We start from the raw sequence: 48,673 nt of genomic DNA, 5'->3' as shown, positions 1-48,673 counted from the left end.
TAAAGCGGCTATGGTTCTACCGCCGCCCGGCGTGGGCGCAAAAAGCTTGGGAGCAATGGTGCGAGCAGGCTCGGCAGAGCCGAATACCTGCCCTGGAGTTGTTTGCGAAGCGCCTGCAAGGCTACTGGCATGGCATCTTGGCCCGCTGCCGCCACCCATTGAACACCAGCGTGGTCGAAGGCATCAACAACACCATCAAGGTCATCAAGCGCCGCGCGTACGGCTATCGCGACGAGGAATACTTCTTCCTCAAAATCCGCGCAGCCTTCCCCGGAATTCCTCGATGAACCAAAAAAAGACGGCGGCCCCAAGAGGAAGCCGCCGTATTGAGAAGGCCGAGAAGGGTCAAATTTCTGGCGCTTGCGATTCTTGGCTATGATCGCTGAAAAGACAACCCGTCAATCGAAGGGTACGGAGAGGGGTGCTTCGGCGACTGTTGCTGATGCGCGGTCAGTTCCGACGCCTGCCCCGTGAAGCCGTCAAAGACCCGTTGCAGCAAGGGCACAGAAATGACTGCGAAAGCTCGATCTTCGCGGAGGAGTTCGAAGCCAGGTACGGCGTCCCGCACTTTCGGCAGGGCCAGACCGCGAGCTCTTCGTGCATCGACATGGAGCGGGCCAGATGCAGCGACCGCTCGGGTGGCACCTTGCAGTCGTCCGAGAAGAACGCGCGATGGATGTCAAGGGTCGCGACGAAGCTTTCGGGTGTCGACACGTCACAGGCGATCGCCGATCGAAACAGCCAGATCTGGAAAGTCGACTGAACGCGGCGCTGCGCGGAATCCAGGTACCACATTAGCGATGACGGCGGCTGGCCGGGTGGCGATGGTTTGCCATGCAACCTCTGATAGGTCTTCCGCGTGGTCTCGATGGTGATATTGAACAATGATGAGACGCTCATGGCGCGACAACTGAGAGCCAGGAATGCCTCGGAGAGGGCGTCGCGCACAAACGTTTCGAGCCGGAAGTTGCCCCAGACGCCAGAGTGCGCCAGGCGGTCAGTCCGAAGCGGCGACGTTTCCATCAGATAGTGGGAGATCATTTCCCGCGATAACCGGCCGGAGTGACTCTCCAACCAGAACATCTCGTCCGCGAAGCGCCAGTGGAATAGCGGCACCAGCCGCTCGGTGATAGCCACGTCGAGTTCGTGCTGAGGAACCGACCGCATGTACGCGGCCAACTCGTTGGAGATGCCGATCAGAGGCGCCGCCAATACCGACATGTTGAGAAGGTCGTACATGGCATTGATGTACGCGCGGTTCGTATGCTCGAGCGCCAACCGGTCCACCACTGACAGATTGCGGGGCAGGCCAGTCTTGAGCCGCTCCATTGTGGCGGTCGGCATCCGTCCTTCGATGAAGGATCGCCAGTCATCGATGGTTGTGAGCGTTGGTGCGTAAGCGAGGAACGGCGTTCCCAGAATCTTCGCCGACTGGTACAGGTCGTCACGCAGCGAGCGAAGGTTTTCGCTCGATACCCTGAAGATGCTTTCCAGCGTTGGATGCACCGTAACGGCATTCAGGACGTAGTTGTTGATTCGCAGATTGGCCGCAAGCACACGATCGCGCACCCAGGCTGGCAAGACGAACTGCTCGTAGATAGAACGGGTCGGGGTGGTTTGCATGTCAGGCTCCAGTGATGGCGATCAGTTCGTTGTGGAAGGCTTCCACAGTGCGGCGCAAGGACACCAGCGCGGGGGCATGCTCTTTGACCTTGATGGCTTTGACGGCGCCTCGGAATTTCGCGAGCGCATCATCGAGATCCGCTTTCAGGCCGTCAATGCGTAGTGACAGACTCCGCGAGTCGGCCGACTTGGCTTCATGGCGTTCGATCTTATTGTTGACAGCGGAGAGGCGCAGTTCGGCATCCTTGATCTGCGCATTGAGCGCTTCAAGTTTGCCGCTTCCGTCTATGACGGCATCGGCGATGGTCTTGTACTCGGGAGGAATGACCTCGACCTTGATCTCCTTCACAACCTCCCGGATCTTCGACTCGGCCAATGCCTTCTGCAAGGCCTGTCGTTCGTCCGTCAAGCGCTTAATGGAATGCTGCAGGCTTTCCATGGCCCCAGCCTGCGACGAGAGCGCCGCGGAGGTTCGGTCAAGCTGCTCCTTTTGCGCCGCAGATTGCGCGTCGGAGGATGTCATCTGTTCGCGCATGTGGCGCATCTGGGCTTCGAGATCGCGCTGGCGCTCCAGGCTCTCGTTCAACTGTTCTTCCGCCGCCTCCAGCGTCGCCATGACGTGATTGAGTTCCTGGTGGGTGCGTCGAGACCATTCGATGTATGGGACGATTTCCTTGCGCGAATAGGGTTCGTCGTCCTTGCGAGCATCGATGAACCGCTGCACTTCCTCTGGCGTGATGTCCGACCGCTTGAGAATCGTCAGCTCCCCCAGGTTCAGAAACGTCAAGGCATCGCTGTTCTCGGAGAAGTGATGAAATGCCTGCAGATACTTGATCGCAGAGGCGCGGGAAATGCGCAGGGCGCGCACCGCGAAGTTGTACAAGTTGTCATCGGCTTCCTGGCGAGCGCGGGGGGTGTCGCCCAGACGCTTCTGCACACACGTGAGGATCACGTGGTAGATCTGGAATAGGCGAGAGCCGATGGCGGTATGTTCACTGAGGATCCGCTTGCGTGAGAGTTCGATCTCTTGCGCGGCTTGCACGATCCGGCCGATCGCGCCGGCATCGACATAGTGACCCAGTTGCTGGATCGCCAGCTCGCGCAATACGGGCGGCTTCGGGTCGATGAGATTGAACTCGCGTTTCTCTTCTTCTTTCTTCTTCATTGTTGCCCTTACGGAAAGTTGTTGCGGCCCCGGCGATCGCGGCAGCCACTTCAACGTACACGCTAGGAGCAAGTGTCAAGCTGATGAAACGGGTGCAGCGATCTTCGGATGGAAGCTTATGCCGAGTTTGAGCATCGGAATGTCACGAAAGCTCAGGAAAATCAGGTGTCTTTCGAAAGTCAAGCTCAAATCAGCAGCGCTTTGCCTCACTTTTTATCGACAGACATTAACTGGATTTGAGGTAGCACCCCCTTAAGATGGGGGCACTTGTATATACAACCTGGCCTTGAGCGAGGGTCGTTGGAAGGAACATGTTCCTTCCAAATTTGGCGAAAGCTCAGGACGTCGGCTTGTGATTTGAAGGCAAATCGAAAGCGCCGGGGCGGCGCTTGTCATGCTTTCCCAAGCCGTGTAGAGTGCGGATACCTCTAGCGTCTATGACGCATCGACATGGCGGTCAGACCAAACTGACATTCCGCGTGGGCCTCACTGGCCTTCCTTTGCGCGGCCCGCCCCATCCCCTTTCTTCGCACGCGAGCAGCGTCCTTACGACATGCATGACATGTCGCAAGCGCGTTGCCGAGCAGTCGCGCCTCATTGGATTCCTTGCTCTTCCGAGCATCGAATAATCGCCTGGCATCCGCCAGGAAATCCCTTTAAATCGTTTCTCGTGAGAAACCATGGAATCCTTTGCCAAAAACATGATCGCGCGCCCGCTCAAGCTCTTTGCTTTTTGCATGGCGCTGTATCTGGCTTCGCAGTCATTCATTGTTGGTGTGTTTCTTGCCGCTGTCGGCTTCTTCTACCTGAAGGAGAAGGTGCTGCAGTGGGGCAAGGCTGTACCAGCTGCGCCGAAGGTTTCGATGCCGGAGCATGACTCCAAGCCGAAACCGACGAATGACCAGGTCGCCGAACCGCCCGAGCAGAATTACGCACGCTCGGCTGTGGTGACGCCAATCTGTCGCACTGGAACGCACGATCGTTCCTGACCTCCCTCGCCGCCCGGTTCTCGGGCGGCTTCCACCTGTCGCGGGAACCCGTTACCCGCCGACAGGTGGGTCTCCGGGTGCCTGTCCGGAGACCATCATGGAAACAATGACAGCAGGGTGGCAGCTGGACTTCTTCGATGAAGCGGCTGCCATCGTTGTGCCCCCACCCAAGATTGACCCGTTGCCGGACCCTTCGCTCTGGAGCGACTCGGTACGCGAGCAGATGGTCGACGCGCTCATCAGCCTGGCCTGTGACAGCCGCCGAGGCGACAACATGCCCGAATCCCTGATCGACTGTGCTGAGCTCTTGCGAGCCCGTATGCGGAACAAGGCGCTCGATTTGGAGGAATATTCCATGACGATCGGCTGGATCTTCGGATACTGGGACGGAGCGCTTCCCTACACCTATGTCTGCGCGGTTTGCGGGGTAAGCCCGGAAGTCTTGCAGGATGTGATTCTCAACAACGCCCGCCTGAAAGCAGACCTCGAAGGAGTAAAGCGGTTGTGCTGCGGGTCTCTTCTGTAACCAATTACCATGACTCTCTTCGGAGTACTCAAGCGGGCAGTCGCCACTATCCTGGGCCAACCGCCAGTAGTGGCGTCTCGGGCCGCCAATGAAGTTCCCGTCGGCACGGGCGCGGACAACGAGTTTCAAATCCTCATCAATGGCGTCCCAAATCTCTTTCGGGACGAAGGCGACCACGTCGTTCACTTCGTTGCCGTGTTTGATCGCAGCATTCAGCACACGGCGTTCGGCCACAAGGTTCTTCCCGAGGTCGTTCCGCGCTGGCACAAGCTCGGCAGGTACGATGGGGAATGCGTGACACCGCAGTCCGTTGCCGAAGCCGTCATGCGCCAGGCGAAAGAGGGGGCGAGCGCCGCTCCGCTTCCACAGTCGAAGGGTTCGGATGAGTCAAGGGAATCTCGGGGACCGCGGACTGCACAGCATCAGCGCCCAGACCACCGACCTGCCAAAACCGAACCTCGCTCTGACGGTAACGCGTCGCGCTCGAACTATACCGTTGGCAAGCTGGTCGAGTGGGGTGAAATGGAGTTCCCGAACCGCAAACCTGGCGGCAAGGCGACATACACCTCCTTCGCGGTGAAGTTGGACACCCACGCCGGCGAAAGGACATTGCAGGGCGAAGGTTTGAAAGATGCCCTGGCCGACGCCGCTTGCAAAATCGGCGACCGCGTAGGCATCAAGCGCTTGCACAAGGAGAAGGTGCCCGCCTTCAACCATGCGACCGGCCGCCCTGTTCTTGACCCCGAGACTGGGGAACAGAAACTCTGGGACCGTTGGGTCTGGCAAGTCAATCGCATTCATTAACAAGGAAGCAACATGGCATCCGTGAACAAAGTCATTCTCGTTGGCAATCTCGGGGCAGATCCTGAGGTTCGCTACATGCCCAGCGGGGACGCTGTGGCCAATATTCGTATCGCTACCACCGATCGCTATAAGGACAAGCAGAGCGGCGAGATGAAGGAAGCCACTGAATGGCACCGCATTTCGTTCTTCGGCAAGCTGGCTGAGATCGCAGGGCAATACCTGAAGAAGGGCTCCTCCGTTTATATTGAGGGACGCATTCGCACCCGCAAGTGGCAGGATCAGTCGGGCCAGGACAAGTACAGCACCGAGATCGTTGCCGATCAGATGCAAATGCTGGGTGGCCGCGGCGGATCGTCGAACGATGACGGCGACGATGGCTATGGCCGCCAGTCGCAAGAAGGCCGCCAAGCCGGCGGCAGTGAGGGCGGCAATGGTGGTGGCCGACGCGGCCAAAGTCGCCGCCCGCAGCAGGCGCCGTCGCATGGCTTCGAAGATATGGATGATGATCAGATTCCGTTCTGACAAGCCATAAGTGGCAGCTATATGCATGCTCCCGCGAATCCGCGGGAGCATGCACCTCATCTTCGGCTTCGCGCCACACCCGTTTCTCCCCCCCGATCCAATCGCTGTGCTGAAAAGACATTCTGGCGCCTCACGCAGCCGGGATGTCCTTTGAGCAAGCGTTCCTTCGCCTGTCTCAGGCATCGACCACTCTCCACACGGAGCCATCCCATGAAAAAGCTGAGTGATATCGTGAAGAACTGGACGCCCGCTCACTGGGACGCTCTGGTTGCGCAGTACCTGCCCGCCGACGTCCTCACAGACGCCTTCTGGCGAGGTCGCCCTGGTCCGTGCCCGATCTGCGGAGACGGCACAGACAGATTTACCTACGACAACAAGCGGGGCCGCGGTGACTGGGTGTGCCGCAAGTGCGATGCCGGTGGTCCCAAAGCGGGCGACGGCATCGAGCTGGTCTGTCGCTACACCGGCATGTCGTACCTTGAGTTGCAGCGGCGACTCAATGGGGAGGGCGGCGAGCCGTTGCCAGCGAAGATGTCTGCCATCAGGCCGGCATGCCGGCAGCGCAGCAAGGGAAGCGCTTCCGTTTTGATGCGCCGCGTCATAAAGCAGGTCACCAGCTCGACTCCGGTCGCGGCTGGTGACCATGCCATGCGCTATCTCGCCGCCAGAGTTCCAGGGCTGCGCGCTCCGCTGCCACATGGACTGCGGCTGGCCGTGCAGGATTACTGGCACAACGGGAGCATTGTCGGGCGGTACCCAACGATGATTGCTGAGTACCAGCTGCACGACGGCCGGATTGCTACGGTTCACAGAACATCGTTGCACCCGGCCAAGCCAGAGAAGGCGATAGTCGTGTCGGAGGACGGCGAGATCCTTCCAAGCAAGCGAAATTATCCGGGCGCCTTGCCGCTTGATGGCGGCGCTGTACGGCTGATGTCGCCTCGCGATGGAGCGATTGGCGTTGCGGAGGGCATCGAGAATGCCTATGCGGCGTACATGCTGTTCCGGATTCCGACCTGGTCGTGCTTGAACCGCGTGCTCTTGAGCAAGTTCGTAGTGCCAGACGGTATGGGCATCCATACCGTGCACATCTTCGCCGATTTTGACAAGGTGGACCCGAGGACTGGCAAGTCACCGGGTATGGCCGACGCGCTCGCCCTCCAGAAGCGCTTGCGCGCCAATGGCTTCACCGTTGTGCTGCATCGGCCGAAGGTCCGAGGCACGGATTACTGCGACGAATGGCGAACCGTACACCGGTTGCGTCTGATCTCCCAACAGGCAATCGCTGCCTGACATTTTCGCCACCCGAATGGTGGCGTTCCTTTCAACTCTGCCCGGTGGGTTCGCCCCACTGGGCGGAATCCCGTGTGGCAGGACTTCAGGAGAAGCACCATGCCACAGAAGGGTTTTACCGCGATCGTGAACAGGTTGCACATTCACGCAATGCGCAGCACCGCCACCAGCGAGGTCCAGGCTGGTCAGTCCGATGCCCAGTTCTTCCACGTCTACCGACGAGAAGCCTCGGGCCATCTGACGTTGCTCGAGCGGAATCTGTCGTTCGATTCCGCACTCGATTATTGCCTCGCGCCAGCCACGCTTCACTGAGCGCAAAGTCCTCTTCAACAAAAAGCCCAGCAGACATGCTGGGCTTTTTTGCTTTCTGGGGTGGGAAGGCGTCAGCCAGCGTCCTTGGGGGCGCGCCACCCGCGATAGACGACCATAATGGCTTCCAGAATGCACCAGGCGATCAGCGCGTAAAAGAGGAAACGGTTCTGAGCCTGGGTGGTGGAAAGATACTCGAAGAATTTCATGGTGAAGTCCTGTCGTCCGTTGTGATGATTGTAGATTGCCACGAAGTGAGCGCCAGTCAAGCCGGAGCGAGTCAATCGAAGAACCGCGACATCGCCGAGTTCATTGCACTAAGGTCCAGTGCGCTTGGGGCGGGCACGGCGGGCACCTCGATATCCGCTGGCGCATCCCGGGAGATTTCCTCCCTGACGAGTTGGGCTCTCGGGGTGGAAGCAGCGGACTGCCCGACCGCTGCGACATTCTGGGGCGGTACGAACGCTGCCTCGGAGCGGTACATCAAGGTAGTCAGGAGTGCACCTGCAGGCGCCGGCGTTGCCGCAACGCCTTCTTTCGCTCCCATGACCTGCGCGCCGACCTCTGCCAAACGGCGGAAGACCTCGGCTCGCAGGCGCGGGTCGTTGACCTGCGCAAGCTGCGCGTAGAGCTGAGGCGTCGTCATCGGGTTGAGGGTGACTTTGATGGCGAGCTTCCCCATAGTCGTTACCCGCGCGCTTGCCGTGCGCTACCGATGTCGAAGAATCCGCGGACATTGGCGTAGCAGGGCGATTCCATCGCGACGATATGCGAGCGCGGGAAGGCGGCACGGATGGCGCCGGAGTACAGCGCGCTGCCGCCACCGGTGAGAACGATGGCTGCGATGTCTTCCGTGCGGCCCACCCGCGTCTGCATTTCCTTGACCGCGGTTTGACATTGGGCCTTGGCGACTTCGAAATACGGGCGCAGGTCGACCATCTTGTTGTAGTAGCGCATGAGCTTGCCGTCACGCAGGGACTTGTCGATGCGCTCGATGCTGCCAGACGGCTCCCCGCCTTCGTCCGCCGAAAGGAGTTGGGCGACTTGTTGGTAAATTCGCGACGATCCGCCGGGAACGCCGCCGCTGCGGGTGTCATCCATCATGTAGCCACGAGCGACAACCCAGTCGGTCGTGAAGTAACCCACGTCCACGATCAGGCAGTTGTCATCCGGGTCCAGATCCTTGCCGGATTGACGCATAAACGTGACCAGCGATCCGAGTGGCTGGGGCAGGGCGACGACCCGGTTGATGCTGACGCTGCCGGCGCCGAAGTCATGCGTGCCAGCAAAGCGTTCCTGCAGGACGCCGGCGTACTTCTGTAGGGTATGGACGGGAAGGCCGAGGATGAGTTGGCCAACGTCCCTGGCCTGTGAATAGTGAAGCGCGCCGAACAGCAACGCAGCATATTCCGGCGTCGTGACGAAGTCCTCGGAGAGGGTCCGCCCGGTATTGCCGTATGCAGAGGTGATCGAGACGTCCGGGCCCACCTCGTATTCAGCGCCGTCCACAGTTACGTGAACGACATCGCGCGACTGGAAATAGCCATCCCCGTGGTTGGCGAGGCTCGAAGCCGATCGAGTTGGGGCCAGCGAAAGAAACATGCGGGTTGCAACGTCCGCACCCAGGGGGAAGGCAAACTTGGTGTTGCCGTAGCCGACATCGACCGCAATGGTTTTGGTGGTGTTCATCTGAAGACTCTCCTTGGCTTTGTTGAAGGTTGCCGGAGCGCAGTGGTGTCACATATCTGACTGTGATCTGACAGGAATGTGTTAGGTGGTGTCACCAGGTGTCAGCGGGCGTCACCACGTCGCGCTGATCTCACACCTGCTCACACAGACCTGACACTTGCTAACACGTATCTGACACTGCGATCCGATCCCTTTCGAATCTACCCGGTGCGATGCGAAGTCAAGTTGTCGAATGCTGGCGAATTTGACGGCGATTTCGTTGCGACGCGGCTGAGTTTCGGTTTATCCTTTGAGCACCTTCAGCGTCCCCGACGCATCGACCTCGCCGCCAGTTGGTGGCAAATCCCAGGCAACCACGACCTCAAGGAGGACGTGCGGACGCCCAGTGTGCAGGCCGGAAATTGATCCGGCATTTTTTTCAATCAAATCAAGCAGACAGTGGCCGACATTGAGGAAGGCTGCACACCGCGATAACACTCGATCTCAGCGCCGATGTGCGCGCTGTAACGCAATGAGAGAGATTTTGGGGCGCACAGTTGCACAGTCCCAAGGCTCCATCACGGAAGACACGTCCATTCAGCGAGAGAGCTGGGTACGGTTCAGGCGGCCCGAGACACTGCGGCCAAGGTGAACTGACTTTGGGACGGGGGATTGGATGCGATCGGGCCAGACGGCTATCGCGGATCCCTTCACTTGACGACCGGTAGGCGCAGCCGGCACAGAAATGCGCAAGAACGATTTACCCAAGAGTCTTGCGATGGTGGACCACAAGGGTCGCTATCGCAGTCGCGTCGATCGACGCAGCGGCTTGGGTATTCGCGGGGACGGGCTCGGCGTGAGCCGGGCCATGGACTACGCGGACGGTCGGACCACAGTTCTTCCCTGTGTCTGGTCGATCGAGTGCTATCGCTAAAGGCAAGGAAGGCAGTCCCCCAAATCCGGTGGGGAGAAGTGACCGGCAGGTGTCGAACGAACGGGGCGTTTGACAGTGTTGGAAAAGGGTCGCACCGTAAAGCGCGCCCCCGCCGTGGTGATATCACGGCTGGCCAGGACTAACGAGTATGGGTATCAGGATCGATTTCCGGGGAAAGATCAGGAGCTACGCGTTCCCCGCGCGGCTGGAAGGCGAACTCATCGCGCTGTTCGAGGACAACGTCGACCGCGTAATCAGTAGGTCGAGGCGCAGCAGAAATGCGCTGAGCATCAAGACGCAGGAGTATCGCCTTCTCAATGTCTGCGCCGCAGTGCGCGAGCTGCGGCAGGAGGGTGGCTATGCGGTTGAATCTCCGTGGTCGATTCGGAACAAGCACGTCCAATGGTTGGTGGATAACTGGGTTCGGAAAGGGCAAACAGCGGGAACGATCGAGAACAAGCTCACCTATCTGCGCGCGATGGCTGAGTTCATGAACAAGCCGTATCTGGTCAAGACGCTTGCTGAATACGGCGATCGCACGGAGCATGGGCTCGTTCGCCACTATGTTGCCCAAGAAGACAAGTCCTGGTCGGGGAATGGCATCGACATTGACGCGAAGATCAAGGAGATTGAGAGGACCGATGAGTGGGTAGGCGTTCAGCTTCGCTTGATGTGGCTGTTTGGCCTACGGGTTGAGGAATCCGCGAAGCTTCAGCCGGGCGTGGCGGTGCGCGGCGGCATGCTGCACGTCGAACGCGGAACGAAGGGTGGGCGAAAGCGAGAGGTCTTAATCGACATGCCGGAGACGCAGTACCCGTTGCTTGCCAGAGCGGCGTCGCTGGCCAATCCCAGGACGGGGTCAACCACCCCGACGGACTATACACTTGACCAATGGATGAGCCATTTCTATGAGGTACTGCGAAAGCATGGTCTGGTAAGGAAGGTGACGGGCTGCACTGCACACGGCCTGCGCCATGAATATCTCCAGGGGCTGTACCAGCGCAGTACCGGCGATGCTGCGCCGGTCAAGCGAGGCGCGCGGCTCGCCAGTCGTGAGGTGCATGAGGAGGGACAGCGCGTCGTTGCCCGAGCCGCTGGGCATAGTCGTCCTACTAAGTCGAATGCGTACTTAAGTACATACGCCGTTCAGGAGCGCCTCTCCAAACCTGTTGTCAAGCCTGGGCAGGCGGCCTTGGCACTTGCAGCAGCCAACGGCAACAAATCCCACGCTGCGCTTGCGCTTGGCATCAGCCGCCGCTCGCTGTACCGGCTCTTGGACAGCTACGCCGCGGGAGATCAGTCGTGAAGGTGGAGGATCAGGAAAGCTCGTTTAATTGGCATAGCTTTTACCGGAAAGTTGCGGCGTTTATCCCATCAAAATTGCTGCGGGACGCATTCTGCGCTGCAGCCGTTGGGAAACGCTGCCGAGGTCGCAATCGCCGTTCCGACAACAGTTCGCGGTCGTCCATACTGGGTGACCGCCGTACGCCTACTCTGAGAAGGAAGAATGCATGACGAAATCCGAACTAATTGACGCGATCGCGGCCGGTGTGGACGGTCTTACCAAAGCAAAGGCAGAACAGGCACTGAACGTGACCCTGTCGGCCATCATGGACACCGTGGCCAGGGGTGACGCACTGAACTTGGTTGGCTTCGGCTCCTTCAGCAAGGGCGAGCGTGGCGAACGCATTGCGCGCAATCCGCGAACCGGCGAGAAGATCACGGTGGATGCTGCCAAGACAGTGAAATTTAGACCGGGCCAGAAGTTCAAGGATGCCGCCAATGCGTAGCGATTCGAAGCCTGGGACCTCGGGTAGCAACGACGGGACCTACCTCCATTCCGTTTTCATCGTTCTTAGGCGGGTGATGCAGGTTTTCATTGTGTGATCCCCGCGAGCGTTGTGGGTGCGGTGCTATTTTTTTTTTTTGGCGCTCACGGGACAGGCACCCGTCAAGACTGCCGTGCTGGCGGTACACACTTGGGCCGAGGCGTCGGTGCGGCCTGCCCCGCAAGGGGCAGGCCTGGTAGCAGATTGTGGGGCGGAGCTTGAGGGGCTTTCGAAATTGCGTCGCCCGGCGATATTTGCCCTAACACTGCGATGAAGGTCGTACCGACTGCTGCTGCAGATGCGGCGAGTCGCGAGGTGAGCGCGCTGTATGGGATTCTCGTGTTGATGTCCTTCGGGCTGTTGTTGGCTATGAGGCCAGGCCGTCGTTTCTTCGGAATACCATCGCATTCTTGAGCGGGAGGGCCTGTGATGGCCCTCACAGAACGAAAGGCACGTCCAAAGACGTGCCTTTCATGTTTTTGGAAGGAACATGTTCCCTCCTTCTGGCGTCGCCGCTAACGGGCATAGGCGAGAGCCAACGTGGCCAGCGCGCCTGCGTGCCGTATGAGATGACCGAGCGATTCCGCGTCGCGATTTGCGCTCACAGCGTTGCCGGATACCAACCATGCGAACGCGACGCGGCGGGCCGGCTTCTCCCCCGGGTGTGGGGTGGGTGGCGGGAGGTCGATTGGCGTCGTCCGCGCGTCACCAGCCAATGCTGGGAAGGGTTCGAGACCAGTGAAGTGGGCAAGCTCGGCGATGCTGATGACGCTGTACGCCGGCGTCGCATCGTTGCGAACCACATAGGCCGCTGCGCCGACGCCAGGCACGTAGATCGCTTTCCACAGATACCCAGGTACCCGGACACGTCCGTTGAGCGTGGGGCTGTCCTTGGCGAACGCAGGGCCGGTGACGACCTGGATGGAGCCGTGCTCCCGAGCAAGTTTGCGCGTGGACGTCTCAATATGACTCCACGTCCGGCGGTTAGACATACTGTGCTGCGGGACGATGTTGGCAAGGCTGAAGCTCTCTGCCTGCGAGGCCTTGTCGGCAAAGTCCCCGCTCGGTGCCACCGCGGTCGTAGCCCGATCGAGCGAAGTCCTGCAGTCTGGCCCGGTCCGAAGGCGGCAGCCGGTCTTCCTCGTAGAAGTCGCTGTCGCGCGGCAGCTTGCGGGCCGCCTCCACCGCTGTGGCCGTCAGCCGCTCGGCCGACCACAGCGCCGTGCGGGTGCTGGGCGAGTAGAGCACCGCATAGGCGCGATAGCAGAGAAGCCGTGTATCCCGCGCCGCCTCGCGAACGGCCGGCTGGCCCGCTGATAGCACGTGCGGGCAGGGCGCGGCGTCTTTAGCGACGGCTGCGGTTGCTGCGCTCAGGGCGAGCAAAAGGGCGATGAAGGAGCGGACCATGGTCAGGGAGGAAGGTAAGTGAACACCGTTCCAGCTTGCCAGCCCAGTTACAAAGTCAAGGCGTCACGGCTGCCAATGGTCCGGCACGCCATCGATGGCCTTGCCGATGAACTCGTGCAAGTCGAAGAGCGGCCATTCCCGGTCGGCCAGTGCCTCCTCTGCGATCTCGGCGCACAGCGCCGGCACTGGCTCGAAGCGGACCATGGGCGCGCCGTCGACGTAGATGATCCTGGCGCGCTGGAGCAGCTTCTGATAGCGGGCAGCCTGCGACACCACGGTCTCGGGCGGGTCCACGTGCTTGAACTCGTAGCCCGGCTGGGCGAGAGCCGCGGCCATGGCGGCGAACTTGGGGCCAACCGTCTCCCAGTCCGAGGTGGTCGCCGCGAGCAGGTTCAGGAAGTAGGGGATGTCTGAGCTGGTGAGCGCGCGGCGCGACATCATCGATACGGCTTCCTGGTCGGCAGGGCGATGCTCGACGCGGCTATTCCAGATGGCGCTTAGCCGGGTGAAGGCGGTGTTCTTGTCCGCATCCATGGTGACGGGAGGCGTCGAGATGCCGCATTCTTCACAGACGATGACCGCCTGGAGACGGCCGGCGATATAGGTGGGGGCGCCATCGCAGTGGGCGCATTGTAGGAGGCCGCTGGGCATGGGAAAGGTCAGGGTCGGAAATGCCGGCATTATGCCTGCCCCGAGGGCGGCGCCCAGCGGTCCAGTGTGATGAAGCGTTCGAACAGCGGTCCTGCTATGCCGCGTCGATGGCCAGATAGCCGGCTGTGGTGTTCAGGACTTCCTGGCGCGCGGTGTTCTCGAAGCCTGCAGGATCTCGGCATGGTCGCGTAGCGCGGCTCCGATCTGCCAGAATTCGTTGAGCCAATGGCCGGGTGGGCCCATGGGGCCCCCCAACTGGCCGGTGGTGATCGCTCCCCGAATGGCGAGGACGGTTTCCGGTTCCGGGTATTCGCGGTCGTTGTCGTTGTACTGAGGCATGCCTATCTCGGTTGGGTGGCCCATTGTAGGGCCGGGTGCATCTGGAATCCGTCGGCTTGCCGGAACAGTTCGGCGGCGCCTCGAACGTACTGCAGAATCCATTCCGTGGCGATCCATCGCCTTCCCAGGCGCTCGGCGGCCAGGCCGGTGCGGATCGTCCCGCCGAAAGGATCGACCACCAGGTCGCCCGGCCGGGACAGGAATCGCGTAAAGAAATCCGGAATGTCGGTCGGCTGCATGGCGCCGTGGGTCGGCAGGCCGAGAGACTGCGCGGCGCGGCGGTAAGCCCGGGTGTCCGCGCAGTTGTGACCCCGCTCGATGACATTGCGGGGCAGGCGGCCCGCAGTCTGATTGCCGAAGGCGCTTGCCCGGATGCGATAGGCGCCGTCGCCATACACCGCGTTACGAGTCTCTCCGCCGGCGGCCATCAGTTGGCGGTGCCGGGCGGTGTGGGCCTCGAGGAGCTGGCGGTTGTCCGCGCGCACGCACGACGGATCGTTGGTGAACCACAGCACCGGTTCGTAGGCGGAGGCGAGCTGGACACGGTCGACGCAGGCCCATCGGGTCGGCCCGGGCGGCTTGCTGTAGTTGACCCAGGGGACGCGGCCCATCAGGGAAAGGCCAAGCCGGTCATGCAAGGCCAGCGTGAGGCGCTCTATATAGAGCGAGCGGGCTGGGCTGCGCGGCTCGAAGATGTCGTTCGACACATTGAGGACAATGCTGCCGCCTGGCACAAGCCCTGCGACGATCGGCTCGAGGGCCTTGCACAGGAAGTCGACATACTGCGCTTCCGTGGGATTGCCGTAGGCCCGGGCCTGGCGCAGCGGGTACGGCGGCGAGGTGACGCACAGCGCAATCGGTTCGCCAAGGCCGCGGAAGATTTCCTCGTGGCGCGCCCAGACGGCCACACCCAGGGTGGTGCTGAAGGCGACAAGCCGAACGCCGTTGGCGGCGCGGTCGAGCTCGTGCGTAACAGGCTGCGTCAGCCGCCAGAATCCGGCGCGGTCCGGAATGCGCTCCACGACGCCCATGGCCTTCAGCGTCTGCTGATGCCAGCGCACGGCGCGCTTGAACGGGCTGTGCAGGGTGCCAGCGGCGCCGATCGGGACTTTGGCCTGAGCCTGGGCGAGATCGATCCCGACCGCGGTCGCCACGGCATCGTAGAGCTGGGCGGTGGCGATGCCTTCGGCTGGCGCGTCGGCGAACGCTGCTGCCACGTGTCCGAACAGTTTCAACTGCTCCATCATGCAGCGCCCCGTGCAAGCGCACGCTCGCATGCTGCCGCGACGTCGAACGACGTCACAGGGAAGGCGTCGTGCACGGCGCCGTCGAGCAGCCGGCCCACCGCTTTCTTGCCCACCGCGTGCATCACCGTCACGGGGAACCGGCCCTCGTCGCGGGCGCGCATGAAATCTTGACCGCGCTCGAGCTGCGCGCCATGCCTGTCGAGGCAAATCCCGCCGGCGATCCACGTCTGCGCCTTGTTGACCCATTGCTGAAAGCTGGCGAACTCGCGGAAGACCGGCTCACTGGAGGAACGGTCCACGACTGCCGTATGCCAGTGCCCCCATTGTTTGAAGAGGAAGGGCACGCCGGCTGCCGCGCATTGGTCACGCAACGAGCGCGGCCATGCCGGATGCATCGGCCGGGCACCCGTGCCGCTCTCACCGCCCACGATGATCCAGTCCAGGGAGCCCGGCGCATAGTCGTTGCCGGAGGTATGCAGCAGTTCACCGGTCAGAGTCGAGAACACGTCGACATGCCCGAGCAGCGGTTCCATCGAGAGAAACCGCGTCTTTGCCGGCGCGCGCAGAAGCTTCGGGATGTCGCGGTCGGCTTCCACCTGGTTCACCACGGTTGCGCCCAGCCAGATATCGGCGGGGGCATTGCCGGCGATCCACGTAGCCAGCCACGGAACGAGGGGATTGTCCGCACAGTCGTCGCACAGCATCAGCGTGTTGAACGCATCGCCCAATCGCTTCGTGGCGTTGCCGATGCGCTTGGTCAGCACGAGCTTGTCCAGGTTCGGCGTCTGGCGCCAGACATCGAGCATATCGATGAACCACTCGATCGGCACCTCGTTGTCGAACACATCGGCCAGACTCGCGCAGAAGACGCGTTGCCGGCGCCCGTGTACCGCGGCGAAGGCGTCGTGCGCAGCGTTCCAGTGCAAGGGCTTGCGCCAGTTGGCGGCGGATGTGCGCCGGCGGGGCGCACCGGGGCCCCAGTTTTGGGATTGGCCACCGCCGAAGCGTGCGTTGCGGGCCTCAGCGTAGCAGTGGTCGCAGCCGGGGCCAACCCGCTGGCAGCCTTCCCAGGGATTCCAGCTGTGGTCGGTCCATTCGATCTTGGTGTTTTCGCTCATTTCGTTTTCTCGAACATGTCCATGGTTCGGGTGTCCCGGGTATGGGATGGAAAAGCAAAATCCCTGGCCTGCTGATTCGCGGCTGTGCCGGTGTCTGTGGCAGAAGGGGAATCAGCCACCGAGGACGATTCGTGCGGACACTCGCAGTGCTGCGTGAGCGCATGTACAAAATGCCGGGCGTAGGTTGAGACGGCACGCCAATACGCCGCCATGGGGCCTTTGCGACGGCGCCAGGACAATTCGGCTTCGGCGTTCGATGCCTCGCGCAGTTCGTGGAGCACCGCAGCGATGGCTCGGCGTTGCTCTGGTGGGAGGCGCAGGAGCTGCTGTGCAGCGGGTAGACGCAGGAGGGGATTGATGTAGCCCATCGGGTCGGTGGAAGGTGAGGGATGCTTCCAGCCTATCCAATCGCGGGCAAAGTCAAGCAGGTGTAGGGAGGCGCGTCACGTGGGGCCGAAAGGCCGAACTTCACCGCGGCGGCTCTGAGTGCGTCCACGTCGATTTCGCCGGAGGCGATGACAGCGAGGACCTCTTCGGCAAATCCGTACAGTGCAGTGAGCTCGTCAGCGACGATTTCGCCCACGTAGAGATAGAGTCCGTTGGGCATTCGCCGGACCACAGTGGTCTCTGTTGCCATGCGCGCCAGCAGCGACTCGGCGTGCTCGGCGCCGATGCCGAGATGCCGCTGGACAAGCGGGACAGATGCGGCGCGGTACTGGTGCACCAGCTGAACTGCCTTCAGATACGCACGGTTCATGCCCAGTGGTGCCCGGCTGCTCATGCAGCGCTCGGCCGGGGCAGCCGGACACACGTGATCTGCTGGTCCTGAGGGCGCCATTCGATCACCGGCACGCCGTTGGCGCGGTAGAACGCCTGCTTTTGCGCGAGCCTGGCGTCGTAGTCCGCATTGCCCGTCATGCCAAGGACTTCGATGACGGCCTCAGGAGCCACGTCGGTCAACACAAAGTCGGGATGCACGGCGGCTCGGCCAATGTGGCGCAGCGGTTTGCGGAATGCCCGCTGCAGGCCGACCAGATAGTCAGCCATGGCAACCTCGTATGACGAGTCACAAGGCAGGAACTGGCGGTTGGCCAGCATGGCCGCGGCATCGACCACCGTCAGGTAGCCTGATTTCGACCGCTCGACCAGCAGGACGGCGACGCAACGCTGTTCTGCCTTGCCGATGCCGGACAGGGCGCCCCCGAACGACACCTGCAGGCGCGCGTAGAGGTCGGCGGCCATGAAGAAGCGCTGGGTACTTTGGCGCAGCACGAACTTGCCACCGAACTGGGTCGTGCCGTGGGATTCGATTTCGCCGATCACGATGCCGCGCGGATTGCCGGCCGGAGTGGACGTGAGCCTGCCCTGCCATGCTTCGAACTCCGCCAGGATCTCCGTCCTGCGGCTCGGGTCCCACCGTTGCATGACGTGCAGCAGCCCATCGGCCGGCTTTCCGTTGATACGGCATTCTGCCAGCTCCGTTGTCAGCTGTGACCAGCAGGCGTTCCAGCCGCGCGAACCCGTTCCCGGCCATACGTTCAGCCCTGCTTGCTCCCAGGCGTATTCCAGAAACGCAAGCAGCCCCGCCGAACGCCGTTGCGGCTTCGTGCTCTGCCCTTTGGGGAGGCGCTGGACGGTCTTGGCTGGGGTGTGCGCGCTGACCGAGAGCGAGGCATCGAGGCGGATGTCATGGTGGCCGTCCTTCATCCGGAACGGGTCCAGGTTGTCGCTCGCGCCCGACTTGGCCAGCGCCTGGCGGTTGAATGGGCAGCCTGCAGCATGGTGGTGTGCCTGTTCCGGCCAGCGCGCGAGCAGGAAGATGTCCCGATGTCGGCGAATCACCAGCTTGGGCCGTGGGCGCCGAGTGCTGCATTCGCATTCCGCAAAACCCTGGACCGTCTTCGCGCGCTCGAGGTGACGCGCGTAACGGCCGGGATCTTCCAGTACATCGTCGAGCGGAAACTCGTTCCCGCCAATGCGCACGGTGATCATGGATTCCTCTCCTTAGACGCCGGCTTCCCGGAACATGGTGTACAGATCGCGCCGGATCTCGCTGACGTCGAGTAGACGCTTGGCGCGGGTCATGGCGACGTAGAGCAGCCGCATTTCTTCCGGCGCCATGGTCAACTTGCCGTCGTCGCCGTTCCTGAATTTGAAGTCGCCGGCGAGCTGCACGCGGTCCCACTCAAGGCCCTTGGCGCGGTGGACGGTGGACACGATGTAGTCGGCTTCGTCCTCTGGGGACACGCGGGTGAGGATCAGGCGCAGATAGTCCACCCCCTCGTTGTCGATCAGCTGCACCAGCGGCTTCAGGTCGCGGCCGGCGAACGACTCGGCGTACTCCTGAACCTCCTCCCAGGTCTCGAACAAGGCGAGGGTGGCTGGGTAGCCAATGCGCTGGCCGCGCATCAGCTGCTCGGCGCCGTCGGCGAACGCCCGGAGCTCGTCGACGTTGGCCCGTCCGGCGACGCGGTCGCCGCGGCCGATGCCCTCGGCCAGATGGGTCAGGACCGTGGCGTTCTTGCGGCAAAGGATCGCGTCGAAGCGGTCGTGGCCTGAGGTCGAATCGTGCAGAATTCGGGACTCGACGTGGTCCTGGCCGCGCACTGGCGTGTCCTCATCCATCAGCCGCAGCACGCGGCTGGCCAGCTGTGCAATGGCCGGGCCGAACCGGAACGACTCGGTCAGCGCGCATTCCGGGGCACGGATATGGTCCATGGCGTTGACAGCGCCGCGCCACTCATAGATCTGCTGGTAGGGATCGCCCACGTAGATGACCTGCGCCTGTTGCGCGCGCAGCACCGACAGCATCAGGCCGTCGGCATCTTGCGCTTCGTCGAACAGGATGAAGTCGGCGCCGATGCGCGGCCGGCTGCGCTCAAACAGCTTGACATAGACGTCGTGGGCGATGGCAGACGGCGCATTCGGATCAAGATATTCATCCCAGAGCCGCTTTACATACGGCAGCAGCGATTCGCGCAGGTGCTCGGCTTCCTCTTCCTTGACGATCGCCTCGACCGGGATGTGCCAAGCGAGCGGCTCTGCCTGGGCGGAGCGGCAGAAGCGCGCGGCGCCGTCCATCACCATCCGGGCGACCTTGCTCGGGCTGAGTTCCAGATCCTTGCCGATGGTGGTGGGGCAGGCGTAGTTTACCGAAGCCGTAGCGGATCGCCAGTTGATGGGGTGGCTCGACCGGATTCCTGAGCTTGCGCGTGATCTCCGGGCGCGTGGCGCTGTAGGCGAGCGAATGCACGGTGCGGCAACGGGTGTTCTGCGGAAACTTGCGGGCCGCTTCGTTGGCGATCTCCCGATTGAAGGCCAGATACAGGCCACGCGCGCGGCCGCGGGCCTCAGCGGCCATGCGCAACGTGGAGGTCTTGCCGGCGCCGGCGTACGCCTTGACCTTGACGGCGCCACCGGCACGCACCGCCTCCACGACACACTCTTGTTCGGCGGTAGGAGTCATGCCATCTCCAGTTGTTCCGGCAGGCGCGCAAGAACCCGTCGCCGGATGGTCAGCGCGTGCGCGCGGGAGGCCTCGGCGCGCCGTGCGGCCTCGCCGCTAACTTTGTCAACGATATAGGCGAAGTAGAGGGCGCTGGTGGGCCCGGTCCAGGCCTGCCACTTGGCGCGAACGTCAGCCCGCTGCTCGGCTGTCAGCGAGAAGTAGACGGCGCGTTTCTCGCGCCAGACGCGGGCGTGCAGTCCGCGCATCGTCGTTTCGAGCCTGTCGGAGCGCTGCTGGCGGCGAGCCAGTTCCTCGTCGGCCGAGTGCTGTTCGGCGGCCACGTGTTCCGCGAAGAGCGGATATCGGTCGCGCTCGCGCTGCTGCTTGCGCGCGAAGGCGGCCTGGCGGCGGGCGTTAAAGTCGATAGGGTCGTGGCGTCCGAGTCGTGTGAATCGCATGGGCGGCAAGGAATGGAGTGGTCTAAGACCAAGATACCGGCCCCGCGCCGAAGTCAAGGCGGCGGGCGGGCGAAGTTCGCCGCCAACCATTTTCCGAGGTGTCCTGCCGGCGTAGGCGCCGAAAGCGTTAGAATTTCGGGCGTCTTTTACCGAAATCCCCCATGTCATCCCGCAATCCGACTTCCCGGGAAATCTCCCTGGGCAACCGCCCGAAGCACGAACCGGAGTTCATCGCGCCCGGCGAGCCGCAGTACGGCGAGATCGCCCGACTGGATGCGTTCACGTTCAAGCGCTACCTGGACCGGGTGTTCTGGCATCCACGGCCGGAGGTGCTGCGTTTCGAGGTTCGTGCTATCCCATCGCCTGTGGGCAGCGTCTACGACGTGGTCGCCATCGTGGGGCAGGGCGAGGGAGAGATCTGGTTCTCCGAGGCGGCCGTGCCAGCGCGGTGGGACTATGTAGCGATCACGGAGACAAGCGATGGGCTGGGTCGCATGCAGCGTGAGAAGGCCAAGGCCGAAGGCAAGCTGCCCCAGGACTACAAGCCCTTCGTGGGCGAGGGGCCGGTGCAGGACTATGCCAAGCTCGAAAATCCGGAGGAGGTCGAGCAGCGGCGCTGGGCAGTGGTCAATCGCATCCGCGAGGCCAACCGCCGGGCGCGCGAGGCGGCAGCGTGCGCGCGCTAAGCATCCGATTCTTGTCCCGCGCTGGCAGGCAGGGTAAGATTCGTCCGATTCTCCGCGCATCAGCGCATCGACCTTGCCGGCGTACCGGCCATCTTCATTTCCACCCATTGGGGTTTTTCCCAATGGGGAAGGCTCCATTTCAGGAGCCCTTCCATGCGTATCTTCTCCCGTATCACCGCGCTGGCTGTCCTCGCGACCGTCATCAACCTGTTCGCGGTCCTCTTCTTTCTTTGTACTACCGAGGACGATAGCCTTGCTGCCATGCAAGTGCACATCGTTGCGGAGATCGAGTTTCTGGTGCTGATCAGCTGGCTTCTCGCGAAGCTGCTGGGTCTGGACCGGAAGCCTGCTGCCGCCGCGTGACCGCTCAGGCCAGCGGCCGATTCCACTACCCACCGGGAAATACTCTCCGGTGGGGCGTATCCCGCCTTGCGAGGAAACGTATGACCTCCAGGCGTTTCTCCAATCCGGGCGGCAAAGGCGAGACGGTGTTTATGCATGGTGTCTCCATGTATAAACTCGTCTCTACATTCCGACAGGTGGTTGCCATGTCCAAGTCCGCAACACTTACGATCCAGAAATGGGGCAGCGCCCTCGCCGTGCGCATCCCCACCAGTGCGGCGCGTGCCGCGCATTTCACGGAAGGCCTTGCCGTAGAGGTCGCAGTGGCTGACGTTGGGGTCACTGTCAAGCCGGTCGGCCATCGCAGCCTGACGCTCGCCGAAAAGCTGGCATTGTTCGATCCCGCGAAGCACGGCGGCGAGGCTATGCCCGCAGCGCCTCGCTATCCAACGTCTACGCTGCGGCATGTGAGCAGTTGAACCAGGTTATCGCCATCTAGGCACACCAATCCGGTCGCATTCGCGCTTCCGGACTCAATCACCCATCGGGAACGCCCCCGGTGGGGGCGTTCCCACTTTCTCGAGGTAACGCCATGTTTAAACTCAACACCATCGAAATTGAAGTCGGCCCGGTGCCGGCCGAGGAGGCGTGCGCGCAGGTTGGTCGCGACGACTACAGCGAACGCTCGCGGCGCGAGTGCGCGGTGTACATCCGGCAGCTGCAGCGCATCTTCGGCAATCCGGATCCCACAGTCCTGCGGTTTGTCCGCCGCGGCTTCCCGCATGAACTCGGCCGCTATCACGAAGTGGTTGCCGTTATAACCGCGGAAGGCGCCGACCTGTTCAACGAGTCGTTGTTACCCAGCGAATGGGATCACATCGCTCGCGCCGAATTGACCTGGCTGCGCTTGCAGGGGAAATGGCGCGAAACGGTGAGGGCCCGCCCCTCGGCGATCGAGCTTGTACCGGACATCTTCCAGCGTACGGAGATTCCTGATTTTCCGAATCATCCGGCTGCGATGTGGTGGGCACTGGGATTCATGCCCATGCCGATCGGCCGCGCCATCTCGATTCACTGAGGGGCCACGCCATGACCAACACCCTTGCGAAGCCGACGATCGTTGTGCATCTGGACGGCGGCCTGGTGCAGTACGTTGGGAGTGACTCCCACGTCCCCGTGATCGTCGTCGACCATGACCTCGAAGGTGCAGGCGAAGACGAAGTCAAAACCCCGCCCGATGGCGGCCGCGCCACTGTCCGTCTGGAAGCCTCCACCGACATGAGCCGCGAGTCCGCCCAGCGCTGGATGGAACTGGCCACTTAAGCGGTTCCGTCCGCCCTGATTCACCGATTCATTCCCTCGGGAGACCATCCCGACGGGGCGGTCTCCCATATTCCTTGAGAGACCGACATGTACAACCAGATCATTGAGAAATTCATTGCGGCCCAGCGTACGGCCCGCCAGGCTTACCAGGATGCCGCGCAGTTTGAGCGCGAGGCGCTGGCCAGCACAGGCGCAGGCGAGCCGTTCTTTGCAGTCGGCGTGCGTTCCGAGTACCGCCAGGACGACGAACTTGAGAAGTTCTGCTTCGCGCTGGCTGGGAACGTTGTCAGCCGCGCGCGTCGCGAGTTCGCCCCGGTGGGGGCGCGACTCGATATCGACAACCAGGCCGAGTTCGACCGCGCCGGACTGGATATCGGCAAGGCGCTGAAAAAAGGCAATATCCCCGATGTCGACCAGCTCTGGGCATCCCTCAGCGCGTACTACAACGGCGACGGCGGTGCCACCACCGCGTACCGGCAAGCTGCGGCACGCATTGTCCGTGGCTTCGGCTTGCACCGGAATGCGGAAGTGAAGCGCACCGCGTCCGGCGTCGTGCTCAAAAAGAGCGTCCATTCCGAGGCGGGGTGGAAATCTGCCCGCCGCAGGGTTGGTTACTACAGCACGCAGCCCACGGCAGACTGCCTGTCAGGCCTGGCTACCTTCGCCGGAAAGGCGGGTAACGCGGTGCTGGCGAGCATGCTGCAGCGAATCGATCTGCATCAGCTGGAATACACCTCACGCGAGAAGATGTCCATGCCGGGCCTCGACATCACGCTCTACAACGACAAGTGGGAGTTTAAGTTCTCGCACGAGTTGGCTGAACCGCTCATGCTGTTCGTGGGCGAGTACGGCCAGGACGCCATGCAGGAACGGCACTGAGATGTACAACGCGCTTGTTGAGGCGTTTCGCTCGGCGCAGGGCGCTTCGCTCGATGCCTATGACCGGGTCTGCGCGCTTGCCGCGCAGGTCCGCGCCGATGCGACGATCGTTCCCGTGCCTATCGACCAGGCTGGCGACTTTCGTCGGTTCCTTCGACGCCTCGTTGCGAGCCTGATCGATCGGGCAAGCAAGGAGTTCGGCATCGAAGGCGCACCCGTGTGCATCGACGAGACGCGCATTCCGGTGAACGGCCACCCGAACATCTGGGAGGCCATCCGCGCCGGCGATACGCCCGATCTCGACCGCTACTGGCGGGTGCTTGCCGAGCGGTACCAGGCCAGCGGCCGCGCGTTGGCGTACCGGCAGGTCGCCGAGACGCTCGCTGCGGCGCTGCAGTTCGATCAGCCCAATGCCGTGCGCCGGCACGCCAAAGTCGTGCGGCTGCGGCTCAAGGCGCCTTCGTTGCCTGTGGCTGCCGCGCGTCCGTCACGGCGCGTTGCAGCAGACGCGCATGCCGACGTGCGCGCGGCCTTGCTAGCGCTGGCCGCGTATGCGCAGGATGCGGGCGAGCCCGCCCTGGCAGGTTGCCTGCGCCAGTTCGACCATGGTGAGGTATTCGCTGCGCAGCAGCGGCGGACTTTCCCAGGGTTGGACGTCCTGCAATACAACGAGTACTGGGAATTGCGGTTCGCCGCGCGTCTCGGATAAGGCCTTCTAGCCTTCGTCGCCCAGCACCTGCAAGAGCCGGCTGCTGCCTAAGCAGCTTGGCACCTTCTCCTGCCCCGTCGACGACGGGGCATTTTCTTTTTCAGGATCCCTATGACTCACTGGTACGAGCCCTTGCGGGCCATCGTCAGCCTCGGTTCGCAGGCAGACAAGATTTCCCACATGGGAGAGTTGCATGCCGCGCGTCAGAGGCATCTGTCGCAATTCTTTACCACCGATGCCATCGCCCGACAGATGTGGGGCGTTGTGGACAGCTGGCGCCCCGACCGTAAGGTCTCGGTGCTGGACAATTCTGTCGGCTCCGCCCGGCTGTTGCAGTTCGCGGATCCGGCGGCGCACACGCTGTATGGCGTCGACGTGCATGAGCCGACGATTGCCGCTGTCCAGCAGTGTGTAGAGGCCGCCGGCTTCGAAGGAAGCTTCCGCATGGCTGGGATGGAGGAGATTCACCCGCGTCACTTCGACGTAGCCATTATCAACCCGCCGTTCTCGATCCACCTCGAATCGCCGCATCTGCAGCCCTTCTGCTGCACCACGTGGGGCCGGTTCGGGGCCAACAGCAGCGCCCTCAGCCATGAATATGCGCTGGCCCAGGCGCTCGAGGCCGCGCAGGTGGTGGTAGCGTTGTTGCCGACGAGCTTTGTCGATCGCTTCGCGAACGTCGTGGATCACCGGGATGCGCACAGCACGGCCGCGCGCCGCGTGGTCGGCATCTTTGATTTGCCGGCCTCGGCCTTCCGGGAGGAAGGCGCCACGGTGCACACCTCCATTGCGGTGTTCGGCCGCTACCGGATGGGGCGCGTCGTGCGTCAAGCGCACGGCGATTTCACCGTCCCGCTGCCCGGCCTGGACCTGAACGTGGATGACCGTCATTACCATGAGCCACGCCTGAACCATCAGGTGCTGGACGATACCGGCCCTGCCATCATGCGGCCGGTGACTTCGCAGAAACGGGTACGCATTGCCAATGATGGGCGTCGAATCGTCCTGGGCTTCGAGTGCGGATTCGTGGAGGCCATGGTGCTCAACCGGCTGTTGGAACGGCGCATCCTGCCATTGGATGGTCAGCGCCTGCCGCACGGCATGCGCTATGCCGGCAGCGGCCGCCTCGATCTGGAAGCCTATCTCGTGCAGGACGACCCGATGGCCGCGCTGGGCAGCCTTCTGCGGCTGATCCGTGACGCCGGCGGCGTGCCCGAACTGGCACCGGGCTTCTTGGAGCATTTTGGGAAGCGGCTGCGGCGTAGCGCGCGCCAGGCGACGCCCCTGCGGCACACCGTCTGGACGACTGGCGTGAATGCCGCGGAAGCCATCAGCGGCGTGGCCCTCAAAAGCCATGTCGCGGATCCGCTGAAGTGGGGCAGCCCCGTGATCAAGGCAGGCGAGGCCGTGGCATTCGTTCGCCAGCCGGACGGCCGCTACGCTTATCAGGCGGGCAATGCTCAGTTTGTGCTGACTCTGGACGAGCTCATGAGCCGCTTTGCCGTCAGCCGGTCGGCCCAGACATGGGAGACCGTGCACGAAGGCCTCTCGGTGAAGTATCCGGGACAGGCGTTGGCGCTGCGCCTGCGTATGCAGGCGCTCGGCATCGATCGGTGGCTGAACTGGGAGTTTCAGCAAAATGACCTGGTGGAACTGCTGCAGAAACCGTGCGGCGCGGTTGCCGCCTGGGAACAGGGTTGCGGCAAGTCGAGGCTCGCCGCGGCGCTGATCCTGCTGGCCGGGGTCAAGCACGGCTTGATCGTTGTTGAGGCACGCCTGGTACCGGAAATGCGTGCCGAGCTGGCGCAGATCCTGCCACCGGCGGCGGTACACGTCATCGACTCGCCGGAAAGCCTTGGCGCGCTCGGGCAGATTAATCTCATTGCCTACGAGCGGCTGCGCATGCCGGTGTGCCGGGAAGCGTCTCGGCGCGTCACATACGCCCATCGGCTCCGACGCCGGATTGGCCTGCTGGTGGCCGACGAAGGGGAACGGTTGTCGAACCCGAACAGCGACCAGAGCCGCGCGCTCTGGCAGCTGTCGGCGAGGCGCCGCTACATCCTCACCGGGAGCCCTATCGCGAACTACCCGCGCGATGTGTTTGGCCTTATCGCATTCACGGGTGGTGATGGTACCGCCGCTCAGCCTTATGGCTACCGCCGTGGCTACCTGGATAGCCAATGGCTGGCCACCGTGCAGCATGCCCAGCGCGGGGTAGACCGGTTCCGGGATGACTTCGTCGTGCTGGAATGGGTGACATGGGAGTTTGCCGAGAGCCTGCAGGACGGCGCAAAGCGGGAGGTGCCGAAGATCGGCAACTTGCCGCTGTACCGCCAGATGCTGGCGCCGCACGTCAAGCGCCGGCTGGTTTGCGAGCCAGACGTGGCCAGGTACATCCAGATCGATCCACCGGCAGTCGAAGTGGTCGAGACGGACTGGGACCCGGCGCACCTGTCGTTGTATCTGCGCACGGCCGACGAGTTCGCGGAATGGTATCGGGAGATCCGTCGCACCGACGGACGCTCGAACAACCTGATCGCGATCCTGGCTCGGATCCGCGCGGTGCACTTCGCCGCCAACTACCCGCAGTATGGGGTGGACGGGGTGGGGACGCTGGGGCAGCTGACCAGCAAGCAACGCGCCGTGATCGACCGCTTGAATGCCATCGCCGAGGAAGGAAAGCAGGCCATCCTGTTTGCCGAAAACCCCCGGGTGATCGACCTGATAGCGGGGCAGCTCAAGGCTCGGGGCGTCGAGACAGTCCCGTTCCATGGCGGCATCCCGATCACGAAACGCGTGGCCGACAAGGACAAGCGGTTTGTGAATGGCTCCGCCACCGGCCTGCTGTGCACGAAGGGCTCGGGTAGGGCAGGGTACAACCTGCCCAATGCCGACTACGTGCTCTTCTATGACCGTTCGTGGACGTGGCGCATCGAGTATCAGGCGATGCGACGCGCGCTGCGGTGGAACCGGAAGGGCCAGTTGAAGGTGGTGTATTTCCACCTGCCGGGGAGCATTGATAAGTACCAGGACCAGATGGTGGCGCACAAGCGCGACGCCATGGAAGCCGGGTTGGACTGGGCGACGCCGGAACTGGAGGACGAAGCGTTTCTGCACATGGATACGCTTCTCGATGCATTTGTCGAGGACCTGGCGGCGCTACACGGCCGCGAGAATCGCGACCAGCGCCAGCTGCTCAAGGAGGCCGCATGAAAGCGAATGAATGCACTGTCACCCTGGGTGAAGGCGTGGCGACGATCAAGCGCCGCGGAACGCGCGGCACGATTGTTGCCAACGTCCTCGGCACGGTGGAAGCGAATGGGGTAGAAGTCATCTGCCTCGATCGCCTTGTCCATGGCATTTTCGAGAGCGAGCTGGGCGGTTGGCAGGTCAGCGGGGCGGTCACCACCCTGCTGGCCAGACCGATTGGCCCGGTGCCGGAGAAAGGCACTCAAAATAGCTGAGCTTTCGGGACAATGCGACACCCCAAACCGCCATAAGATAGTTTCCGTAGTGCCCGCTACGGAAACTCTCTCAGTTGGACCCTTCTCCCAGCCCTCCCTTCGTGGAGGGTTTTTTTCGGCTGATCGCCGAGTTCCGAGGGCAATGGAAGAGCTGACGGCCGAGTTCGTTTAGGGTTGTTCGATGCCTGCCGTCATCCGCAGGAATGTGAGTGTGCCACCGCGCCTTGCTGGCAGGCGTCGAACAAGCCTAAACGGTAGCGGAAGTCAGGGTCAGCGGCGAGGCCGGGTAGTCGGGCGATTTCCGGATTCGGCCAGAAGGTGAAAGTAGCCCGCATCGTCGGCTGGGCGTGCAAACGTCGGAATCAGTCAGTAAGCGACCATTCGATGCGCCACAACGAACGTTGCTTGCTTGTCTTTGAAGACATCCACCCCAATCGAGTTGAACGTCTACAGGCAGACAATGCTGTGTCGCGAACGGACCTACACGCACCCATGCACACCCGGCAGGCAACCTGCGAAAGCGAAGCGTGCGAAGTAGTCAAGGCACGCCGTGACGGGCCGCCTCCTGCGCGATTTTATTGCATGCTTTCTATCGCCTAGCAGATCGCTGCCAATTGTTTGGCGACATAGACGCGCGACGCACAGCCAAAGGGGGCCGATGTGTTCTTTTAGGCCTGCTTGAAAGCCGCCGAGCGTTCAAGAAGCTCCCGACGGCGGCGATCGGTGTCGTCGTTGAGCTTCTTCCGAGTCGCGAAGAACACTCTCGCTGCCTCGATGTCTGCTCGCAACTCATCCGCAGTCGGCGGGGTCGTGTCGGTATCCGCCGCGGTATCATGCGCAGCGAAGTGGGAGCAGCGCGCCATCGCCTCGTGGAGCGCCACGTATTCCTCATCGCTCAGCGCCACGGCCCGGAGCCGTTGTGTCGACACGCCGGGCCGAAAACGCACCACCGTCTCGCACAGAATTGCCTCCTCCACTCCTCGCTCCCAAGTCTCGCGCAACCGTCCATATCCAGTCCGGACGAGATTCTCGCTGTGATCGACTTCTCCCGCATCTAGAAGGCGATCGGCCTCCGTCGCCATATTCTTGATGCGCTCCAAGCGTTCACCAACTTTGATCCCTGCAAAGGGAAGCTCAGGGAAAACCAGCCCCGCGCGCTGCCTGATGCGCCGCACGCTCATTGCGCTCGCCTCGACTTTTTGGGCGCTCGCTTCATCGGCCAAATGAAGAGCGAACGGCAAGTCGTGAGTGAACACAATCACCTGCCGGCTCGACGCTTCTTGAACGAGGCGGCGGGCGACCTTTTCACGATGCGCGTGATCGAGCGACGACATGGGATCGTCGAAGATGATCGCGCCATGCCCCTCCATCAGCGAGACTTCCGCCATGAAGGTGGCAAGCGCAAGCGCGCGTTGCTCGCCCTCGCTGAGGACTTCGCCCACCCGCTCGCCGCCAGAAGTGGCAAGCTTCACCTGCTGCTTCGCCTTCCCCCTTTCCGTTCGCGTGGTGCTGCGGATCGGCACATGGCCGACGCCCAGCGCGGCGCACTCGCGGACGAAAGCCGCTTCTGCGTCAGCGGACAATGCTTCGGCGTGAAGCGCGCTCATCTTTCTCGAAACTGGGGTCGAATCCGCTGCTCGATGGGCAGCTTGAAGCTTTTTCTTCAAGGCCAGGTCCTCCCCGATCTGCATGATCTGCGTGAGCCTACCCAACAGTGCTTGCCGCGACTTCAAGTCGGCGAGCGCTTGCTCGCTCTTCTTGCGCCCGTCCGCCGCCGCGAGCTTGTCAAAGCGCGCGGCCTCTTCCTCGATGGCGCGAGACAAATCACGTAGCTCAGTGGAATGCAAAGAGATCGCCGGGGCCGCAGCGTCGAACCTTTTAGCAACCCAAGCTTCGGTGAGCGCGGCCTGCCTGCTCGACAAGCGGTCGGCCGCTTGTTGCAGGACCTGGCCCGCTCCCGGCTTGGCCTGTTCGATCTCGTTCACAAGCGCATGGTCTGCCCACAGGGCGGCCGGATCTACCGAGGCAATGGAGGAGAATGCGGCGCTGGCCTTTATCCTAGCGGCCTCCGCGAGCTTTTGCGCCTCTTGCTCAATGAACGTCTCGAAACGTCGCATGCGCTCGGCTGCCGCGGCAGTGAGATTTTGCTGACACAGCACGCACTGGCTGCCATCAACGTGCGGAAAACGATGTTCCGGGTAGGCCAACGTCGTTGAGTAATGCCGCGCGGCGCTCAGCAGCGCGAGCCACGGATCTGAGCCTGTTCCCGGCAACAGGCCGCCGTCCGCAGCAAAAGCCTCCGCTGCAAGCCGGGCTGCAGTTTCAGCGGCAACAACCGCCGCCCCATACCCAATCGCGGCTAACGCCTTATCATCGGAGAGCGCCGCTTCGCACCGCTCCCACCGCGTCGCCAGACCTTCAATGCGGGCCTTTTTGCCGCGCAGATCGGCCGCACGCGCAGAGGGATTCGCCTCGGCAAGCTCCTCCTCTAATCTTTTGATTTCCGCGACATCCGCTTCGGACAGCGTGGCGAGCGCCGCGAGCTCCTTTCGATACGCCGGAAGGTGGAAGCGCTTCTCGAATGCTGCGAGCGAGCGGCCTACCGCATGTTCGCCCAGAAGGTCGGCGAAGGAAGCGGCCGACGCTTGAATGCCGTTGATTTCAAGTTCGAGCCGGGCGCGAAGCGTGCCACACAAGGTCGCGAGCTTCGCGAGAACGTCGAGGCCGCGCGGCGTATATGCGACCTCGCCTTCCGCGTCAGTGAAGGCGCGCGCGCATTGGCTGTCGAACACGGCGACCGTCGCCAGCTCCGCAGGGGCCGGCGAGCCTTGTTGCCAAGCCAGCGTTTCGGGGCCGGCGGCACCCTCGCGCTGGACAAGGATCTCAGCGCTCGGATTCTCTCCCGCCGCATCCGAGAAAACGTCGCCCAAGATGAGTCCGCCGGTTGCCCTCGCTCGGCACGCCTTGCGCAATACTCGAGAATATCCCGATTTGCCCGCCCCGTTGTTTCCATAGATAACCGTCACGCCGATCGGCGAGAACGGGATCGACTGGTCTGCGGCGATGGCGTTAACCCCACGCAGGGTGCGCAGCGCCAAGAGAGTGATTGGTTTCGAGGCCGCGTCGACGGCCGGCAGCATATCGCGAGTTAGGGGCTGTGCGACACGGCCTGCCGGATCATCGATTCCAGCGTGCGCTTTCGCCAGGGCGATGATCTCGCCAATCTCGGCCTCATCAATTCGGCCGTTTATGACCAAACGGCGGGCGGCGTCAGAAAGCCACGGTTCTTGCGTCTCGATCCAGTCAGCGATGCGCGCGAAGATCATGAGCCATGTCTCTCGTCAATATAGTGCGGCGAGTATAGCTCTCGCAGCGGGCGCGATCCGCGAGATGAAAGCCTCATTATTGTTTTTTTACGACATAGCCGATAGCTCGAAGCGCTGCCCGTCCCTCGACAAATTCATTTTGCATACACCTGACGCGTGTACGTAAAAAGCGCGTAGTCTTTTTGCGCGTCCTAATTGGATTCAAGCTTGGAATCTCTCAGTCTAAATTCCGCAAGGGCCGAACTACTGTTCCAGAAAAGTAAATTTGGATGACCGCACTGCTCTGGTAGCAGCCGCTGGACATCGAGAGCGCGACCGGCCGCTCCGGGTCGGTCGGAGACGGTCGAATAGCCGCTTGACGCCCGTCGTCGTAAGCTCCCTCGGCACATCGGCCCAAACATCCGCACTTTCTAGGGTCGTCGATCCCGGCAACCCCTCGTACCGAAGCCGACCGTTAAACGGTCGCAGGAAAAGGGAACCGGCGGGGGCGCGTATGCTGTACCCCATTTGACACACGAGGAGCTTGCCATGAAGACGAAAGACCTACTGGCGGACGAGCGTGCCACTGACAAGGCGCTGGCGCGACCGTTGCCCCTCGAACTTGCCCGACCGGAATGGGATGACGCCGGGGTGGCTGACTTCGTCGTCTTCACGGAGCCGCCGAAGGCGCCCGGGATACGCGCGGTGCTCCAGCACCTGCGCAAGGGTGTGAAGGACGCGAAGAAGCTGGACAAGGGCTCGGAGCGCTACAGCATCCTCGAAGGCTTCGGCCTCCATCGGGAGTATGGCACGAAGCCCCCGACGATGTTCGTGGAAGACGGGATTCAGTTTCAGAGCATCCAATATCGCCTGATCGCCTGCACTCACAACCTGACGCCCATTGGCTACTGCACCTTCGACCTAACGCTGAGCCATGGAAGCGGCTGCGCGTTGGAAGTCAATGATGTCTGGGCGGAGCCCGCCTGGCGCGAGCAAGGCATTGGGTCAGCCTTCGCGCAGATTGTGGCGCGGATCGCCGCGGCCACATTGGAAGAGGTGGATTTCCGGTTGGCGGGGGGACTCAGGCATATCAGGTCGATCCCAATCCTTATCGAAGCAGATGTGTACTCGGAATCCGGTGAAGATTTCCTGTTTTCCGTCGGCCGTGCCCTAGAGTACGCAGCCGATGACGTGATGTGGATGTCGTACGCCGGCTTGGATATTGAGGTGGAGCCACGCTGGTGAGTCCAGGACGCGCGTAGCGTCACTCGACGTTTGCCCAGGGCCTCTCGGACCGTGTCATGGCGCTCGACCAGCGCCCGCACGATGGCTGGGCAGACGATTCCGACCGCGTCGCTCGCGTCGCGTTCCAGCTTCTTGATGGCGGCATCGGCATCCAACTGCGCGTCCGCGATCACGTCTTCCAGCAGTTTCGCCTCTTCGATATCGGCTTCGGTCGGCTTGGATTCATCCCGCGGGTAGATCACCCCTCAAGAAGCGGGGGCTAGGAACGATTCCCGTGGCAGGCAGTGCCGCATCTGGCGTAGGCGAGCCGATTGGTATATCCTTTCGCCTACTTCAGCGTCCCTGACGCATCGACCTCGCACCACCCGGTGCACAGCTTTTTGCAGTAACGTGGCTTCCTGCTCTGCCGGGCCGCCATGCTTCTCTTTTCTTATCCCATCGGGAACCACGTTCCCGGTGCGGTTACGGGTTCCCATTCTGTTTCGGAGAACCCACAATGCATTTCCCATCTGCAGTCTGCATCCGCCAGATCCGCACGGGTCGCTACAACCCACGCACGTACTTCGATCCGGTCGAACATGCGGAGTTGACGAAGTCCATCCGTGAGAACGGAATCTATCAGTCGCTCTTGCTGCGCCCCATCGAGGATGCTGAGTTCGATTTCGAGCTCGTCGCTGGTGAACGGCGCATTCGCGCTGCCTTGGAAGCCTTTGGCCCGGAGGGCGAAGTTCCCGTCCTCATCAAGGTCATGACGGACGAGGAGGCTGACCGCGCGGCGCTCATCGAGAACGCCCAGCGCGCGAACATGTCGCCCTCCGAGGAGGGCGTTGCTGCCTCCAAGATCGTCGGTCACTGCAAAGGTGATCGCGACGAAGCCGCGAGGCTTCTTGGTTGGTCTCGCGCGACGCTGGATAAGCGTCTTGCGCTGATAAACTGTAGCTCAGCTGTCCAGGCCGCACTGAATGAGCGCAAGCTCCAGCTTGGTCATGCCGAACTGCTCGCCACGCTCGCCAAGGACAAGCAGGACAAGCTCCTGCCGGTCATCATCAGCGAGAAGAAGTCGGTGTCGGAGTTGAAGAAGACCATCGAGGCGGCCGCGTGCAGCCTGGAAGCAGCGATCTTCGACAAGACCGACTGTGCCGCATGCCCGCACAACTCGTCGTTGCAGACGGAGATGTTCGGTGAGGCGATTGCCACGGGCAACTGCACTAACCGGGCCTGCTACACCGAGAAGACCGACCGCAAGCTCGATGGCATTGCGTACGGTCTCAAGGAGGAGTACCCGATCGTGCGTGTCATCCGCGCTGGCGACAACCATACCCGCATTCAGCTGAAGGTGGATGGTCCGACCGGCGTCGGCGAGGAACAGGCGAAGGCCTGCCACGCCTGCCAGAATTTCGGCGCCGCGGTGAGCGGACTGCCGGACTCCATGGGCAAGGTCTACAGCGGGCAGTGCTTCGATACGGCGTGCAACCAGAAGAAGGTGGCCGACCGGATCAAGGCCGAGCGTGATGCCGCCAAGGCGCCGGCTGCAAAGCAGTCCGCCGGCAAGCCGGCCGTAGCAACGAAGGGCGACAAGTCCTCCGCCGCTGCGGACAAGCCAGTCACGTCGATCAGCGAGTCGGAGAAGGTGAAGCAGTACCGCACCGAACTCTGGCGCAAGGCGCTGCGCAAGGAAGTCGCGCAGAACGCCGAGCAGGCCAACGCCTATCTGCTGGCCATCGCCCTGAACGGTTTGTCGCGCAATATAGGCGGCGACGTGATGGGCAAATTCTTCGAGAAGCTTACCGAGCAGAAGGTGTCTTCGACCCTGCAAGGTTGCTTGACGGCAGCGCATACCCTCGACGAAAGCCGGCGTCAGCAGCTGACGATCGGTCTGACGGTGGCGGCGATCGACGGCATGGAGGTGAGCAACCTCCGGGAACTGTGCCGGTATCACAAGCTCGACTTGCGCAATCACTGGAATCTGCAGAAATCGCAGGACTTCCTGGAGATGCTTACCAAGTCAGAGATGAAGGTCCTGGCAGACGAACTCGGCATCCGCAAGGTGCTGGGTGACAGTTTCGCCAAGCTCTTCGGCAAATCGAAGCCCGAGGTTGTTGCCGGCCTGCTGGCCGTCGACGGTTTCGATTACGCCGGCAAGGTCCCCAAGGTCCTCGGCTACTAAATCTTCCCTTCAAGTGGGGCGGCGCCGCTCTGGCGTCGCCCCGTCTCACACTTTTTTTTCAAGGATTCACTCAATGTTCACTGAATTGGCTGCGCTCGTCCGCGAGAGCGAGAAAGTCGTCGTCACGCTCACCATGCAAGGCGACACCATGTCTGTCGTAGTCGTGCCCGTCATCAAGAACGCCGCCGACGCTGCGCTCAGTACACCCTTGGCGCTGTCGGCGACGCCGGCGGAGCTTGATGAGGGCTTTGCCGCGGCGGTCGCCGGTGTCAGCGCTGCGCGTCAGTCGCTGGCGGAACAAGCCGAGGCCACCAAATCCATCCTGGAAGCGGCTAAGTCCTCGCAGTCGACCAAAGCCACCAAGGCCTTGACCAAGGCGGCGGGGACGACTGCGACAACGTCCGATGACGACGATGGCGATGACGATGCCGCCGGCAAACCGGAAGTAAGTGACCAACAGGCATCGGCGAAAGCGGATGACGGCGTGGTCAAGACGACTGGCACCGACCTCGCATCGCTGTTGTAAAGGAGACTGCCATGGCACTCGAAGTCAAGAAGCTCACGCGCGAGTTCTCGTACAACGGCATGACGCTGATGGACCCTGGTCCGCAGTTCACGCCCCAGCAGGTGCGTGATGTCTATTCCGCCCAGTACCCGGAGCTCACCACCGCCGCGGTGGATGGCCCGGAGCACAAGGGAGATGTTGCTCGCTACACGTTCGTGCGCGCCGCCGGCGCGAAGGGCGCGGATGCGTAAGTCTGACCTCATGAAGGCGCTGTCCAGCGGGCAGTTCGCCACAACCACGGAGCCGCCCGAAAGGGCGGTTTTTTTACATTCTGAGGAGACTCAACAATGCTGTTCGATCCTCGGTCGTTTGTTCCTGAGTTCGATCCGGGACAACGACCCGCATGGTCGTCACACCGACAGCATTCCGCTGCCGGACGTCGACTTGCCTATGATTTTCTGACGCTGCCGCAGCTGCCCGGCTCGATCCCCGCCACGGCGCGCCTGACCTATGGCGACGAGGTGGAGGTGAAAGACCTGGTGATCGCGCAGTTCGCCGCCGGCGTGCTGCGCGCCAGCGATGTGTCCAATCCGACCAGCGCCGGCGACGCTTTTACCCAGGCCATGTTCGCATGGTTGAATAGCCGTACACCGGCATGTCAGCGCTTGCAGTTCGGCCTGACCTTGATCGACCGTGGCGCTGCCATGGACCAGGTCATGCAGTTCGGCTGGGAGGACGGCCTAGAAGCGCCGCTCTACCTGGCCATCGAATTGCCGGAGGAGGAGGTGTACGCGATCGGAGAGGCGCGTGCGGATGCGATGCGATCCGCTCACCCGTCGCTTCTCTTTACCGCTATGAGCCTGATCAATGCCGCATGCGGTAAGTCCCTCTTCCTTCGCACGCCAGATATGCTGCTGGATCAGTTCGCCCGGTGGCACTGGGATTACGACTCGACGCTAGCCGACGACGAGAATGCCCGGGAGTTTCTCAATGAGAACTTCGGCGGCGATGATGCCGATATCGAGCGCTATCTGCCGTCGGTCGTGCGTGCCGAACTAGCACCGGACGACACCCTGCCGAAGCACGCTCATGTCGACGCGGCTTCGGACCGTCTGCGTGAGTTGGGCCCACGCGCCTTGCGCAAGCTGGCGCGTTTGCATGATGGCTGGCTGAGCGAGTGTTGCACCGCGCTTGCCGACCTCCGGCTGCTGTTGGCCAGGGTGGGGGAACGGTCTGCCATCGACGGCGCCCAATGGGCTGAGCCGGCGTACTCAGCGGCGACCATTGCCTACCAGCCCAGCGACTATGTGTCGGAAATCCTGGACGACCACTACGAATGCCTGAACAACGCTGGCGACGCCACGATGTTCCAGTGCTTCATTCCGCTTGCTGAGAACGCCACGGCGATCCGCCAGCAGTTCCAAGACCTGGCTGGCATGCTGAAGATCATCGGCGCGCTTGACCGGGTGCTCACACTCATTTCTTCATAGGAGGGCCCCATGGCCGAGATCCTGACCGTTTCGCGGTCGCACGACGTGGCCCTGCAAGGGGCCATTTTGCTTTACGGCCGTTCAGTGGCGGAGTTTTCGTATGCCACCGCGCACCGAATCGAACCCGACGCGACAACCGGTCGCCTGACTATCGGTCCCGGCACGCCGCTCAATCGCCTCGCGCTGATTCAGGCGGTGCGGCAAGTCGCCGAAGCCTCGCTGCCCAAGGGCGAGTTCCTCACGCCCAATGTGCTGTCGATAAGTCCCACCGCGGTCACGTGGTGGTGCCCGGCCGAGCATCGCCGTATCTTCTTTCATTGCAAGGAGTTCGGCGAGTGCAGCGCGGTGGTTCCCCATCCGGCCCTGGTCTTCCAGGCGTCGCACAACGGCTTCCGAGTCTTTGCGCTGCATGGCGACGATCGGCCGCTACCGGAGACGGTGCTCCACGAGCCACCCTACTTCAACACCTGGGACAACGGGAAGATCTGCATTGGTAGCGCTCACGTGCCGAAGCAGATCGACGTTGCATCCATCGCAGGCTGGGAAGCAGGATTCTTCAATTCCGCCTTCACCCATCCAAACCACGGGGCGCAGCGTGTGAAGTACCAGCGCGGGCCCTATGCCTTCTGGAAGGACATGCTCGACGGGAACTACCCGGACTACCCCAAGCAAGTCCTCATCCCCATGAAACGCACGCTGGCCGATTTGATCGCCGGCAAACTGGAGAAGTAATCATGCATCCTGCAGACACTGCCCTGCAGCAGTCCTTTCCGTCCGTCATGGTGCCGCGCTTCGGGCAGCTTGCTGCGATGGAGCAGCCCGGTGAGCGGTTGCTCATCGCCGCCAACGGTGTGTTTCTTGAGATCGCACGTCCGTGGCTGCGCGTGGTGCGTCGGCTCGGCGCGTTGGAGCATCGCACCGCCATTCCGTATGGCGAGGCGGCGGAGACGACCGAACTGCGCTGCGGCCGGGTGCCAGCCCAGCTGATCGGCGAGTTCGCCGCGATGGCCCGGGCCGCGTATCCGAAGGAAACTGGCGCATGGATTGTCTGGAATGCCGCAAGCGCGACGTTCCGGCTGATCCCGGTCGGCATCCTCGAGCACAGCGGCGGGCACTTGAAGTATGAGCGCCCCGTGCTGGCAGATGACGACGTGCTCGTGGTGGACTGCCATTCTCACGGCAGCCATCCCGCCTTCTTCTCGAGAACGGATGACGAGGATGACCGCCATGACGTGAAGTTCGCGTTCGTGATCGGCAACTGTGCGGCGCTCACGCCCTCGATGGCACTGCGGCTCTGCGCCAAGGGCATTTTCGAGACGGTGGGGCGAGTGCCAGGTGACTGGTATTCAGCGGCACGCGAGGAGGTGTTGGCATGACCTTCGAGCACCGCATCCCTATGAACATGGCTAGTCTGGCTTGGAAAGTGATCGTGGTTGGCGCCGGTGGCACCGGCAGCGCTCTGCTACCCAACCTCGCGCGGCTGCACCACGCCATGCTCGAACTGGGCCACCCCGGCGGCATTGACTGCACGGTCTACGACGACGATACCGTCAGCGAGACCAATGTCGGCCGTCAGGGATTCTATCCAGTGGACGTGGGCCAGCCCAAGGCCACCTTGCTGGTCAATCGGCTGAACAACCTGATGGGCACGCGCTGGGAAGCGCGCGTTTGTCGTGTCGGCAGCCGGGACCGCTTCCATTGCGACATGGTGATCGGCTGCGTGGATACCCGGAAGGCTCGTAAGGCCATCCTGGGCGCAATGCAGCGCGGCTCCGGTGGCTATTATCTCGACTGCGGCAACGAGGCCGACAGCGGCCAGGTGATCCTCGGTCAGGTCCGCGGCAGGGCGGCGGAGCGGCTGCCTCATGTGGGCGACCTGTTCCCCGAGCTTCTGGACCCGAAAGGGGACAAGAGTGACACGGCGCCGTCCTGCTCGATGGCCGAAGCGCTCAGCCGGCAGTCGCTGGTGATCAACCAGGCGATGGCGGTGCAGGCGTACAATTTGCTCTGGACGCTGTTCCGCACGGGCACCTTGCAGTACTGCGGCGCGTTTGTGAATCTGGCTGTGGGCCGCACGAACCCACTGCCAGTGGATCCCCAGGCCTGGGCACGATTCGGGTATCACTTGCCTGAGCCGAAGGGACGTGCAACCCGCGCAGCCCGCCAGACCGGTTAAGCCCGCCACTCCCGACATTGTTGGGGGTGGCTTTTTCCTTTTGTGGACGACCTTTGTTGTCGAGTCGCGCAGTGCGCTGCTAAGATCGCGTCACACCTCGCGTCACACCTCGCGTCCAAGACGCATCGACCTCGTGGCACTCTGCCACGCTCTATTTTCAACCCGTTGGGGCACCTGCCCTGACGGCGTGCTCCATCCATTCTTCCGGAGCACGTATGAACGATAAATCCATAAATCAGACCGCGCGCGATTGTCGTCGCGACCTTGTGACAGGCAGCTGGCTGCCGGATGACGTCGCCGTCGGCGCCTACTGGAATGGCGCGATGTGGAACGGCTTTCCGGTGCCGGTGTTCACCAGCGAGGATGGCGATGCGCTGTGCGCCGTGATGCCGAAGCTCGTCTACGTGGCGGGCCGCCGGGCGTTCCTGTTCGACGAGAATGACCATGTCGAATGGTTCCACGCTGCGGTGCATGTCGTGGAAGGCAAGGAACAGCCTCTCTATGCGATCGGTAATGGCTGGTGCTGGCAGTTCGCCGGTTCGGGAACGGATGCCATCGAGCTATCTGGTAGCTACCTGGTGCTGCAAGTGCGTCCGCAGGTTGGTGCGTGGATCGAGAACCTCGCTCAACAGAATGGCCAGGCACTGGAGCACTACGCCGATTTCTTGCTTGGGAGCTTCTGCGAAGACCGCAGGGACGGCCGTCCCAGGTTCGACCTGTCCTGCTTCGAGGCGACAGTCTCCCGGGCCAAGCTCGCGACACCGATTACCCAGGGCCAGGCGGTCCGGGTGCGCGGTGGCGCGTGGCTCGGCGTCGTCGACGCGGTGTTGGCGCTCGCTGCAGCAGAGGACGGCGGCGCGCAATCGCGGCTCTCGCGCGAGCGGTTCGCCGAAACGGTGCTGGACAGCCTCGCTCGCGAGCTGGGCGGTGTGAAATAGGCCCCTCCACAATCGGTAGTGGGCCTGCTACCATTACGGCACCTTCCGCGTCTCAGACGCATCGACTCTTCCGGTTGTTTAGCCGGGCATCTCTTTCTCCCACCTACGGGCCTTCCTGCCCGTGGGCATGTTGGCCCATTTTTCGTTGAGGCCATCGTGTTCAAGCGTGTCTTCCTGCTTTTCCTTTGCTTTGCCATGTTCACTGGCTGCGCTGCACAGCCGACTTCGCCGAACACCTACCGGGGTTCCGAAGCGCTGCGCACGAGTAGCGCCGAGACTGTGACCGTCGTCCGGGTCCGCCCGGTCACGATCGCCGACACCGACGGCATGCTTTCCGCGAACTCGGGTGTACCCGGTGTTCTCGGCGCCGTCGTCGGCGCGGTGCTCGGTGCCCGCGTCATCGGCAACGGCAACGGTCGTTACCTGGTTGGCGCATTGTCTGGCACGGTCTCCGCGGTTATCGCGCAGACGGCCGCCACCCACCTGAATCGCCGTGATGGTGTGGAGGTCATTGTCCGGACGGACAGTGGCCGCCAGATCGTCGTCACGCAGGACGCAGATCAGCAGTTCGTCACCGGCGAGCGGCTGTATCTCGTCTCTGGTGCCAGCGGCTATCGTCTCACTCGCTAACGGGCTCCAGTCGGAACCCCGTTTCCATCTATCTTCCCCGCGCGGGCCCTCCCGCGCGGGGGGCTCTGTCGCGAACTGGAGCCACCATGTTCGACGTTGCAGAAGTCTCCCCCCTCACCGTCACTCCGATCGAAACGAAAGGGAAGTACATCTTTGAAGTGGCTGACGACGTCCGCCGTCAGCTACGCAGTGCGGGACTAGAGCCGGAATGGCTCAATGCGGCCAATTTTATGGATGACGATAACGAGGCTATGTATGGCCCGAAATCGTCGCGCCAGTGGCCGCAGATCGGTCCTCGCGAACGGCTCGCCGTCTCCGTGCAGCGTGGCCGGTGCGAAGGCTGGGTGGTCTTTGTCGACCGCGTCGGCTACACCGGCGATGCCCCCAACCTGGTCACCGTTGGTCAGAAACTGTTGATCGGCAAGGTGTTGACCGAGCGCCAAGCGTGGGACACCGTCCGAGCAATCAGCAAGCTGTTTGATGTCGCCTGAAATTCAGGCCAACCCTTTGCAAGCCCGAGAGGGCTTGCCCAACCGTCGCCGGTTCGGCAAGCCGCTTTCACCCGCGTCATTGACGCATCGACCCACTGTTTGGCATTGCCGAACCAACCCATTGCGGGACACTCGTCCCGTCAGGGAAGGGATGTCCCGATCCATTTTGAGGACACCCATGAAACTTCCCAAGTCATTTTTGAGCCGCCATTCGTCGACAAACTCCGCGGCCGGACACGCCATTCGCCGTGACGCATGCCGTGTGCTACGTCGCTTTGCCGGCGACATGGCCCTGCGCCCGCGCGACTACACGATCCGCGAGCATCGCCAGCGTCGTCGTGACATCGACGTATTCGCCTTGCATACGGACTCGCTGCTGTTTGAGATCCGGCACGGTACGGGTCAGGAAGGTGTGGTGCACATGTCCTATCGAACATGTCGCGGCCGCGACGACCTGACCGGCGGTCGCGAAAACGCCGTTACCGTGGAATCGCTTGGTACCGAGCAGGGCTATGCCGATCTGGTTTCCACGCTCCGCGTGGTCGCCGGGCGGCGCGGTTAAGGAGTTCCCTGTGACCCGTCTCATCAAAGTTCTGGCTTTGCTTCGTTGCATAAGGACGACATTGTCGAACTGCCGGCACGCATGATGATGCGAGTCTACACAGCGGTGGACGCTGGCGAAGGCTATGCCATCGTCGCGCACCAGGGCGGATATGGAGTGCCGCTGATTCACGTCGTAGACTCCCGTTACAAGCTGGATGTCAGGCACGCCACCAGCGACGCTTGGCTTAGCCGGCTGGACGACGCATTTCGCAAACCGAGTAAGGATCAAATGCAAGCGTACGGACGCTATTACCATACGCTATCGGCGGCCTGCGCCGTGGGTTTCGCCGGCTATGTGGCAGGAACTTCGTCCTGGTCCATGGCCACTGTCATCAACGCAACCTGCTTGTTGGCTGGCGCTGCAGTACTATTTGCCATAGGCGCGGTTCTCGCGAAAGGAGATAAGTGATGTTTGGTCCATTTGTTCTCGGCTTCGCGTTGTGCATCGCGGGCTTCGGGCTCGGGGTGCTTCGCAACGCAGATCGTGAGCGCATGCTCGAGGAGCTAGATCGCAACGGCTAGGCGTTCGTGCCTCACGGTTGCCAGCCGCACTGCAACCCCCATCAGCGCATCCCATAGGGATGCGCTTTTTATTTCTCACACCCACACGGGCGTCGTCCCGATGGGGGCGGCTCCCTCCCAAAGGAGCATCCCCCATGGATGACATCATCTACGGTGCTGGCACGGCCAGCTATCCCGCCGGTGTTCTGCTGCGCATCGGCCTCTACGAATCGAACCTGCGCCCGGCGATCCAGCTGGTCTGCGCGGATGATGGCATGCCCTATGCCTCGCTCAGCGTGAACGTGCCACAGGTGTCATTGCTCGCCGGCGAATTCTGCGTGGCGGCCGACTGGAACCTTCCCGCGGACATCAAAGCGGCGTTGCTTGCCACCGGCAAGTTCTCCGACACAGACCGCGGCACCGAGGGGCGTGACCTGTGCGGTGCCGTCTGGCGCATCACGTGTCCCGAGCTGTTGTCGCAATTGGCAGGCGCTCGCATCGTGGCCAGCCGGTCCCGGCCGGTTCGTCGCATGGCCGCCGTCGCCTAGCAATTATCCCTTTCAACCCTTTCGGGGCACGTCCCCGAAGGGGCATGCTCCGTCCGGAGCCAATCATGTATGTCATTCACATCGGCCAGCGGGCCGAGAATCGCACGACGCTTGCCGGCGTGCTGCAGTACCTGAACGACGACCGTGACGGCAAGGCAATGCCGCGCGTCGACGACATTACCGTGCGTCACGTCGAAAGTGGCGCGATCCCGGTGGCGCAACTTGCCTCGGGCAACTTTGCGGTTCGCCCGGCTGGGAGCCAGCGCGGCATTCTCACCATGATCCTGGATGGGGTCGACCGCTTTATCGTGCGCGCAGGGGGCAAGATCCTGCGCCCACACGAAATGAGCCGCGCTTCCTGGGGCGCCGTGGTGGCCGCCGGCCGCCTGGCATATCTTCCCGTCGAAGCCATCGACTTGTCCCAGGGCGATGCGGGACCGCTCTTCCAGACGGCAGACCTTTTCGAAGAGCAGGGGCCACTCGACATCTCTGAGTTCGTCTGCGGTGAGTTTGTGCGCCGCTTCGGCTACGGCATCAACGGGCCGCAGTATGCGCCCAACGCGAGCCCGAATGCTCGACATGAAGTGCACGTTGCCTACGCGCTTCTGCGCGGGGAGAAAGTGCGGGACTGCATCATCAATACGTACCGCGAAAACCCGCAACACGGCCGTCATGACCTCTGGATGAAGCCGCTGATCGAAGTACCGGCCCTGCGCGGCGCTCTGTCGCCCAACGTGCTGCAGGCGCTGTGCCGGATCATGCGTGCCGAGAAGCAGGAAATCACGCCGCACAATGCCAGCAAGCTGCTTGCGGCGCTGCGGCATGTCCCGCGGGATGCCAGTGATGTGCAGGTCGACGATGCCTTGTTCGAGGCCGGGATTCTCCCTCCAAGGACTGTACCGACGCCAAAGCTGCCGGCGGGAGAGAACGCCCAGCCGGTGACCAAGCTCGCGGCGACGATCCATGCGCGGATCAGCGAGCGGCAATTTCGCGACAGCATGGACAAGGCAAAGGGCGAGCGAGAAGCGCTGCGTATCAGCCAGCGCGAATTCGATCGCCAGGCCGGCGCCGCCGCGGCTTATCGACTCTCCTATGGCTATGAGTGGCCGAACCGCGTCGCACTCGCGATCATGCAACGAAATGCCGCTGCGCTCCTGCAGATCTTCGATGGTCCGAAGGACTGGAACACCGATTCGAAGCGCGCCTTGCGCGACGAGCTCGGTGTCGACATTCTCCAATGCGCTGCGGCAACCAGGCGCCGGCGGCTGTTCGCACTGTGTGGATTCTCGGAGGCCGAGCAGGCCGAATGGGAAGCCAACGAGGTCATCGAAAAGGCGCAGAAGCGCACGGATCGCGAACTGTCGGATGCAACGCATCAGGCCGAGGCGGCCAGGTACCGGCTTGAAACCGGCCAGGTGATGAGCGGACGCGAGTATGTCGACTTCTGCATCGATGCAGGCTTCACGCAACTGATCGACGAGCCTCGCGGGAGTGCCCGGCGCTACTGGATCCACGATCCAGTGAAGCGGGCATCTCGACCGCTACGCGCGAAGGACGGAACGCTCGGCTACGCGCGTGCTCGGCTGGCGCGGATCGCCGCGCCCGAGGCGCTTGCCGCCTGATATTTTCGTCCCCGGCCACTGGCTGGGGACGCCTTCTTCGAATCACGCAGGGATATCGTGAGCTTTCGATACCTTGAAATCGCAACGACTGCGTTAGTCTTTGCTTGACCCACGAAGCTCTGTTCGCACTGAAGTCCGTTCAGTCCAAACCGAGCTTTACCCGCGTCTCAGACGCATCGACCCCAGCCGGCTTGCCGGCCATTTCTTGCAACTTCCCACAGGGACCCTCCCCTGTGGGGACGTCTCTGTGGGCGCCATCCGTCGTCCCACATGCACCTTCAACACTTGCCGTAGCCCGTTGTGGCGCGTCGTCCGAGACCGCTGCCCGCGGCCACGGTCAACTGCCACGCCAGTCCACGCGCGAGCTGCTGCATCGCTCGTCGCGGTTTCTGAACATTTCCATTTCCGTCCTGCGACCGGCTTATTGCCGTGTTCGCGCTATCCCATTTCTAGGAGCAATCCATGTCTCATCTCGTGCAAACCATGGCTTACGTTGGCGCCACCCCGTGGCACGGCCTTGGCAACCAGCTGGAACGCAATCAGCCGCTCGAAGCCTGGGCCGAAGCCGCTGGCATGAACTGGCGAATCGAGGAAACCGATGTGATGTATCGCATCGGCTCCCACGATCTTGATCCGATTCACTCGTTTCCCGAGCAGAAAGTGCTGTTCCGCTCGGATACCAAGAAGCCGCTCTCGACGGTGTCGAAGCGCTATCAGGTCGTTCAACCCGCGGAGATCTTGGAGTTTTACCGCGATCTGACCGAAGTCGGCGGTTACCAGCTGGAAACCGCTGGTGTGCTCAAGGAAGGTCGCAAGCTCTGGGCGCTTGCGCGCACGGGGCAATCGACCAGTATCGCCGGCGTCGACGAGGTCCGGGGCTATCTGCTGTTGGCCACCGCATGTGATGGCACGCTGGCCACCACCGCGCAGTTCACGTCCGTGCGGGTCGTCTGCAACAACACCCTGCAGATCGCGCTTGGTCGCAATCGCGGCGCAGTCAAGGTGCCGCACCGCAGCCAGTTCGACCCGCGCGCCGTCAAGGAAGAGCTGGGCATCGCCATCTCGTCGTGGGATGGTTTCATGGTCCGCATGCAGGAGTTGGCCGCCCGCAAGGTGAGCCAGGCGGAATCGGAACGCTTCTTCCAGCGTTTGTTCACGTACTCGTGGGCGACACCGGAATCCGAGGGTCCTACCAAGGTGAACGAGCGCGGCCTGAAGGCGGTGCTCAATCTCTTCGAGGGCAACGGCCGCGGCGCCACACTGGAATCGGCGGCCGGCACTGCCTGGGGACTGGTGAACAGCGTCACAGAGTATGTCGATCACCGCCAGCGTGCGCGCAATCCGGGCAATCGGCTGGATTCGGCGTGGTTCGGTGCCGGCGCGGTACTCAAGCAGCGGGCCTGGGACGCAGCGCTCGAACTCGTTGCTTGAAAAGCTCCTGCGGCATTCAGAAGTTCATCCCATTGACCAGCCCTCAAGCGAACTACGTTCGATGCCGATGCTTGGCATGGAAGTAGTCGTTTTTGGTCTCCAAAGCCCCGGCACAGTCCGGGTTTTTTTTCGCTCGTTGCTCATGATTCTGATTGATTTCTATTCTCGATACCCCCGCTGGTTGTTCCGGACCTCGCAAACGCCTGCGTTTCAAGGCCGCCACGCCTGCCGCAACACGATCAGGGCTGAAGGGCAACACGTCGCGGAGCGACTTATGCTGCGACAGGCCATCGATGTGGCAAGCTTTCCGAAGGACAGAATTCTCGTACTCTTTTTCGAATGGCAGGCTCATGTCAGGCGGCATGCAGTGCCGATGGGGTATGACGCCTGGCTGGACCAGCGATATCTGCAGGGCCCCGCGGCCGCGGTGACGCTCAAGCAGAAACGTGTTGTCTTCGAACTAATGCATGGAGCCGTGTTCGAAGTGCGGGGCAAGGACGGACGCCGGCGCCTCTTCCGGGTGCAGTTGGAAAACGACTTTCCCTATGTGTCATTCCGAGACCCAGCGAACGCTGTGAACTATCCGTGGGTGGCTTTCCCTGGTGTCTTCACGCAGGCAGAGCTGATGACCCTGAGACGGGTTTACTGAAGACAAACGCCCGGCAATGCCGGGCGTTTGTGTTTGAAAGAGGGGGTGCGGAAGGGTGCTTTCGGTGTCTATGGAAGGAACATGTTCCTCAGCAAGGCGTGGGAATCTGCGCCTCGGTTGCTGGGCTGTCGATCGCTACACCCTCCTTGTGTGGGGGGACGTAGCCGACCGACTGGATGCGGGCAATGGTGCCATCCAGGGCGGCATTCGGGCCCAACCGGATGGTGCCGGCATACAAGATCCGACCCTTCACGCGTCCATTGATCAGCAGCGAGGCGCGCCCAACGACATCGCCTTCGACCACGCCGTCAACAATGACATGCTCGCCGTCGACGTTGCCATGCACCACGCCGCCCGCCGCGATATGGAGCAGCCCACGGGAGGCGCCAACATTGCCGGTGACCAGCGCCAGGCAGGTGAAGCCATGATCCGAGACAAGGTCACCGTGAACGCTCATCCCCGCACGGAGCAGGCTGAAAATTGGAGGATTATCCATGGGTCAGAACATCTTGATGTCGGTAGGGGAGCTTGTCTGCTGCGTCGCAGAATTCCGTGTCTGCGCGCCGGATGGCGGTTGCGGTACCGTCTTGGCAGTCGCCACAACCGTCGCGGTTCTGGGAAGGGTGGTCGCGGCCGCAGGCGGGGAGGCGGGGGCGGGTCGCTTCACGGCCTCCGCCTTCGGCTGTTCTGCCTGGGTACGCTCCAGCTTAGGCTGTACCGGCTGCGCGGTGGCGGAGGGCCCAGACGCGGGTCCATCCACAGCCCCGGCTGGCGATGGCGCGACAGTCGACTTGGTCGCCTCGGAATCAGAAACGGCGTCACGCTTTCGCGGCCATTCATGATCACTGGTTTCGGCAGTCGCACGCGCAGAGGTTTCGGAAGCTGCCTGAACCGGTTGGTCACGATCGCTGGACGCGCGCATTTCTCGCTTCCCGATCGATGAGCCGATGGCAAACATGGCCGCAGCAGCAGCCACGAAGGCGATGCCCCACAGTAGCCGCTGATTGCGTCGCAATGCGGCGAACTGGCTGGATGCCGGGGCGGCAGCCGATGTGGAAGACACCCCGGCGTAGCCAAAGTGCGCCACTGGCGCACCTGCTGGCGAGATGTCGATAGTGAGAGGCGGTTGGGCGTAATGAGCATGCAACTGCTCGATGTCACGCATGTCCATCGGGAAGGCTCCGGTGAGAGGAAATCAGTGTCCCGTTGGCTTCGAACCTGTCGGTATCCGGGATGCAGAGTTGGTGAATCGCATTAATGCGTCGTGAGGCGATCTGGATCGTCGTGGTGCGTTCGTCCGGAGAAATGGACCCGAATTCCTGGCTGTAGAGCGTTTCCACGAAGATCCGGTCGAATTGCATCAGCAATCTGAGGAGCCGGCCGGCGAAGGAATGGGAAACCTTGACCTCCTTCTCTTCGTGGAACAAGGGAATCTCGACCTGGTCGGTCTTCGCAAGCCAACCGAGGGCGCTGCCGTACCACTCTTCCGCGGCGCGAAAGGCTTCATCCAGCGCTTTGACTTTCCCGTCTCGAGCCACGACAAATTTGGCCGAGCAATAGTAAAAATGTGCGTCGAGGAAGTCGCGCGCGAACTTCGAGTAGTAGGCGTGGAGGGTGGAGGAGGCTGTCGTCGGCGTGAGCCGGCTTAGGCGCTCTTCACTGTTATGGCGCTCAATGGGCCTGAGCCCACTGGCGGGTTTCTTGGGTGGATCCTGGTCGGCCATTTTTCCATGTTTTCAGGTCGCTCTCTCAGGTTGAAATTGTCGAGCACATTCGGACACCGAATGACTTTGAAACATATGCCAAATAGCCGAGCTTTCGTATTCTTTGCCCGGAGTATTCTGTGCCACAATGCTTTCACACCTCGCGTCACTGACGCATCGACCCTGACTCCTGGCGAGTCCATCTTCTGCTTCAAGTCGTGCATTTGCGCACGCGCCGACTGGTTGGCTACCAGTGTGGATATTCCTTGTGCTAAGTGTTTTCGCCGAACACTTCCCTCATCAGCTCGTAATACGCGTTCTCGTTCTGCCTCCTCGTGAGTGCACGCGATGGACACCGTTCGAGCCCGGGACCATGTGGAGCTCTCTCTCAAAGGCCCCTCCCAGGCAGAACGGCAGACGTCGAGCCGATCCGTGAACCTGCGGCCGAACCTGTGGGTTCGCGAAATGGGTTGTGGTGCAGCGTGACCATGCTGCACGAGGACGACTTTACGTCCTCAGCATCGAGCAGCGCGCATTTGTGCGCCGCTCCCTGAGTGCCACGCCCCCGGAAGGGGCGTGGCATTGCAGGTCTGAAAATCAAAGCTCGCTCACCGGCGCAAACCGGGGCGGGCTTTTTTTGGGTTCTTCGCAGAAAACCGTGGCCCGAAAGAGCACATTTTGTATGCTGATGTCTGTTTCTTCAGGTATCAGGGGGATGTGTGCTGGATCGCAAGACGCTGCAAGCACTGGGTTGCTGGAAGGGCTACCGGCTGGAGCGCGTGGAATGGCCGGAGGGAGAGAGCCGTACGCTGTCGTTGTACTTGAAGCCGGTCAGCAAGGTCATGCATTGCGAGGAGTGTGGCGCGCGCTGCCATCAGGTGCATGAGACAGTGGTCAGGCGAGTCCGGGACCTTCCGCTGTTCGAGTATCGGGTCG

At 62.3% G+C, this 48,673-nt stretch carries 55 protein-coding genes and 2 pseudogenes; 37 read left to right on the top strand and 20 right to left on the bottom strand.

Annotated elements, in window-relative coordinates; translation table 11 throughout:
- Positions 1-287, top strand: a 287-nt coding sequence (locus A3AG_RS0103425; RefSeq protein WP_026163896.1) for an ISL3 family transposase, incomplete at its 5' end; no start/stop codon positions are given.
- Positions 288-450: 163 nt separating this feature from the next.
- Here A3AG_RS0103425 and A3AG_RS0103420 read toward each other — a convergent pair.
- Both A3AG_RS0103420 and A3AG_RS0103415 read right to left on the bottom strand, forming a co-directional pair.
- On the bottom strand, positions 451-1,623 hold the full coding sequence (locus tag A3AG_RS0103420; protein ID WP_012354550.1) for a FlhC family transcriptional regulator: 1,173 nt from the start codon (positions 1,621-1,623) through the stop codon (positions 451-453).
- A gap of 1 nt (position 1,624) precedes the next feature.
- Positions 1,625-2,788: a hypothetical protein gene (locus tag A3AG_RS0103415; RefSeq protein ID WP_012354549.1), complete on the bottom strand. Its 1,164-nt coding sequence runs from the start codon at positions 2,786-2,788 to the stop codon at positions 1,625-1,627.
- A 680-nt stretch (positions 2,789-3,468) separates the two neighbouring features.
- Here A3AG_RS0103415 and A3AG_RS0103410 point away from each other — a divergent pair.
- From A3AG_RS0103410 to A3AG_RS0103385, 6 genes are all read left to right on the top strand, one after another.
- Entirely contained in the window at positions 3,469-3,777 is a 309-nt protein-coding gene (locus A3AG_RS0103410; protein ID WP_012354548.1) for a hypothetical protein, read from the top strand.
- 97 nt (positions 3,778-3,874) lie between these two features.
- The gene (locus tag A3AG_RS0103405) at positions 3,875-4,303 is read left to right on the top strand and encodes a hypothetical protein (RefSeq protein WP_012354547.1); all 429 of its coding nucleotides are present in this window, start codon (positions 3,875-3,877) and stop codon (positions 4,301-4,303) included.
- Positions 4,304-4,312: 9 nt separating this feature from the next.
- Positions 4,313-5,107 carry a hypothetical protein gene (locus A3AG_RS0103400; protein ID WP_012354546.1) on the top strand — a complete coding sequence of 265 codons (795 nt, stop codon included), beginning with the start codon at positions 4,313-4,315 and terminating at the stop codon, positions 5,105-5,107.
- Between the two features lie 12 nt (positions 5,108-5,119).
- Positions 5,120-5,629, top strand: a complete 510-nt coding sequence (locus A3AG_RS0103395) for a single-stranded DNA-binding protein (protein ID WP_012354545.1) — start codon at positions 5,120-5,122, stop codon at positions 5,627-5,629.
- Between the two features lie 210 nt (positions 5,630-5,839).
- On the top strand, positions 5,840-6,922 hold the full coding sequence (locus A3AG_RS0103390; protein WP_012354544.1) for a DUF7146 domain-containing protein: 1,083 nt from the start codon (positions 5,840-5,842) through the stop codon (positions 6,920-6,922).
- Between the two features lie 99 nt (positions 6,923-7,021).
- A complete protein-coding gene (locus A3AG_RS0103385) occupies positions 7,022-7,234 on the top strand; it encodes a hypothetical protein (RefSeq protein WP_012354543.1) in 213 nt (70 codons plus the stop codon).
- A 71-nt stretch (positions 7,235-7,305) separates the two neighbouring features.
- Here the strand turns inward: A3AG_RS0103385 and A3AG_RS34690 are convergent, their stop codons facing one another.
- From A3AG_RS34690 to A3AG_RS0103370, 3 genes are all read right to left on the bottom strand, one after another.
- On the bottom strand, positions 7,306-7,440 hold the full coding sequence (locus tag A3AG_RS34690; protein ID WP_256461664.1) for a hypothetical protein: 135 nt from the start codon (positions 7,438-7,440) through the stop codon (positions 7,306-7,308).
- Between the two features lie 71 nt (positions 7,441-7,511).
- Entirely contained in the window at positions 7,512-7,913 is a 402-nt protein-coding gene (locus A3AG_RS0103375; RefSeq protein WP_012354541.1) for a hypothetical protein, read from the bottom strand.
- A gap of 5 nt (positions 7,914-7,918) precedes the next feature.
- Entirely contained in the window at positions 7,919-8,920 is a 1,002-nt protein-coding gene (locus tag A3AG_RS0103370; RefSeq protein ID WP_012354540.1) for a PRTRC system protein D, read from the bottom strand.
- 1,061 nt (positions 8,921-9,981) lie between these two features.
- Between A3AG_RS0103370 and A3AG_RS0103365 the strand changes: the two genes are divergently transcribed.
- Together A3AG_RS0103365 and A3AG_RS0103360 are read left to right on the top strand one after the other, a co-directional pair.
- Positions 9,982-11,139 carry a helix-turn-helix domain-containing protein gene (locus tag A3AG_RS0103365; protein WP_012354539.1) on the top strand — a complete coding sequence of 386 codons (1,158 nt, stop codon included), beginning with the start codon at positions 9,982-9,984 and terminating at the stop codon, positions 11,137-11,139.
- Between the two features lie 205 nt (positions 11,140-11,344).
- The gene (locus A3AG_RS0103360) at positions 11,345-11,623 is read left to right on the top strand and encodes an HU family DNA-binding protein (protein WP_012354538.1); all 279 of its coding nucleotides are present in this window, start codon (positions 11,345-11,347) and stop codon (positions 11,621-11,623) included.
- A gap of 554 nt (positions 11,624-12,177) precedes the next feature.
- Here the strand turns inward: A3AG_RS0103360 and A3AG_RS34685 are convergent.
- The 11 genes and pseudogenes from A3AG_RS34685 to A3AG_RS0103310 form a co-directional block, all read right to left on the bottom strand.
- Positions 12,178-12,735, bottom strand: coding sequence for a DNA/RNA non-specific endonuclease (locus A3AG_RS34685; RefSeq protein ID WP_250649624.1), 558 nt, complete (start codon positions 12,733-12,735; stop codon positions 12,178-12,180).
- Positions 12,647-13,069: a DNA/RNA non-specific endonuclease gene (locus tag A3AG_RS34680; protein WP_012354536.1), complete on the bottom strand. Its 423-nt coding sequence runs from the start codon at positions 13,067-13,069 to the stop codon at positions 12,647-12,649. The genes A3AG_RS34685 and A3AG_RS34680 overlap by 89 nt, the downstream gene beginning before the upstream one ends.
- A 63-nt stretch (positions 13,070-13,132) precedes the next feature.
- On the bottom strand, positions 13,133-13,720 hold the full coding sequence (locus A3AG_RS0103345; RefSeq protein WP_025586689.1) for a Lar family restriction alleviation protein: 588 nt from the start codon (positions 13,718-13,720) through the stop codon (positions 13,133-13,135).
- Between the two features lie 132 nt (positions 13,721-13,852).
- Positions 13,853-14,059 carry a hypothetical protein gene (locus A3AG_RS0103340; RefSeq protein WP_012354534.1) on the bottom strand — a complete coding sequence of 69 codons (207 nt, stop codon included), beginning with the start codon at positions 14,057-14,059 and terminating at the stop codon, positions 13,853-13,855.
- A gap of 2 nt (positions 14,060-14,061) precedes the next feature.
- Positions 14,062-15,306 carry a DNA methyltransferase gene (locus tag A3AG_RS0103335; protein ID WP_012354533.1) on the bottom strand — a complete coding sequence of 415 codons (1,245 nt, stop codon included), beginning with the start codon at positions 15,304-15,306 and terminating at the stop codon, positions 14,062-14,064.
- Positions 15,303-16,424 carry a phage Gp37/Gp68 family protein gene (locus tag A3AG_RS0103330; protein ID WP_012354532.1) on the bottom strand — a complete coding sequence of 374 codons (1,122 nt, stop codon included), beginning with the start codon at positions 16,422-16,424 and terminating at the stop codon, positions 15,303-15,305. The genes A3AG_RS0103335 and A3AG_RS0103330 overlap by 4 nt, the downstream gene beginning before the upstream one ends.
- Entirely contained in the window at positions 16,421-16,792 is a 372-nt protein-coding gene (locus A3AG_RS34485; RefSeq protein WP_012354531.1) for a hypothetical protein, read from the bottom strand. The genes A3AG_RS0103330 and A3AG_RS34485 overlap by 4 nt, the downstream gene beginning before the upstream one ends.
- 32 nt (positions 16,793-16,824) lie before the next feature.
- Entirely contained in the window at positions 16,825-17,205 is a 381-nt protein-coding gene (locus A3AG_RS0103325; RefSeq protein WP_012354530.1) for a hypothetical protein, read from the bottom strand.
- Positions 17,202-18,416, bottom strand: coding sequence for a DUF1173 family protein (locus tag A3AG_RS0103320; RefSeq protein ID WP_012354529.1), 1,215 nt, complete (start codon positions 18,414-18,416; stop codon positions 17,202-17,204). The genes A3AG_RS0103325 and A3AG_RS0103320 overlap by 4 nt, the downstream gene beginning before the upstream one ends.
- A 12-nt stretch (positions 18,417-18,428) precedes the next feature.
- A pseudogene (locus tag A3AG_RS31285) lies at positions 18,429-19,890 on the bottom strand (3'-5' exonuclease).
- Positions 19,887-20,330, bottom strand: coding sequence for a hypothetical protein (locus A3AG_RS0103310; protein WP_018004055.1), 444 nt, complete (start codon positions 20,328-20,330; stop codon positions 19,887-19,889). The pseudogene A3AG_RS31285 and the gene A3AG_RS0103310 overlap by 4 nt, the downstream one beginning before the upstream one ends.
- Before the next feature lie 161 nt (positions 20,331-20,491).
- Here A3AG_RS0103310 and A3AG_RS0103305 point away from each other — a divergent pair, with 161 nt between their 5' ends.
- From A3AG_RS0103305 to A3AG_RS0103265, 9 genes are all read left to right on the top strand, one after another.
- Complete coding sequence (locus A3AG_RS0103305; protein WP_012354527.1) at positions 20,492-21,016, top strand: hypothetical protein; 525 nt, start codon at positions 20,492-20,494, stop codon at positions 21,014-21,016.
- 153 nt (positions 21,017-21,169) lie between these two features.
- Entirely contained in the window at positions 21,170-21,379 is a 210-nt protein-coding gene (locus tag A3AG_RS0103300; RefSeq protein WP_012354526.1) for a hypothetical protein, read from the top strand.
- 80 nt (positions 21,380-21,459) lie between these two features.
- Positions 21,460-21,837, top strand: a complete 378-nt coding sequence (locus A3AG_RS0103295; protein WP_012354525.1) for an AbrB/MazE/SpoVT family DNA-binding domain-containing protein — start codon at positions 21,460-21,462, stop codon at positions 21,835-21,837.
- A gap of 113 nt (positions 21,838-21,950) precedes the next feature.
- Positions 21,951-22,436, top strand: coding sequence for a hypothetical protein (locus tag A3AG_RS0103290; RefSeq protein WP_012354524.1), 486 nt, complete (start codon positions 21,951-21,953; stop codon positions 22,434-22,436).
- A gap of 11 nt (positions 22,437-22,447) precedes the next feature.
- Positions 22,448-22,681 (top strand): hypothetical protein, encoded by a 234-nt coding sequence (locus A3AG_RS0103285; RefSeq protein WP_012354523.1) that lies wholly within the window; start codon positions 22,448-22,450, stop codon positions 22,679-22,681.
- A gap of 87 nt (positions 22,682-22,768) precedes the next feature.
- Positions 22,769-23,560, top strand: a complete 792-nt coding sequence (locus tag A3AG_RS0103280) for a hypothetical protein (protein ID WP_012354522.1) — start codon at positions 22,769-22,771, stop codon at positions 23,558-23,560.
- 1 nt (position 23,561) lies between these two features.
- Entirely contained in the window at positions 23,562-24,269 is a 708-nt protein-coding gene (locus tag A3AG_RS0103275; RefSeq protein ID WP_012354521.1) for a hypothetical protein, read from the top strand.
- Positions 24,270-24,380: 111 nt separating this feature from the next.
- On the top strand, positions 24,381-27,482 hold the full coding sequence (locus A3AG_RS0103270; RefSeq protein WP_026163895.1) for a DEAD/DEAH box helicase: 3,102 nt from the start codon (positions 24,381-24,383) through the stop codon (positions 27,480-27,482).
- Positions 27,479-27,733 carry a hypothetical protein gene (locus A3AG_RS0103265; RefSeq protein WP_018004053.1) on the top strand — a complete coding sequence of 85 codons (255 nt, stop codon included), beginning with the start codon at positions 27,479-27,481 and terminating at the stop codon, positions 27,731-27,733. Before A3AG_RS0103270 ends, A3AG_RS0103265 begins: the two co-directional genes overlap by 4 nt.
- A gap of 668 nt (positions 27,734-28,401) precedes the next feature.
- Here A3AG_RS0103265 and A3AG_RS0103260 read toward each other — a convergent pair.
- Positions 28,402-31,059 (bottom strand): AAA family ATPase, encoded by a 2,658-nt coding sequence (locus A3AG_RS0103260; RefSeq protein WP_018004052.1) that lies wholly within the window; start codon positions 31,057-31,059, stop codon positions 28,402-28,404.
- 528 nt (positions 31,060-31,587) lie between these two features.
- Between A3AG_RS0103260 and A3AG_RS0103255 the strand changes: the two genes are divergently transcribed.
- The 18 genes from A3AG_RS0103255 (at position 31,588) to A3AG_RS0103160 (ending at position 46,034) form a co-directional block, all read left to right on the top strand.
- Complete coding sequence (locus A3AG_RS0103255) at positions 31,588-32,283, top strand: hypothetical protein (protein WP_018004051.1); 696 nt, start codon at positions 31,588-31,590, stop codon at positions 32,281-32,283.
- Positions 32,284-32,339: 56 nt separating this feature from the next.
- Positions 32,340-32,546 (top strand): hypothetical protein, encoded by a 207-nt coding sequence (locus A3AG_RS0103250; protein WP_018004050.1) that lies wholly within the window; start codon positions 32,340-32,342, stop codon positions 32,544-32,546.
- Between the two features lie 233 nt (positions 32,547-32,779).
- The gene (locus tag A3AG_RS0103245) at positions 32,780-34,450 is read left to right on the top strand and encodes a PRTRC system ParB family protein (RefSeq protein WP_018004049.1); all 1,671 of its coding nucleotides are present in this window, start codon (positions 32,780-32,782) and stop codon (positions 34,448-34,450) included.
- Between the two features lie 73 nt (positions 34,451-34,523).
- Positions 34,524-34,976 (top strand): PRTRC system protein E, encoded by a 453-nt coding sequence (locus A3AG_RS0103240; protein ID WP_018004048.1) that lies wholly within the window; start codon positions 34,524-34,526, stop codon positions 34,974-34,976.
- An 11-nt stretch (positions 34,977-34,987) separates the two neighbouring features.
- The gene (locus A3AG_RS0103235) at positions 34,988-35,206 is read left to right on the top strand and encodes a PRTRC system protein C (RefSeq protein WP_018004047.1); all 219 of its coding nucleotides are present in this window, start codon (positions 34,988-34,990) and stop codon (positions 35,204-35,206) included.
- Between the two features lie 96 nt (positions 35,207-35,302).
- The gene (locus tag A3AG_RS0103225) at positions 35,303-36,445 is read left to right on the top strand and encodes a PRTRC system protein F (protein WP_081610674.1); all 1,143 of its coding nucleotides are present in this window, start codon (positions 35,303-35,305) and stop codon (positions 36,443-36,445) included.
- Between the two features lie 9 nt (positions 36,446-36,454).
- Positions 36,455-37,177: a PRTRC system protein B gene (locus A3AG_RS0103220; RefSeq protein WP_018004044.1), complete on the top strand. Its 723-nt coding sequence runs from the start codon at positions 36,455-36,457 to the stop codon at positions 37,175-37,177.
- A 2-nt stretch (positions 37,178-37,179) separates the two neighbouring features.
- Positions 37,180-37,821, top strand: a complete 642-nt coding sequence (locus tag A3AG_RS0103215; RefSeq protein ID WP_018004043.1) for a PRTRC system protein A — start codon at positions 37,180-37,182, stop codon at positions 37,819-37,821.
- Positions 37,818-38,621: a PRTRC system ThiF family protein gene (locus A3AG_RS0103210; RefSeq protein ID WP_018004042.1), complete on the top strand. Its 804-nt coding sequence runs from the start codon at positions 37,818-37,820 to the stop codon at positions 38,619-38,621. Before A3AG_RS0103215 ends, A3AG_RS0103210 begins: the two co-directional genes overlap by 4 nt.
- 215 nt (positions 38,622-38,836) lie before the next feature.
- Positions 38,837-39,559, top strand: coding sequence for a hypothetical protein (locus A3AG_RS0103205; RefSeq protein ID WP_018004041.1), 723 nt, complete (start codon positions 38,837-38,839; stop codon positions 39,557-39,559).
- Between the two features lie 156 nt (positions 39,560-39,715).
- Positions 39,716-40,189, top strand: coding sequence for an outer membrane lipoprotein (locus tag A3AG_RS0103200; RefSeq protein ID WP_025586694.1), 474 nt, complete (start codon positions 39,716-39,718; stop codon positions 40,187-40,189).
- 86 nt (positions 40,190-40,275) lie between these two features.
- On the top strand, positions 40,276-40,680 hold the full coding sequence (locus A3AG_RS0103195; RefSeq protein WP_018004040.1) for a hypothetical protein: 405 nt from the start codon (positions 40,276-40,278) through the stop codon (positions 40,678-40,680).
- 178 nt (positions 40,681-40,858) lie between these two features.
- Positions 40,859-41,242 carry a hypothetical protein gene (locus A3AG_RS0103190; protein WP_018004039.1) on the top strand — a complete coding sequence of 128 codons (384 nt, stop codon included), beginning with the start codon at positions 40,859-40,861 and terminating at the stop codon, positions 41,240-41,242.
- Between the two features lie 45 nt (positions 41,243-41,287).
- A complete protein-coding gene (locus tag A3AG_RS0103185) occupies positions 41,288-41,692 on the top strand; it encodes a hypothetical protein (protein ID WP_018004038.1) in 405 nt (134 codons plus the stop codon).
- Positions 41,693-41,939: 247 nt separating this feature from the next.
- Positions 41,940-42,332, top strand: a complete 393-nt coding sequence (locus A3AG_RS0103175; protein WP_018004036.1) for a hypothetical protein — start codon at positions 41,940-41,942, stop codon at positions 42,330-42,332.
- A 65-nt stretch (positions 42,333-42,397) separates the two neighbouring features.
- Positions 42,398-43,954 (top strand): hypothetical protein, encoded by a 1,557-nt coding sequence (locus A3AG_RS0103170; protein ID WP_018004035.1) that lies wholly within the window; start codon positions 42,398-42,400, stop codon positions 43,952-43,954.
- 462 nt (positions 43,955-44,416) lie between these two features.
- Positions 44,417-45,385, top strand: a complete 969-nt coding sequence (locus A3AG_RS0103165) for a DUF932 domain-containing protein (protein ID WP_025586698.1) — start codon at positions 44,417-44,419, stop codon at positions 45,383-45,385.
- A gap of 76 nt (positions 45,386-45,461) precedes the next feature.
- A complete protein-coding gene (locus A3AG_RS0103160; protein WP_240619781.1) occupies positions 45,462-46,034 on the top strand; it encodes a hypothetical protein in 573 nt (190 codons plus the stop codon).
- An 88-nt stretch (positions 46,035-46,122) separates the two neighbouring features.
- Here A3AG_RS0103160 and A3AG_RS0103155 read toward each other — a convergent pair whose 3' ends face one another.
- Genes A3AG_RS0103155 through A3AG_RS0103150 form a run of 3 tightly spaced genes read right to left on the bottom strand, consistent with a single transcriptional unit; the run spans position 46,123 to position 47,758 of the window.
- Positions 46,123-46,530 carry a polymer-forming cytoskeletal protein gene (locus tag A3AG_RS0103155; RefSeq protein ID WP_018004032.1) on the bottom strand — a complete coding sequence of 136 codons (408 nt, stop codon included), beginning with the start codon at positions 46,528-46,530 and terminating at the stop codon, positions 46,123-46,125.
- A 3-nt stretch (positions 46,531-46,533) separates the two neighbouring features.
- Positions 46,534-47,205, bottom strand: coding sequence for a hypothetical protein (locus A3AG_RS33895; RefSeq protein ID WP_145987294.1), 672 nt, complete (start codon positions 47,203-47,205; stop codon positions 46,534-46,536).
- Positions 47,192-47,758: a hypothetical protein gene (locus A3AG_RS0103150; RefSeq protein ID WP_018004031.1), complete on the bottom strand. Its 567-nt coding sequence runs from the start codon at positions 47,756-47,758 to the stop codon at positions 47,192-47,194. Before A3AG_RS0103150 ends, A3AG_RS33895 begins: the two co-directional genes overlap by 14 nt.
- A 698-nt stretch (positions 47,759-48,456) precedes the next feature.
- On the opposite strand from A3AG_RS0103150, the pseudogene A3AG_RS0103145 reads away from it, so the two are divergent.
- Positions 48,457-48,673: pseudogene (locus tag A3AG_RS0103145) on the top strand (transposase family protein); the annotation flags it as partial.

Origin of the sequence: Cupriavidus neocaledonicus (genome assembly GCF_000372525.1) — a bacterium.
GTDB classification, from domain to species: Bacteria; Pseudomonadota; Gammaproteobacteria; order Burkholderiales; family Burkholderiaceae; genus Cupriavidus; species Cupriavidus neocaledonicus.
Note: the sequence above shows the minus strand (reverse complement) of the source record. Positions and strands in the feature narration are given on the sequence as shown.

Excerpts from the sequence above, each read along its gene's own strand:
- A3AG_RS0103335 (WP_012354533.1), bottom strand. The coding sequence starts at position 15,306 with ATGATGGAGCAGTTGAAACTGTTCGGACACGTGGCAGCAGCGTTCGCC.
- A3AG_RS0103275 (WP_012354521.1), top strand. The coding sequence starts at position 23,562 with ATGTACAACGCGCTTGTTGAGGCGTTTCGCTCGGCGCAGGGCGCTTCG.
- A3AG_RS0103320 (WP_012354529.1), bottom strand. The coding sequence starts at position 18,416 with ATGATCACCGTGCGCATTGGCGGGAACGAGTTTCCGCTCGACGATGTA.
- A3AG_RS0103245 (WP_018004049.1), top strand. The coding sequence starts at position 32,780 with ATGCATTTCCCATCTGCAGTCTGCATCCGCCAGATCCGCACGGGTCGC.
- A3AG_RS0103270 (WP_026163895.1), top strand. The coding sequence starts at position 24,381 with ATGACTCACTGGTACGAGCCCTTGCGGGCCATCGTCAGCCTCGGTTCG.
- A3AG_RS0103265 (WP_018004053.1), top strand. The coding sequence starts at position 27,479 with ATGAAAGCGAATGAATGCACTGTCACCCTGGGTGAAGGCGTGGCGACG.
- A3AG_RS0103225 (WP_081610674.1), top strand. The coding sequence starts at position 35,303 with ATGCTGTTCGATCCTCGGTCGTTTGTTCCTGAGTTCGATCCGGGACAA.
- A3AG_RS0103195 (WP_018004040.1), top strand. The coding sequence starts at position 40,276 with ATGTTCGACGTTGCAGAAGTCTCCCCCCTCACCGTCACTCCGATCGAA.
- A3AG_RS0103415 (WP_012354549.1), bottom strand. The coding sequence starts at position 2,788 with ATGAAGAAGAAAGAAGAAGAGAAACGCGAGTTCAATCTCATCGACCCG.
- A3AG_RS0103255 (WP_018004051.1), top strand. The coding sequence starts at position 31,588 with ATGAAGACGAAAGACCTACTGGCGGACGAGCGTGCCACTGACAAGGCG.
- A3AG_RS0103250 (WP_018004050.1), top strand. The coding sequence starts at position 32,340 with ATGGCGCTCGACCAGCGCCCGCACGATGGCTGGGCAGACGATTCCGAC.
- A3AG_RS0103170 (WP_018004035.1), top strand. The coding sequence starts at position 42,398 with ATGTATGTCATTCACATCGGCCAGCGGGCCGAGAATCGCACGACGCTT.
- A3AG_RS0103345 (WP_025586689.1), bottom strand. The coding sequence starts at position 13,720 with ATGCCCAGCGGCCTCCTACAATGCGCCCACTGCGATGGCGCCCCCACC.
- A3AG_RS0103220 (WP_018004044.1), top strand. The coding sequence starts at position 36,455 with ATGGCCGAGATCCTGACCGTTTCGCGGTCGCACGACGTGGCCCTGCAA.
- A3AG_RS0103290 (WP_012354524.1), top strand. The coding sequence starts at position 21,951 with ATGTTTAAACTCAACACCATCGAAATTGAAGTCGGCCCGGTGCCGGCC.
- A3AG_RS0103375 (WP_012354541.1), bottom strand. The coding sequence starts at position 7,913 with ATGGGGAAGCTCGCCATCAAAGTCACCCTCAACCCGATGACGACGCCT.
- A3AG_RS0103395 (WP_012354545.1), top strand. The coding sequence starts at position 5,120 with ATGGCATCCGTGAACAAAGTCATTCTCGTTGGCAATCTCGGGGCAGAT.
- A3AG_RS34485 (WP_012354531.1), bottom strand. The coding sequence starts at position 16,792 with ATGGGCTACATCAATCCCCTCCTGCGTCTACCCGCTGCACAGCAGCTC.
- A3AG_RS0103410 (WP_012354548.1), top strand. The coding sequence starts at position 3,469 with ATGGAATCCTTTGCCAAAAACATGATCGCGCGCCCGCTCAAGCTCTTT.
- A3AG_RS0103370 (WP_012354540.1), bottom strand. The coding sequence starts at position 8,920 with ATGAACACCACCAAAACCATTGCGGTCGATGTCGGCTACGGCAACACC.
- A3AG_RS0103155 (WP_018004032.1), bottom strand. The coding sequence starts at position 46,530 with ATGGATAATCCTCCAATTTTCAGCCTGCTCCGTGCGGGGATGAGCGTT.
- A3AG_RS0103160 (WP_240619781.1), top strand. The coding sequence starts at position 45,462 with ATGGAAGTAGTCGTTTTTGGTCTCCAAAGCCCCGGCACAGTCCGGGTT.
- A3AG_RS0103325 (WP_012354530.1), bottom strand. The coding sequence starts at position 17,205 with ATGAGCAGCCGGGCACCACTGGGCATGAACCGTGCGTATCTGAAGGCA.
- A3AG_RS0103210 (WP_018004042.1), top strand. The coding sequence starts at position 37,818 with ATGACCTTCGAGCACCGCATCCCTATGAACATGGCTAGTCTGGCTTGG.
- A3AG_RS0103300 (WP_012354526.1), top strand. The coding sequence starts at position 21,170 with ATGCGTATCTTCTCCCGTATCACCGCGCTGGCTGTCCTCGCGACCGTC.
- A3AG_RS0103175 (WP_018004036.1), top strand. The coding sequence starts at position 41,940 with ATGGATGACATCATCTACGGTGCTGGCACGGCCAGCTATCCCGCCGGT.
- A3AG_RS0103205 (WP_018004041.1), top strand. The coding sequence starts at position 38,837 with ATGAACGATAAATCCATAAATCAGACCGCGCGCGATTGTCGTCGCGAC.
- A3AG_RS0103305 (WP_012354527.1), top strand. The coding sequence starts at position 20,492 with ATGTCATCCCGCAATCCGACTTCCCGGGAAATCTCCCTGGGCAACCGC.
- A3AG_RS33895 (WP_145987294.1), bottom strand. The coding sequence starts at position 47,205 with ATGGACATGCGTGACATCGAGCAGTTGCATGCTCATTACGCCCAACCG.
- A3AG_RS0103190 (WP_018004039.1), top strand. The coding sequence starts at position 40,859 with ATGAAACTTCCCAAGTCATTTTTGAGCCGCCATTCGTCGACAAACTCC.
- A3AG_RS0103215 (WP_018004043.1), top strand. The coding sequence starts at position 37,180 with ATGCATCCTGCAGACACTGCCCTGCAGCAGTCCTTTCCGTCCGTCATG.
- A3AG_RS34680 (WP_012354536.1), bottom strand. The coding sequence starts at position 13,069 with ATGGTCCGCTCCTTCATCGCCCTTTTGCTCGCCCTGAGCGCAGCAACC.
- A3AG_RS0103240 (WP_018004048.1), top strand. The coding sequence starts at position 34,524 with ATGTTCACTGAATTGGCTGCGCTCGTCCGCGAGAGCGAGAAAGTCGTC.
- A3AG_RS34690 (WP_256461664.1), bottom strand. The coding sequence starts at position 7,440 with ATGAAATTCTTCGAGTATCTTTCCACCACCCAGGCTCAGAACCGTTTC.
- A3AG_RS0103165 (WP_025586698.1), top strand. The coding sequence starts at position 44,417 with ATGTCTCATCTCGTGCAAACCATGGCTTACGTTGGCGCCACCCCGTGG.
- A3AG_RS0103400 (WP_012354546.1), top strand. The coding sequence starts at position 4,313 with ATGACTCTCTTCGGAGTACTCAAGCGGGCAGTCGCCACTATCCTGGGC.
- A3AG_RS0103260 (WP_018004052.1), bottom strand. The coding sequence starts at position 31,059 with ATGATCTTCGCGCGCATCGCTGACTGGATCGAGACGCAAGAACCGTGG.
- A3AG_RS0103295 (WP_012354525.1), top strand. The coding sequence starts at position 21,460 with ATGACCTCCAGGCGTTTCTCCAATCCGGGCGGCAAAGGCGAGACGGTG.
- A3AG_RS0103280 (WP_012354522.1), top strand. The coding sequence starts at position 22,769 with ATGTACAACCAGATCATTGAGAAATTCATTGCGGCCCAGCGTACGGCC.
- A3AG_RS0103150 (WP_018004031.1), bottom strand. The coding sequence starts at position 47,758 with ATGGCCGACCAGGATCCACCCAAGAAACCCGCCAGTGGGCTCAGGCCC.
- A3AG_RS0103385 (WP_012354543.1), top strand. The coding sequence starts at position 7,022 with ATGCCACAGAAGGGTTTTACCGCGATCGTGAACAGGTTGCACATTCAC.
- A3AG_RS0103390 (WP_012354544.1), top strand. The coding sequence starts at position 5,840 with ATGAAAAAGCTGAGTGATATCGTGAAGAACTGGACGCCCGCTCACTGG.
- A3AG_RS0103405 (WP_012354547.1), top strand. The coding sequence starts at position 3,875 with ATGGAAACAATGACAGCAGGGTGGCAGCTGGACTTCTTCGATGAAGCG.
- A3AG_RS0103235 (WP_018004047.1), top strand. The coding sequence starts at position 34,988 with ATGGCACTCGAAGTCAAGAAGCTCACGCGCGAGTTCTCGTACAACGGC.
- A3AG_RS0103340 (WP_012354534.1), bottom strand. The coding sequence starts at position 14,059 with ATGCCTCAGTACAACGACAACGACCGCGAATACCCGGAACCGGAAACC.
- A3AG_RS0103285 (WP_012354523.1), top strand. The coding sequence starts at position 22,448 with ATGACCAACACCCTTGCGAAGCCGACGATCGTTGTGCATCTGGACGGC.
- A3AG_RS0103365 (WP_012354539.1), top strand. The coding sequence starts at position 9,982 with ATGGGTATCAGGATCGATTTCCGGGGAAAGATCAGGAGCTACGCGTTC.
- A3AG_RS0103360 (WP_012354538.1), top strand. The coding sequence starts at position 11,345 with ATGACGAAATCCGAACTAATTGACGCGATCGCGGCCGGTGTGGACGGT.
- A3AG_RS0103310 (WP_018004055.1), bottom strand. The coding sequence starts at position 20,330 with ATGCGATTCACACGACTCGGACGCCACGACCCTATCGACTTTAACGCC.
- A3AG_RS0103420 (WP_012354550.1), bottom strand. The coding sequence starts at position 1,623 with ATGCAAACCACCCCGACCCGTTCTATCTACGAGCAGTTCGTCTTGCCA.
- A3AG_RS0103330 (WP_012354532.1), bottom strand. The coding sequence starts at position 16,424 with ATGAGCGAAAACACCAAGATCGAATGGACCGACCACAGCTGGAATCCC.